Source organism: Amycolatopsis stemonae (genome assembly GCF_054781455.1).
Genome location: NZ_BAAGUJ010000015.1, coordinates 1 through 57671, shown reverse-complemented (window position 1 = coordinate 57671; position 57671 = coordinate 1). Strand labels below are relative to the sequence as shown.

General features: G+C 70.7%; 47 protein-coding genes and 1 pseudogene (1 of these 48 running past the window's edge). 20 read left to right on the top strand and 28 right to left on the bottom strand.

The window, feature by feature from the left end; genetic code table 11:
* Positions 1–366: the 5' portion of an AraC family transcriptional regulator gene (locus tag ACYVLJ_RS38120; protein ID WP_460442318.1), read on the bottom strand. It extends 690 nt beyond the left edge of the window; 366 of the gene's 1056 nt are visible here — the first part of the coding sequence; it begins with the start codon at positions 364–366; the stop codon falls past the left edge of the window.
* 80 nt (positions 367–446) lie between these two features.
* On the opposite strand from ACYVLJ_RS38120, the gene ACYVLJ_RS38115 reads away from it, so the two are divergent.
* From ACYVLJ_RS38115 to ACYVLJ_RS38105, 3 genes are all read left to right on the top strand, one after another.
* Positions 447–1544 carry a winged helix DNA-binding domain-containing protein gene (locus tag ACYVLJ_RS38115; protein WP_460442317.1) on the top strand — a complete coding sequence of 366 codons (1098 nt, stop codon included), beginning with the start codon at positions 447–449 and terminating at the stop codon, positions 1542–1544.
* Positions 1545–1618: 74 nt separating this feature from the next.
* Positions 1619–3079, top strand: a complete 1461-nt coding sequence (locus ACYVLJ_RS38110; RefSeq protein WP_460442316.1) for a flavin-containing monooxygenase — start codon at positions 1619–1621, stop codon at positions 3077–3079.
* On the top strand, positions 3079–4737 hold the full coding sequence (locus ACYVLJ_RS38105; RefSeq protein WP_460442315.1) for a GMC family oxidoreductase: 1659 nt from the start codon (positions 3079–3081) through the stop codon (positions 4735–4737). The genes ACYVLJ_RS38110 and ACYVLJ_RS38105 overlap by 1 nt, the downstream gene beginning before the upstream one ends.
* Positions 4738–4945: 208 nt before the next feature.
* On the opposite strand, the gene ACYVLJ_RS38100 is transcribed toward ACYVLJ_RS38105, so the two are convergent.
* Both ACYVLJ_RS38100 and ACYVLJ_RS38095 read right to left on the bottom strand, forming a co-directional pair.
* Complete coding sequence (locus tag ACYVLJ_RS38100; protein WP_451979156.1) at positions 4946–5362, bottom strand: DUF6578 domain-containing protein; 417 nt, start codon at positions 5360–5362, stop codon at positions 4946–4948.
* Positions 5363–5425: 63 nt separating this feature from the next.
* On the bottom strand, positions 5426–6901 hold the full coding sequence (locus tag ACYVLJ_RS38095; RefSeq protein ID WP_451979153.1) for a chitinase: 1476 nt from the start codon (positions 6899–6901) through the stop codon (positions 5426–5428).
* Positions 6902–7046: 145 nt separating this feature from the next.
* On the opposite strand from ACYVLJ_RS38095, the gene ACYVLJ_RS38090 reads away from it, so the two are divergent.
* Positions 7047–9413, top strand: coding sequence for a Tex family protein (locus ACYVLJ_RS38090; protein ID WP_460442314.1), 2367 nt, complete (start codon positions 7047–7049; stop codon positions 9411–9413).
* Between the two features lie 58 nt (positions 9414–9471).
* Here the strand turns inward: ACYVLJ_RS38090 and ACYVLJ_RS38085 are convergent, their stop codons facing one another.
* From ACYVLJ_RS38085 to ACYVLJ_RS38070, 4 genes are read right to left on the bottom strand one after another with little or no spacing between them, the layout of a single operon-like run.
* Entirely contained in the window at positions 9472–9885 is a 414-nt protein-coding gene (locus ACYVLJ_RS38085) for a hypothetical protein (RefSeq protein ID WP_460442313.1), read from the bottom strand.
* Between the two features lie 9 nt (positions 9886–9894).
* Positions 9895–10503: a VOC family protein gene (locus tag ACYVLJ_RS38080; RefSeq protein ID WP_460442312.1), complete on the bottom strand. Its 609-nt coding sequence runs from the start codon at positions 10501–10503 to the stop codon at positions 9895–9897.
* Between the two features lie 29 nt (positions 10504–10532).
* Entirely contained in the window at positions 10533–11303 is a 771-nt protein-coding gene (locus ACYVLJ_RS38075; RefSeq protein ID WP_460442311.1) for a 2-keto-4-pentenoate hydratase, read from the bottom strand.
* A 41-nt stretch (positions 11304–11344) separates the two neighbouring features.
* Entirely contained in the window at positions 11345–13051 is a 1707-nt protein-coding gene (locus tag ACYVLJ_RS38070) for an acyl-CoA dehydrogenase (RefSeq protein WP_460442310.1), read from the bottom strand.
* Between the two features lie 236 nt (positions 13052–13287).
* Between ACYVLJ_RS38070 and ACYVLJ_RS38065 the strand changes: the two genes are divergently transcribed.
* Positions 13288–14892 carry a DEAD/DEAH box helicase gene (locus ACYVLJ_RS38065; RefSeq protein ID WP_460442309.1) on the top strand — a complete coding sequence of 535 codons (1605 nt, stop codon included), beginning with the start codon at positions 13288–13290 and terminating at the stop codon, positions 14890–14892.
* 255 nt (positions 14893–15147) lie between these two features.
* Positions 15148–15513 (top strand): hypothetical protein, encoded by a 366-nt coding sequence (locus tag ACYVLJ_RS38060; RefSeq protein WP_451979134.1) that lies wholly within the window; start codon positions 15148–15150, stop codon positions 15511–15513.
* On the opposite strand, the gene ACYVLJ_RS38055 is transcribed toward ACYVLJ_RS38060, so the two are convergent.
* The 5 genes from ACYVLJ_RS38055 to ACYVLJ_RS38035 form a co-directional block, all read right to left on the bottom strand.
* Positions 15468–16325 carry an SMP-30/gluconolactonase/LRE family protein gene (locus ACYVLJ_RS38055; protein ID WP_460442308.1) on the bottom strand — a complete coding sequence of 286 codons (858 nt, stop codon included), beginning with the start codon at positions 16323–16325 and terminating at the stop codon, positions 15468–15470. The genes ACYVLJ_RS38060 and ACYVLJ_RS38055 overlap by 46 nt on opposite strands.
* Positions 16322–16687, bottom strand: a complete 366-nt coding sequence (locus ACYVLJ_RS38050; protein ID WP_460442307.1) for a DUF1761 domain-containing protein — start codon at positions 16685–16687, stop codon at positions 16322–16324. The genes ACYVLJ_RS38055 and ACYVLJ_RS38050 overlap by 4 nt, the downstream gene beginning before the upstream one ends.
* A 71-nt stretch (positions 16688–16758) precedes the next feature.
* Complete coding sequence (locus ACYVLJ_RS38045; RefSeq protein WP_460442306.1) at positions 16759–17640, bottom strand: ABC transporter permease; 882 nt, start codon at positions 17638–17640, stop codon at positions 16759–16761.
* Positions 17627–18418, bottom strand: coding sequence for an ABC transporter ATP-binding protein (locus ACYVLJ_RS38040; protein ID WP_451979121.1), 792 nt, complete (start codon positions 18416–18418; stop codon positions 17627–17629). The genes ACYVLJ_RS38045 and ACYVLJ_RS38040 overlap by 14 nt, the downstream gene beginning before the upstream one ends.
* A gap of 19 nt (positions 18419–18437) precedes the next feature.
* Complete coding sequence (locus tag ACYVLJ_RS38035; RefSeq protein ID WP_460442305.1) at positions 18438–19496, bottom strand: ABC transporter substrate-binding protein; 1059 nt, start codon at positions 19494–19496, stop codon at positions 18438–18440.
* Between the two features lie 281 nt (positions 19497–19777).
* Between ACYVLJ_RS38035 and ACYVLJ_RS38030 the strand changes: the two genes are divergently transcribed.
* Entirely contained in the window at positions 19778–20164 is a 387-nt protein-coding gene (locus tag ACYVLJ_RS38030) for a hypothetical protein (RefSeq protein ID WP_451979115.1), read from the top strand.
* Between the two features lie 7 nt (positions 20165–20171).
* Here ACYVLJ_RS38030 and ACYVLJ_RS38025 read toward each other — a convergent pair whose 3' ends face one another.
* The 3 genes from ACYVLJ_RS38025 to ACYVLJ_RS38015 are packed head-to-tail and all read right to left on the bottom strand — an operon-like array spanning position 20172 to position 23244.
* On the bottom strand, positions 20172–21164 hold the full coding sequence (locus ACYVLJ_RS38025; RefSeq protein ID WP_460442304.1) for an S-adenosylmethionine:tRNA ribosyltransferase-isomerase: 993 nt from the start codon (positions 21162–21164) through the stop codon (positions 20172–20174).
* Entirely contained in the window at positions 21161–21832 is a 672-nt protein-coding gene (locus ACYVLJ_RS38020; protein WP_451979109.1) for an SDR family NAD(P)-dependent oxidoreductase, read from the bottom strand. Before ACYVLJ_RS38020 ends, ACYVLJ_RS38025 begins: the two co-directional genes overlap by 4 nt.
* Before the next feature lie 44 nt (positions 21833–21876).
* Positions 21877–23244, bottom strand: coding sequence for a purine-cytosine permease family protein (locus ACYVLJ_RS38015; protein ID WP_451979106.1), 1368 nt, complete (start codon positions 23242–23244; stop codon positions 21877–21879).
* A gap of 148 nt (positions 23245–23392) precedes the next feature.
* Here ACYVLJ_RS38015 and ACYVLJ_RS38010 point away from each other — a divergent pair, with 148 nt between their 5' ends.
* Positions 23393–24949: a sensor histidine kinase gene (locus ACYVLJ_RS38010; protein WP_460442405.1), complete on the top strand. Its 1557-nt coding sequence runs from the start codon at positions 23393–23395 to the stop codon at positions 24947–24949.
* 56 nt (positions 24950–25005) lie between these two features.
* Here ACYVLJ_RS38010 and ACYVLJ_RS38005 read toward each other — a convergent pair whose 3' ends face one another.
* Both ACYVLJ_RS38005 and ACYVLJ_RS38000 read right to left on the bottom strand, forming a co-directional pair.
* Positions 25006–26937 (bottom strand): S53 family peptidase, encoded by a 1932-nt coding sequence (locus ACYVLJ_RS38005; RefSeq protein ID WP_460442303.1) that lies wholly within the window; start codon positions 26935–26937, stop codon positions 25006–25008.
* 308 nt (positions 26938–27245) lie between these two features.
* Positions 27246–28388, bottom strand: a complete 1143-nt coding sequence (locus tag ACYVLJ_RS38000) for an ROK family transcriptional regulator (protein ID WP_460442302.1) — start codon at positions 28386–28388, stop codon at positions 27246–27248.
* A 58-nt stretch (positions 28389–28446) separates the two neighbouring features.
* On the opposite strand from ACYVLJ_RS38000, the gene ACYVLJ_RS37995 reads away from it, so the two are divergent.
* From ACYVLJ_RS37995 to ACYVLJ_RS37975, 5 genes are all read left to right on the top strand, one after another.
* Complete coding sequence (locus ACYVLJ_RS37995; protein ID WP_460442301.1) at positions 28447–29676, top strand: glucosidase family protein; 1230 nt, start codon at positions 28447–28449, stop codon at positions 29674–29676.
* A 269-nt stretch (positions 29677–29945) separates the two neighbouring features.
* Positions 29946–31121, top strand: a complete 1176-nt coding sequence (locus tag ACYVLJ_RS37990) for an STAS domain-containing protein (protein ID WP_460442300.1) — start codon at positions 29946–29948, stop codon at positions 31119–31121.
* Positions 31122–31185: 64 nt separating this feature from the next.
* Positions 31186–32802: a hypothetical protein gene (locus ACYVLJ_RS37985; protein ID WP_460442299.1), complete on the top strand. Its 1617-nt coding sequence runs from the start codon at positions 31186–31188 to the stop codon at positions 32800–32802.
* Positions 32799–33893: a hypothetical protein gene (locus ACYVLJ_RS37980; protein WP_460442298.1), complete on the top strand. Its 1095-nt coding sequence runs from the start codon at positions 32799–32801 to the stop codon at positions 33891–33893. Before ACYVLJ_RS37985 ends, ACYVLJ_RS37980 begins: the two co-directional genes overlap by 4 nt.
* A gap of 84 nt (positions 33894–33977) precedes the next feature.
* A complete protein-coding gene (locus tag ACYVLJ_RS37975; protein ID WP_460442297.1) occupies positions 33978–35156 on the top strand; it encodes a hypothetical protein in 1179 nt (392 codons plus the stop codon).
* 12 nt (positions 35157–35168) lie between these two features.
* Here ACYVLJ_RS37975 and ACYVLJ_RS37970 read toward each other — a convergent pair whose 3' ends face one another.
* Complete coding sequence (locus ACYVLJ_RS37970; RefSeq protein ID WP_460442296.1) at positions 35169–36941, bottom strand: alpha-L-fucosidase; 1773 nt, start codon at positions 36939–36941, stop codon at positions 35169–35171.
* A gap of 395 nt (positions 36942–37336) precedes the next feature.
* Here ACYVLJ_RS37970 and ACYVLJ_RS37965 point away from each other — a divergent pair, with 395 nt between their 5' ends.
* Entirely contained in the window at positions 37337–38524 is a 1188-nt protein-coding gene (locus tag ACYVLJ_RS37965; protein WP_451979091.1) for a glycoside hydrolase family 88/105 protein, read from the top strand.
* A 248-nt stretch (positions 38525–38772) separates the two neighbouring features.
* Here ACYVLJ_RS37965 and ACYVLJ_RS37960 read toward each other — a convergent pair whose 3' ends face one another.
* The 4 genes from ACYVLJ_RS37960 to ACYVLJ_RS37945 form a co-directional block, all read right to left on the bottom strand.
* Positions 38773–40254, bottom strand: coding sequence for a glycoside hydrolase family 28 protein (locus tag ACYVLJ_RS37960; RefSeq protein ID WP_460442295.1), 1482 nt, complete (start codon positions 40252–40254; stop codon positions 38773–38775).
* Positions 40255–40575: 321 nt separating this feature from the next.
* On the bottom strand, positions 40576–41202 hold the full coding sequence (locus ACYVLJ_RS37955) for a TetR/AcrR family transcriptional regulator (protein WP_460442294.1): 627 nt from the start codon (positions 41200–41202) through the stop codon (positions 40576–40578).
* A gap of 23 nt (positions 41203–41225) precedes the next feature.
* Positions 41226–42797 carry an alkaline phosphatase D family protein gene (locus tag ACYVLJ_RS37950; RefSeq protein WP_460442293.1) on the bottom strand — a complete coding sequence of 524 codons (1572 nt, stop codon included), beginning with the start codon at positions 42795–42797 and terminating at the stop codon, positions 41226–41228.
* A gap of 32 nt (positions 42798–42829) precedes the next feature.
* Entirely contained in the window at positions 42830–43486 is a 657-nt protein-coding gene (locus tag ACYVLJ_RS37945; protein ID WP_460442292.1) for a hypothetical protein, read from the bottom strand.
* Positions 43487–43586: 100 nt separating this feature from the next.
* On the opposite strand from ACYVLJ_RS37945, the gene ACYVLJ_RS37940 reads away from it, so the two are divergent.
* The 4 genes from ACYVLJ_RS37940 to ACYVLJ_RS37925 all read left to right on the top strand — a co-directional run bounded on the left by ACYVLJ_RS37940 (position 43587) and on the right by ACYVLJ_RS37925 (position 50729).
* Positions 43587–46520, top strand: a complete 2934-nt coding sequence (locus tag ACYVLJ_RS37940) for an AfsR/SARP family transcriptional regulator (RefSeq protein ID WP_460442291.1) — start codon at positions 43587–43589, stop codon at positions 46518–46520.
* 87 nt (positions 46521–46607) lie between these two features.
* Positions 46608–47828, top strand: a complete 1221-nt coding sequence (locus ACYVLJ_RS37935) for a hypothetical protein (RefSeq protein ID WP_460442290.1) — start codon at positions 46608–46610, stop codon at positions 47826–47828.
* Between the two features lie 173 nt (positions 47829–48001).
* Positions 48002–49390, top strand: a complete 1389-nt coding sequence (locus ACYVLJ_RS37930) for an FAD-binding oxidoreductase (RefSeq protein ID WP_460442289.1) — start codon at positions 48002–48004, stop codon at positions 49388–49390.
* Between the two features lie 103 nt (positions 49391–49493).
* Positions 49494–50729 (top strand): glycoside hydrolase family protein, encoded by a 1236-nt coding sequence (locus tag ACYVLJ_RS37925; RefSeq protein WP_460442288.1) that lies wholly within the window; start codon positions 49494–49496, stop codon positions 50727–50729.
* 29 nt (positions 50730–50758) lie between these two features.
* Here the strand turns inward: ACYVLJ_RS37925 and ACYVLJ_RS37920 are convergent, their stop codons facing one another.
* The 3 genes from ACYVLJ_RS37920 to ACYVLJ_RS37910 all read right to left on the bottom strand — a co-directional run bounded on the left by ACYVLJ_RS37920 (position 50759) and on the right by ACYVLJ_RS37910 (position 52255).
* Complete coding sequence (locus ACYVLJ_RS37920; RefSeq protein WP_451979071.1) at positions 50759–51211, bottom strand: DUF4396 domain-containing protein; 453 nt, start codon at positions 51209–51211, stop codon at positions 50759–50761.
* A 91-nt stretch (positions 51212–51302) separates the two neighbouring features.
* A complete protein-coding gene (locus tag ACYVLJ_RS37915) occupies positions 51303–51824 on the bottom strand; it encodes a DUF305 domain-containing protein (RefSeq protein WP_460442287.1) in 522 nt (173 codons plus the stop codon).
* Positions 51825–51874: 50 nt separating this feature from the next.
* Positions 51875–52255 carry a DUF6153 family protein gene (locus ACYVLJ_RS37910; protein ID WP_460442286.1) on the bottom strand — a complete coding sequence of 127 codons (381 nt, stop codon included), beginning with the start codon at positions 52253–52255 and terminating at the stop codon, positions 51875–51877.
* A gap of 180 nt (positions 52256–52435) precedes the next feature.
* On the opposite strand from ACYVLJ_RS37910, the gene ACYVLJ_RS37905 reads away from it, so the two are divergent.
* On the top strand, positions 52436–53452 hold the full coding sequence (locus tag ACYVLJ_RS37905; RefSeq protein ID WP_460442285.1) for an autoinducer 2 ABC transporter substrate-binding protein: 1017 nt from the start codon (positions 52436–52438) through the stop codon (positions 53450–53452).
* Here the strand turns inward: ACYVLJ_RS37905 and ACYVLJ_RS37900 are convergent.
* The 3 genes from ACYVLJ_RS37900 to ACYVLJ_RS37890 form a co-directional block, all read right to left on the bottom strand.
* Positions 53449–55017: an esterase-like activity of phytase family protein gene (locus tag ACYVLJ_RS37900; protein WP_460442284.1), complete on the bottom strand. Its 1569-nt coding sequence runs from the start codon at positions 55015–55017 to the stop codon at positions 53449–53451. The genes ACYVLJ_RS37905 and ACYVLJ_RS37900 overlap by 4 nt on opposite strands.
* Before the next feature lie 92 nt (positions 55018–55109).
* The gene (locus tag ACYVLJ_RS37895; protein WP_460442283.1) at positions 55110–56357 is read right to left on the bottom strand and encodes a DUF6923 family protein; all 1248 of its coding nucleotides are present in this window, start codon (positions 56355–56357) and stop codon (positions 55110–55112) included.
* Entirely contained in the window at positions 56354–57118 is a 765-nt protein-coding gene (locus ACYVLJ_RS37890; protein WP_451979053.1) for a bestrophin-like domain, read from the bottom strand. Before ACYVLJ_RS37890 ends, ACYVLJ_RS37895 begins: the two co-directional genes overlap by 4 nt.
* Before the next feature lie 399 nt (positions 57119–57517).
* Between ACYVLJ_RS37890 and ACYVLJ_RS37885 the strand changes: the two are divergent.
* Positions 57518–57671, top strand: a pseudogene (locus ACYVLJ_RS37885) (Crp/Fnr family transcriptional regulator); the annotation flags it as partial.

Sequence of the window (57671 nt, the reverse complement as noted above, 5' to 3'; positions counted from 1 at the left end):
GATGCAGAACGCGAAGCTGAGGTCGAAGTAGCGCAGTGCGAACAGCATCGCGTCGCGCAGGGTCGGGCTGCTGATGCAGGCGAAGCCGAAGATGCCGAAGGTGCTGACGCGGTAGCGGCGCCCGAGTTCGAGAGCCGTGGCGTCCGAACCGTCCAGCTCCGCGAGCGCGCGGACGACGGCCAGCTCCTGGCGCGCGTCGACCTGCACCGACGGGTCGGCGAGCAGCTCCGGCGAGAGCGTCGTGGCGGCGAGCAGCTTCCCGTCGGGCAGCCCGCGGTCGGCGGCGAAGCGGGTCATCAGCTCGATGCTGGCGGTACCGCGCGGGAAGTCCCAGTCCCCGACGGCGGGCGCGGCGAGCTCGGCCATGGCCGGAAGTATGGATGACGGCCGATCCGGCGTCGAATCGAGGACCGGAACTGTCCGGGGTGATCGTTAGGGTGACGAGCGTGGAGACGTTGAGCCGGCGGGCCCTCACCCGCGCGACGCTGGAGCGCCAGCTGCTGCTGCGCCGCGTGAAGATGTCCGCGTACGACGCCGTGGCACACCTGGCGGGGCTGCAGGCGCAGGCGCCGTTCCCGCCGTACTACGCGCTGTGGTCGCGGCTGCACGGGTTCCAGCCCGCCGAGCTGGCTTCGCTGCTGGAAAGCCGACAGGTGGTGCGGATCGCGCTCATGCGCGGCACGGTCCACCTCGTGACGGCGGCGGACGCCCTGGCGTGGCGGCCGGTCGTCCAGGTGCTCTACGACCGCGACCTCAAGACGAACACGCTGCACGCGCGCGAACTCGCCTCGCTGGACCACGCCGAGGTCGCCTCGGCGGCGCGGGAGCTGCTCGCCGACGCGCCGCTGTCGGGCACCGCGCTGGGTGCCGAACTGGCGAAGAAGTGGCCGGGCAGCGCCAAGGCGTCGCTCACGCACCTCGCGCGGGGATGCCTTCCGCTGGTCCAGGTCCCACCCCGGGGCGTCTGGGGCAAAGCGGGCCAGACGACCTACGCGTGCCTGGACGCATGGGTGGACTCGCCGCTCGCGCCGCCTTCGCCGTCTTCGTTGATCGAGCGGTACCTGCGCGCGTTCGGACCGGCTTCGGTGGCCGACGTGCAGGCGTGGGCGGGCATCACCCGGCTGGGCGAGGTGGCAGCTTCGATGGACCTGCGGCGCTACCGCGACCCGGACGGGCGCGAGCTGCTGGACCTGCCGGAGCTGACGATCCCGGACGAGGACGTCCCGGCGCCACCGCGGCTGCTCGGGCCGTTCGACCAGATGATCCTGTCGTACGCGGACCGGACGCGGATCGTCTCCGACGAGTACCGCAAGCGGGTGATCACGCAGAACGGGCTGGTCAAGGGCACCTTGCTGGTGGGCGGGCAGGTTCGCGGGCTCTGGGAGATCACGACGTCCCGCAAGGCCGCCGTGGTCGACCTTTCGCCGTTCGAGAAACTGCCGAAGCGCGACCTGGCGACGTTGGAGAGCGCGGCCTCGCGGCTGGCCGACTGGGCGGAGCCGGCTGCGGAAACGCGGGAAGTGCGCGTCCACCCGCCGGCGTGACGTGGCCGGAATTCTCGATCGAGTGACCGTTCGTGGCCTGTTGTCACAGGCCCCTGCTGCGTAGCTTTTCCGGCATGAGTAGTTCGGCGAAGGAGCCGTCGGTGCTGATCGTGGGCACCGGGTTCGGCGGCATCGGGACGGCGGTCGAGCTGAAGCGCGCCGGGTTCACCGGCTTCACGATCCTCGAGAGCGCGGACGCGCCCGGCGGGGTCTGGCGGGACAACACCTACCCCGGCGCCGCCTGCGACATCCCGTCGCCGCTCTATTCGTTCTCCTTCGAACCGAACCCGCGGTGGCCGAAGCGCTTCTCGCACCAGCCGGACATCCTCGCCTACCTGCGGGGCGTCATCGCGAAGTACGGCCTCGAACCCCACATCCGCTACGGCACCGAGGTCACCGGGGCATCGTTCGACGAGGAGCGCGGCGTCTGGCGCGTCGAAACCACGGGCGAAACGTACGAGGCAAACGTTTTCGTCCCCGCCGTCGGCCAGCTGTCCCGGCCGGTTCTGCCCGACATCCCCGGCCGCGAAAGCTTCGCGGGCGACGCCTTCCACTCCGCGCGCTGGGACCACGACGTCGACCTCGCCGGCAAGCGCGTCGCGGTCATCGGGACCGGGGCCAGCGCCGTCCAGTTCGTGCCCGAGCTGCGGAAGCACGCGAAGCACGTCACGGTCTTCCAGCGCACGCCGCCTTACGTGATGGCGAAGTCGGACCCGACCTACCGGCGGTGGCAGCACTGGCTGTTCGAGCACCTGCCGCCGACGCAGCTGCTCGGCCGGCTGCGGATCTTCCTGCTCGCCGAGTACGCGACGTACGCGATGACGCGTCACCCCGTGCTGGCGAAGATGTTCGAGCTGCGGACCGCGCAGCTGCGCCGCCGCCACATCAAGGACCCGGAGCTGCGCGCGAAGCTGAAGCCGGCCTACCCCCTGGGATGCAAGCGGATCCTCTTCACCAACGACTACCTGCCCGCGCTGGCCCAGCCGGACGTCGACGTCGAGACGCGGCGGATCTCGTCGATCACGCCGCGCGGCGTGCGGGTCGAAGACGGGACCGAGCTCGAAGCGGACGTCCTGGTCTACGGCACCGGGTTCGCCGCAACGGAGTTCCTCGGCCGGATGGAGGTGACCGGCCGCGGCGGCCGTTCGCTGCGGGACGCCTGGTCCGGCGGCGCGCGGGCCTACCTCGGCATGGCCGTGCCCGGGTTCCCGAACATGTTCTGCGTCTACGGGCCCAACACCAACCTCGGCGCCGGGTCCATCATCTACATGATCGAGCGGCAGGCGCGGTACATCCGCCAAGCCGTGGAACGGCTGGCGCGGCCCGGAGTGTCCTTCGTGGAGGTCCGGCCCGAGGTCGAACAGCGCTACGACGACGAAGTGCAGCGGCGGCTCGGCCACAGCGTGTGGAGTGCCTGCACGAGCTGGTACCGCCAGGCCGACGGCCGCGTCACGACCAACTGGCCGGGCCTGGTCACCGAGTACGACCGCCGGACCCGGCGGCTCGACGTGGGCGACTACCGGGTGGTGGCGTGATGGACTACGACGTCCTGGTGATCGGCTCGGGGTTCGGCGGCAGCGTCACGGCGTTGCGGCTGACCGAGAAGGGCTACCGCGTCGGCGTGCTGGAGACCGGCCGCCGGTTCGCCGACGACGAGTTCGCGAAGACGTCGTGGCGGCTGCGGAAGTACCTGTGGGCGCCCGCGCTGGGGTGTTTCGGCATCCAGCGGCTGACGCTGCTGAAGAACACGTTCGTGATGAGCGGCTCCGGCGTCGGCGGTGGTTCGCTGGTGTACGCGAACACGCTGTACGAGCCGCCGGACAAGTTCTACGAAGACCCGCAGTGGGCGCACATCACGGACTGGAAGTCCGAGCTGGCGCCGTACTACGACCAGGCGAAGCGGATGCTGGGCGTGGTCGAGAACCCCGCGACGACGGCCGCGGACCGGGTGCTCCGGGACGTGGCCGAGGACATGGGTATCGGCCACACGTACCGCCGCACGCCGGTCGGCGTCTACTTCGGACAGTCCGGAGTGGACCCGTTCTTCGGCGGCGCCGGTCCCCTGCGTTCGTCGTGCACCTTGTGCGGCGAGTGCATGACCGGGTGCCGGGTCGGCGCGAAGAACACGACCGTGAAGAACTACCTGTACCTGGCCGAGCAGGCGGGCGCGGTGGTGCACCCGCTGACGACGGCGGTGTCCGTCCGGCCGATCGACGGCGGCTACGCGGTGGACACGCGACGGACCGGCGGCTTTTCGCGGCGGACGTTCACCGCGACGCAGGTGGTGTTCTCGGCGGCTTCGCTGGGGACGCAACGGCTGCTGCACCGCATGCGGGACACCGGAACCCTTCCGCACGTCTCCCCGCGGCTCGGGCTCCTGGCCCGCACGAACTCCGAGGCGGTGCTGGCGGCGCGGTCGCTGCGCGAGGACACGGACTATTCGCGAGGCGTCGCGATCACGTCGTCGATCCACCCGGACGCGGTGACGCACGTGGAGCCGGTGCGGTACGGGCGCGGCAGCAACGTGATGGGCCTGATGGCGACGGTGCTCGTGGACGGCGTGCCGGGCCGCAAGCGCTGGGTGCTGGGGTTGCGCGAGCTGTGGCGTTCTCGCCGCGACCTGCTGCGCATCCACAACCCGCGGCACTGGTCGGAGCGGATGATCGGGCTGCTGGTGATGCAGACGCTCGACAACTCCGTGACGACGTACACGAAAAGAGGCCTGTTCGGCCGCCGCATGACGACCCGCCAAGGCGCGGGCGCGCCGTCCCCGGAGTGGATCCCGGCGGGCCACGAGGTGACCCGCCGGGTCGCTTCGAAGATCGGCGGACTCCCGCAGGGTGCGTGGACGGACATGCTGAACACCCCGATCACGGGCCACTTCATCGGCGGCTGCACGATCGGCGACTCCCCCGCGTCGGGCGTGGTCGACCCGTACCAGCGGCTGTACGGCCACCCGGGCCTGCACGTGGTGGACGGCTCGGCCATCACGGCGAACCTGGGCGTGAACCCGTCACTGACGATCACGGCCCAGGCGGAGCGGGCGATGGCGTTCTGGCCGAACCGCGGGGAAGCGGACCCCCGCCCGGCGTTGGGCACGGAGTACCGGCGAGTGGCGCCGGTGGCCCCGAAGAACCCAGCGGTGCCGCCGGAGGCCCCCGGAGCGTTGCGGCTGCCGATCATGCCGGTGTAGCAGTTCCCCGTCCCCGGGCGACTCAGGGCAGGTGAACCGGCCCGAGCCGGTTCCCGAGGAGACCGGAGGCCCGACGTGACCGTGACCCGCCACCCGAACGCGTCCGGGCCACCACCGCGCCGGTCCGAGGAGAAGTGGAAGACCATCGGCCAGGTCCTCGCGGTCGTCTCCGGTCTGCTGACGGTGGCCACCAGCCTCTTGGCCCTGCTCACGGCGAATACGACTCGTGCCGAGACGAGACCGAGAAGTGACCGAGTTCGACTTCGACGAGGTACCCGCGGAAGGACAACCCGTCGCTCTCGGGCTCGCGGCCGTCGGCTCGCTGAACCGGGCGCAGGACCGTGGAATCCTCGACGTGGACGAGCCACTGCGGGTTCTCCGGCGACGGCCGGAGCCGGTGGTGCACCGCGTCGATGCTGCGCACCACCGCCTCGACGGGATCGCCGCTCTCGGAACCGTGGTGCTCCTCGGCGTACGGCACGCGCGCGGCGGCCTCCTCGCCGAGCACCTCGCCGAGGGAGTCCGGATCGGACGCCACCAGGTGCCAGCGCACGCGTGAACCCACCGAGAACGGTTCGCCGCAGCACTGCAGTTGCCAGTCGTCCACCCAGACGGTCGTCTCCACCAGCGCAGTATGAAGAAGGCCCTCCCGGCCGCGCTTCCGGGAGGGCCTTTCCTCAGCGCACGGTCACGGCAGGCCCGCGAGGCCGGCCGACACCGTGTTGGCGAACCCGTACCCCGACGTCGCGTCCCAGTTGATCGACCACGTCATCGCGCCGCGGATCGACGGGTACGTCGCCGACGGCTTGAACGAGCCGCAGGACGTCCCGCGGGCCAGGCAGTTCAGCGCCGACACCGTGTTCGCCGGGGCCTGGTAGCCGCCGCCGGCTGCCGAGGACGACGCCGGGAGGCCCAGGCCCACCTGGTCCGCCCGCAGGCCGCCCTGGAGCTGGATGCAGGCCAGCGCCGTCAGGAAGTCGACCGTGCCCTGCGAGTAGACGTTGCCGTTGCAGCCGTTCATCGAACCCGAGTTGTAGTACTGCATGTTGACGATCGTCAGGATGTCCTTGATGCCCAGCGCGAGCTGGAAGTAGCCGCCCTGCGTGGACTGCATGTCGATCGTCTGCGGGGCCATCGTGATGACCTTGCCGCCGCCGTTGTAGATGCTGCGCAGCGCCTGGCCCATGTACGTCGCGTTGATGCCGTTCTCGAGGTCGATGTCGACGCCGTCGAAGCCGTAGTTCGAGATCAGCGTCTTGACGCTGTTGGCGAAGTTGTTCGCCGACGTCGAATCGCTGACGCTGATCGTGCCGTTCTGGCCGCCCACCGAGATGATGACCTTCTGGCCGCGCGCCTGGACCGTCTTGATGTCCGCCTTGAACTGCGCGTCCGTGTAGCCGCCGAGCTGGGACGACAGGCCCGAGTCGAGCGTGAAGCTCACCGCGCCCGGCGTGCCCGTGGCGTCCGCGAAGGACACCGCGATGATGTTGTACGTCGTCGGGACGTCCGCCAGCTTCAGCGCCTTCGCGCCGTTGTAGAAGTTCTGCCAGTAGCCCGTCAGGACGTGCTTCGGCAGGTCACTCTGCGTCGGCGGCGGCGTGGTCGTCGTCGGCGGAGTGGTGGTGGTCGGCGGGGTCGTCGGCGTGGTGGGGGTGGTCGGCGTCGTCGGCGGCGGGGTGCCCGGGCCGTCGAGGCTGACGTCGTCGGCGTAGTACGTCGGCTGGCCGTACCAGCCGTGCAGGTACACCGTCAGGGACGTGCTCGAGCCGGTCGTGAAGCTCAGCGACAGCTGCTGGTAGCCGCTGGTGCCCGGCGTCCACGTGCTGGTCGTCGCCGAGCCGGAAACACCCAGGTAGACGTAGCTGCCCTGGACCCAAGCCGACAGCTTGTACGCCGTGTTCGCGGAGACGGTCAGCGTCTGCGAGCACTGCGCGTTGTCCGACGACGTCGGCGTCGCGCTCAGCGCGCGGCTGCCGCTGTGGACCGGCGTGCTCACGGCGGTCGGCACCGCGGTGCACGTCCAGCCCGTGGTGCCGGCCTCGAAGCCGGGGTTGGCCAGGATGTTCGCCGCCGAAGCGTTGCCGGCGAGGACGAACGTCACGCCGAGACTCAGCGCGACCACGGAAAGTAACGACAGGAGTGCTAGACGAACCTTGGGGACCACGGGCGACCTCCACGACGGTGGTGAGGCAGGTCACCACAAAATGGACTAGACCAATCTGATTGTCAAGGAGCCCCATCCGAAAGTCGGGGCGGCCGAAACGGCAGAATGAGACGATCGGAACCAGGCGAAGCGGGAGCGTGTAGCAGTGAGCGTGTCGGTCGAGCAGAAGATCGCCGAAGAACTGGGCGTGCGCGAAGGACAGGTCAAGGCCGCCGTCGAGCTGCTCGACGGCGGTTCGACCGTGCCCTTCATCGCGCGGTACCGCAAGGAAGTCACCGGCATGCTCGACGACGCGCAGCTGCGCACGCTCGAGGAGCGGCTGCGCTACCTGCGGGAGCTCGACGAGCGCCGGCTCGCCGTGCTGGAGTCGATCCGGAGCCAGGGCAAGCTCGACGAAGCCCTCGAGGCCTCGATCCTGGCCGCGGACACGAAGTCGCGCCTGGAGGACATCTACCTCCCGTACAAGCCGAAGCGCCGCACGAAGGCCATGATCGCGCGCGAAGCGGGTCTCGAGCCCCTGGCCGACGGCCTCCTCGACGACCCGACGACCGACCCGCAGGCCGCGGCCGCGGTGTTCGTCGACGCCGACAAGGGCGTCGCGGACGCACAGGCGGCGCTCGACGGCGCCCGCGCGATCCTCGTCGAGCGCTTCGCCGAGGACGCCGACCTGATCGGCGAGCTGCGCGAGAAGATGTGGGGCCAGGGCCACCTGGTCGCCAAGGTCCGCTCGGGCAAGGAGGAAGAAGGCGCGAAGTTCTCCGACTACTTCGACTTCTCCGAGCCCTACACCAAGCTCCCCTCGCACCGGATCCTCGCGATGCTGCGCGGCGAGAAGGAGGAGGTCCTCGACCTGACGATGGCGCCCGAGGAGCCCTCCGACGAGCCGCAGGTGGGGCCGACCGAGTACGAGCAGCGCATCGCCGCGAAGTTCGGCATCACGCAGCAGGGCCGCCCGGGCGACAAGTGGCTCGGCGACACCGTGCGCTGGGCGTGGCGCACCAAGATCCTCCTGCACCTGGGCATCGACCTGCGGATGCGGCTGCGCCAGGCCGCGGAGGACGACGCCGTGCGCGTCTTCGCGGCCAACCTGCGCGACCTGCTGCTCGCCGCCCCCGCCGGCACCCGCGCCACGCTGGGCCTCGACCCCGGCTTCCGGACCGGCGTCAAGGTGGCCGTCGTGGACGCGACCGGCAAGGTCGTCGACACCCACGTCATCTACCCGCACCAGCCTGCGAACAAGTGGGACCAGTCCATCGCCGAGCTCGCGGCGCTGTGCGCGCGGCACCAGGTCGAGCTGATCTCGATCGGCAACGGCACGGCGTCCCGCGAGACGGACAAGCTCGCCCAGGAGCTGATCAAGAAGCACCCCGAGCTGAAGCTGACGAAGGCCGTGGTCTCCGAGGCGGGCGCTTCGGTGTACTCGGCGTCGGCGTTCGCTTCGCAGGAACTGCCGACCATGGACGTCTCGCTGCGCGGCGCGGTCTCGATCGCGCGACGGCTGCAGGACCCCCTGGCCGAGCTGGTGAAGATCGACCCGAAGTCGATCGGCGTCGGCCAGTACCAGCACGACCTCTCCGAGGTGTCGCTGTCGCGCTCGCTCGACGCGGTGGTCGAGGACTGCGTGAACGCGGTCGGCGTCGACGTCAACACGGCGTCCGCGCCGCTGCTGACCCGCGTCTCGGGCATCACGACCGGGCTGGCCGAGAACATCGTTTCCCACCGCGACACGAACGGGCCGTTCCGCTCCCGCGTGGCGCTGAAGGAGGTCGCGCGGCTCGGGCCGAAGGCGTTCGAGCAGTGCGCGGGCTTCCTGCGCATCCCGGACGGCGACGACCCGCTCGACTCGTCCTCGGTGCACCCGGAGGCGTACCCGGTGGTCCGGCGCATCCTGTCGACGACCGGCACCGACCTGCGCTCGCTGATCGGCAACACCCGGACGCTGTCCTCGTTGAAGCCGGCGGAGTTCGTCGACGACACGTTCGGCCTCCCGACGGTGACGGACATCCTGGCCGAGCTGGAGAAGCCGGGCCGCGACCCGCGCCCCGCGTTCAAGACGGCGACGTTCGCCGAGGGCGTCGACAAGATCGGCGACCTGAAGCCCGGGATGCGGCTCGAAGGCGTCGTCACGAACGTGGCGGCGTTCGGCGCGTTCATCGACGTCGGCGTGCACCAGGACGGCCTCGCGCACGTCTCGGCGCTGTCGAAGAACTTCGTGAAGGACCCGCGGGAGGTCGTGAAGCCCGGGGACATCGTTAAGGTCAAGGTGCTCGACGTCGACGTGCCGCGGAAGCGGATTTCCCTGACGCTGCGGCTGGACGACGAGCCGGGCGCGCCGTCCGGCAACCGCGGCGGCGGCCGGGACCGCGGCCAGGGCGGGGGCGGCGGCGGTCAGCGTCGCGGCGGCTCCGGCGGCGGCCAGCGCGGTGGTGGCGGCGGCCGGGACCGCGGCGGCAACTCCGCAGCGAGCGGCTCCATGGCCGACGCCCTGCGGCGAGCCGGGTTCGGCAAGTAGGACAACGGCGGAAGGCGGGTCATCCTCGGGTGGCCCGCCTTTCGTGTGGCGGCCCGGGTCAGCGGAGCGTCGCCAGACCGACCGCGAACAGCACCGCCGGCACCACGGCGGCCGACGAGCTGATCAGCCAGGTCCCGCCGCGCCAGCCGACCGGAGAGGCGTCGAGCACCAGGCGGCGCACGAGGGCCGCCCCGACGACCGCGGCCAGCAGGAACCCGAAGCCCACGCTGAAGATCGCCGCCGAGCCGACGAAGAACAGGCCGGACGTCGACGCCGCGCCCAGCGGGGCCGCGACCTCCCAGCGCACCAGCCCGGCGGCCAGCGCGAGCAGGGCCAGCAGCAGCACGAACGCGACGAGGAACCCGATCCGGGCGGTCGTCTGGTGCTGGCTGCGGCCGAACCACCAGAGCCCGGCGTCGAGCAGCAGCACGACCGCGGCGAGCGCGAAGAACCCGGCACGGAACGTCAGCACCCGGTCACTCTAGCCAGGGAGCTGGCTCATGAGCGCCGTCGGATGGCCGTCGGGATCGGTGAAGAACGCCATCCACTCCTCCACCCCGGACTCGTGCCGGAAGATCCGGTGCGGCGCGCCGAGGAACTCGACCCCGCGCTCGCGCAGGGTGTCGTACGCCGCGTCGATGTCCGGGACCTTGAAGTACAGCACCGATTCCGGGCCGTTCGGCTCCCCGGCCGTCAGGAACAACCGGACGCCGTCGCAGTCGAAGAACGCCAAGTCCCCGAACGTGTAGAGGTGGTCCAGGCCGAGCACGTCCCCGTAGAACGCCTTCGCCCGGCCGAGGTCCGCGACGGTCCGCGAAACCTGCCCGATCGGTCCCAGCATCGGTTCCTCCCCGGAAGCCCGGCCCAGTGCGCTGTCCGCCGGGGCGCCACGCCACGCGCGCAGCTCCGCGCGCCCGGTCAGGCCGAGCTTGCGGACGGCGTTGCCGACGTGGAACTTCACGGCGTCCTGGCTGGTGCCGCGCCCGGTCGCGATCTCGCGGTTGGTCAGGCCGTGCCGGACCGCGTCGACCACCCGCCACTCGGCGGGGGTCAGCCGGTCCGGGTGCCGTGGCCTGCCGCGCTCGCCCACGCGCCGACGATAGCCCCGGAACCGCCGAATTACCCTCCCCCCGCGAACCACACCTCCACGCAGCCCAGCGGCCCGAAGTCGGCGACCACGTGCCCGCCGGCGCGGATCGGGCACGGCGGGGTGGCCGTCCCGGTCGTCACGACGTCGCCCGGGCGCAGCGACCGGCCGTGCCGCGGCAGGTCCATCGCCAGCCAGTGCAGCGCCAGGCGCGGGTCGCCGAGCACCAGGCTGCCGCTGCCGCGCGAGAACTCCGCGCCGTCGGCGTGCAGGACGACCGGCTGCCGCGGCAGGTCGAGGTCGCGCCAGCCCGGCACCGCCCGGCCTTCGACGAACCGGCCCGCGCACGCCACGTCCGCGAGCAGTTGCGGGCCGCCCGCGTGCTGGTGGTCCGTGTAGCGGCTGTCCGGCAGTTCGACGGCGAGGAACATCGTGTCGACCGCGTCGAGCAACGCCGTCAGCGACGGCGACGGGCCGGGATCGGCCTTGAGCCGGAAGGCGAACTCGGGCTCGGCGACGCCCATGGTCAGGGTGTCGGCGGGCACCGGCTCGCCCTCGGCGTGCCGGAACCGCTCGAACATCACGCCCGGCAGCGGACCCGGAACGTCGAGGTACTGCCGGGCGTAAACGGTGGTCGCGGCGATCTTCCAGCCGGACACCGGCCCGGCCAGCTCGGCGAGCGCTGCCTGCGCAGCCATGCCCTCGGCGAGGTCGCACGGGCGGGCGTCGGCGGGCAGGCCGTCGAGCCGTTCTCCGGTCTGCCAGGCGTCCCAGATCAGCTCCGCTGCCCGCTCAGGGTTCACCCAAGTGATCTTGCCAACCGGAAGACCGGGTGTCGATCGGCTTACGGGTTCATCGCGTAGGTCCCGGAAAGCGCGCGAACGCGCGCCCAGACGTTCTCGAAGCGCTCCGCGTCGACGACCGGCTTGCGCACCGCGGCCAAGGCGATCGCCTGCTGGGCGTCGGTCGAGCTCGCCTTGCCGTTGAGGTCCACCGCCGCGGCGCTGAAGTCCTGCACCAGCACGGCGAAGATCTGGTCGACGACCTCGGCGTCCAGACCGGTGATCCGCGCCTGCTCCAGGATCAGCTGGCCGTACACGATCAGCGTGAACAGCTCGGTCAGCGCGAGCCCGAAGTCGAGGTCCTTCTGCTGGTCCTCGCCGGGCGCGGCCTCGGTGAGCAGCTTGACGAGGTAGCCGGCCTGCTCGGTGAACAGCGCGACGTTCGGGATGTGCGCGGCCTCGGCGTAGGCGGTCTTCCAGTCGTGGAACCGGACCTTCGACAGGCCGCGCGCCGGGCCCTGGCGGAAGAGGAACTCGTCGTCCGCGGCGTCGGTGCGCGTGCCGACCGGCGCGTACTCCTGCGGAGCGAACAGGTAGGCGGGCATGAACTTCGCGATGAGCGCGAGGTTCACCGCCACCGTGCCTTCGAGCTTCGGCAGGCCGTCGATGTCGTTCTTGGACATCGCGAGGTAGGTGTCCGCTTCGAAGCCCTTGGCCGCCACGACGTCGGCGAGCAGGCCGATCACCTTCTGCGCCTCGGTCGTCACCTTCATCTTGGTGATCGGGTTGAAGAGCAGGTAGCGGCGGTCGTCCGGGTTCGCACTGCGGAAGTAGTCGACAGCGCGGTCGGAGAACAGCTTCATCGCCGTCAGCCGCGCGTACGCCTCGACGAACTCGCGGCGCACGTGCGGGAAGTCCGTGACGGGGTTGCCGTAGAGGACGCGGTTGTGCGCGTGGGTGACGGCCTCGTACAGCGAGTGCGTCGCCATGCCGATGCCGCCGAAGCAGAGGTTGAACTTGCCGATGTTGACGGTGTTCAGCGCGGCGCTGAACGCTTCGGCGCCGACGTGCAGGATGTCCTCGGCGCGCACCGGGTAGTCCTCGAGCCGGAACTCGGCGACGTACATCTGCGACGGCACCACGTTCTTCACCACGTGGTAGTTCGGGTGCTCGGAGTCGGCGTAGAAGAAGACGTACTGGTCGGGGCCTTCGACGCCGTCGATGCGACCGAAGACCGACACCGTGCGCGCACAGTTGCCGTTGCCGATGTAGTACTTCGAGCCGGTGGCGCGGTAGCCGTCGCCGTCTTGGGTGAGGACCAGGTCCGAGGAGTAGATGTCGGCGCCGTGATCCTTTTCGGACAGTCCGAACGCGCCGACGCCGCCCGCGTCGAGGGCGTCCGCCGCGCGCTTGCGGGCGTCCGCGTTGGCGCTCTGCCACACCGGGCCGAGGCCGAGGATCGTGACCTGCCACGGGTACCAGTAGTTCAGCCCGTAGAAACCGAGGATTTCCGAGAGGGCGGCGACGCGGGCGGTGTCCCAGCGCTTGTCGGGGTTGCCGTCGGCGTTCGCGGCGGGCGTCAGGAAGGTCGAGAAGAGGCCTTCCTTGCCCGCGAACTCGAGGAAGTCCGCGTAGAAGGTGCGGTTGTGGTAGTCCTCGGTCAGCTTCGCCTTGCCACGCTGCTCGAACCAGTCGATGGTGGCCCGGAGCAACCGGCGCGTTTCCGCGTCGAAGTGGGCCGGGTCGTACTCGTGCGGGTTCAGCAGCATGGTCGTCCTCCTCGATTACCGACCGGTAACTTAGCAAGTCTCCCAGAGTGCGGGCAATCTCACTGGGGGTATGTCACCTTCGTTCGGTACACTGATCATGCGGGCCGCTCAGTTCTGCCTCGGCACGCTGCTGTTGTCGACTACCACGCGCCGCGGCCGTTGACCGGTCTGCGCCGGGCAGGACAACCCTTCTCAGGTTATGGAGACCAGGGCGTTTAGCGCGCCCGCACTGACTTATGAGCACTTTCGCTGAACTCGGCCTGCCCGCCACCCTGGTGGACGCGCTGGCCGCCCAGGGCGTCACCGAGCCCTTCCCGATCCAGGCGGCGACCCTGCCGCACACCCTCGCCGGGCGTGACGTGCTCGGCCGCGGCCGGACCGGCTCCGGCAAGACCTACGGCTTCGTCCTGCCCGTGCTGGCCCGCCTCGCCGCGGGCCCGACGCGCCGCAAGCCGGGCCGTCCGCGCGCGCTGATCCTGGCGCCGACCCGCGAGCTCGCGACGCAGATCGAGGCGTCGATCCTGCCGCTGGCGAAGCCGCTGGGCCTCAAGGCGACCACGATCTTCGGCGGCGTCAGCGCGAACCCGCAGATCACGCGGCTGCGTGACGGCGTCGACATCGTCGTCGCCTGCCCCGGCCGGCTCGCCGACCACATGCGCTCCGGGCACGTGAAGCTCGACGCCGTCGAGATCACCGTGCTGGACGAGGCCGACCACATGGCCGACCTGGGCTTCCTGCCCGAGGTCCGGCGGATCATGGACGCGACGCCGTCGCGCGGGCAGCGGCTGCTGTTCTCCGCGACCCTGGACAACGGCGTCGACGTGCTGGTCAAGCGGTTCATGGACGACCCGGTGCTGCACAGCGTCGACTCGGCGCAGTCGCCGGTGACGACGATGGAGCACCACGTCCTGCACCTCGAGGAGACCCACCGGCTGCCGGTGCTGGTCGACCTGACCGCGGCGCCGGGCCGCACCCTGGTGTTCACGCGGACGAAGAGCCGCGCGAAGGCGCTGACGCGGAAGCTGCTGGCGGCGGGCGTGCCGGCGGTGGAGCTGCACGGCAACCTGGGCCAGAACGCCCGCACGCGCAACCTCGAGGCGTTCTCGTCGGGGACGGCTCGCACGCTCGTGGCCACGGACATCGCGGCGCGCGGCATCCACGTCGACGACGTCCGCCTGGTCATCCACGCCGACCCGCCGGTCGAGCACAAGGCGTATCTGCACCGCTCCGGCCGCACGGCTCGCGCCGGGGCCTCGGGCACGGTCGTGACGCTGATGACGGACGCGCAGGTCCGCGACGTCCGCGACCTGACCCGCAAGGCGGGCATCAAGCCGACGACGACCCAGCTCGGCCCGGGTCACCCGCTGCTGGCGGAGCTGGCCCCGGGCGAGCGGTCGTTCACGGCCTCCCCGAAGCGGCCGCCGGTGGACAACCGGCCGAAGAAGGTCACGGCATCCGGCGCGGCGCCGGGCGCGGGCCGCGGACGCCGAGGCGCCCCGGCGACGCCGAAGGAGAACCGCGGCGGCCAGCGCTCCCGGGCGAACGGCCAGGCGCGGCGCGAGGACCAGCAGAACTCCGGCCGCGGCACGGCAGCGTCGCGCCGCGCCGGCACGGCTGCTTCCGGGGGCGGCCGCCGGTCCGGCGAGCCCGCATCCGGCGGCGCCCGGCGATCCGGCGGGGCCGCGGGTGCCGCCCGCCGGTCCGACGGGGCCACCGCCTCGGGTGCCCGCCGGTTCGGCGGAGCCGCGGCTTCGGGCGGCGGCACGGCGGGCAACCGCCGGAGCGGCGGCGCGGCCGCGTTCTCGGCCGGCACCCGCGCTGGAGCTCGTCGAGGCCGCTAGACACCACGCAGCCGGCCACGCCCTCCCCCGGGCGCGGCCGGCTGTGGCATTCAGCGACCGCGTTCCCGCCCGACACCCGCGCCGGGGCCGCAACACCACTCACCCAGCCACGCCCCCGGGCACGGCCACCCGCCGCATTCAGCGACCGCGTTCTCGCCCGCACCCGCGCCGGGGCCGCGAAACACCACCCGCCGGTCACGGATCAAAAGGCTCGCGTCGAGGGCGGGGCCGCGGTTCGCGTGCCATGCTTCCGGCATGGAGGACACGGATCTGGTGCAGACCGGCATCGGCCTGCTGGCGTCGGTCTACCGGCTTCGCCAGAACCTGGAAACCGGGGGCGAAGCCGGCGCGAGCGGCTATCCCGAACTGCTCGAGGGCGCGCTCGAATTCACCATGACGGCCGACTCCGCCGTCCCGCCCGAGTACCTCGCCGAACTGCAGGACGTCGTCAAGCAGGCCGTCGACGAGCTGGCTCGCCGGCAGGAAGCGCTCATGCGCGGGCTGCTGATGGGGTTCGTCAAGGTCGTCGAGACCTTCGAGGACGAGTGTCCCGGGCCTGACGTTCTGCAGATCCTTCAGCAGCTCTCGCTCGAGGTGGCGACGGATCCGCCGGAGGACTGAGCACGGCCCACGGACACCGGGTGGGTCAGGATCCGGCCCGTCCGGGCTCCCGCGCCGACGCCGTCGAGGCCCTGCCACTCCTGCGTGACCAGGTACAACGTGTCGTCGCTCAGCGCGCACGCGAAACACCCGTGGTCGAACGCCAGCCGTTCGACGACCTCGCCGCCCTCGCGGACCCGGGTGCACGACCGGCCCGGGACGTCCGACACCCAGACCGCGCCCGAAGCGTCCAGCGCGATGCCGTCCGGGACGCCCTTTTCGAGGTCGGCCCACACCCGACGATCGATCAGGCCACCGTCCGGGCCGACCGTGAACGCCGTCAGCCGGTTGGCGTACGACTCCGCCACGATCAGCGTCGCGCCGTCCGGGGTCAGGGCCATGCCGTTGCCGAACGCGATGTCGGCCGCGACCTCGCGGACCACGCCCGACGGGCTCACGTGGAGCAGCGCCCCGGGCCGGTAGGGCTCCCCCGCCATCAGGTCGAAGCCGCCGCCGTTGACGTAGCAGCCGCCGTCGCGTGCCACCACGATCTCGTTGAACCCGCGCCCGCCCAGCTCGGCGTGGGTGACCAGGCCCTCCGGGGTCAGCCGCAGCAGCAGGCCGTCCGACGACGAGATGATCAGCGGCCGGCCGCCGGCGAAGTCGAAGCACATCGGCATCGTCGGGAAGTCCGCGCGGAACACCACCTCGCGCGCCCCGGCCGGGGTGACCGCCACGATCTCGTGCGCCAGCCAGTCGGCGAACCACAGGCGGCCGTCGTGCCAGCGCGGGGACTCGCCGAACGCGATCCCGTCCAGCAGCACCCCGGTCATCGCCACACCGCCAGCACCAGCGCCACGACCACGATCTTGACCAGCCAGTCGCCCGCGTGCAACGCGGCCAGCCGGACCGGCACGCGCTCGTGCAGCACCGAGCCCGCCAGGATCACCACCGGGAACCCCGCCCACACCAGCGCCGCCAGGCCGAAGACCGGCCACGACGTCGCCGTCGCCAGCACCGCGAAGACCACGACCAGCACCACCGTCCGGCCGAACTCCGCGCCCATCCGCCACGGGGACGGCCGCGCCGCCGCGCCCGCGGCGCTCAGCTCGGCCCACACCCGGCCGAACACCGTGTACCAGACCGCGCTCACCACGAACGCGGCCACCGACGCCACCAGCACCGGGACAACCATCGCCTGCTCCCTTCGTCGACTTGCGAAGGGGACGTCGACGCCGGAATCCCGGCTTCGACATCAGCGGCGGGTCAAAGTGAAGAAGTCAGTCCGCGGGCCCGCAGCACCGCGCGCTCCAGCGGGCGGAACACCAGCAGCTCGATCCCGATGCCGACCAGCAGGATCAGGAAGATCGCCGCGATGACCGTCTCGATGCTGTTGAGCGACGAGCCCTGGTTCAGGTACGCGCCGAGACCCACGCCGAGCTGCGGGGACAGCGCGATGAGCTCGGCCGCCATCAGCGAGCGCCACGAGAACGCCCAGCCCTGCTTGAGCCCGGCGAGGAAGCCCGGCAGCGCCGCGGGCAGCAGGATGTGCCGGGCCGACGAGAGCCGGTTCGCGCCCATCACCTGGCCCACGCGCGGCAGGATCGGCGGGATCTGGTCGATGCCCGACACCAGGCCGTTCGCGATCGAGGGCACCGAGCCCAGCAGGACGACGAAGTAGATCGCGCCGTCGTTGATCCCGAACCACAGGATCGCGGCCGGCACCCAGGCCACCGACGGCAGGCTCTGCAGCCCGGTCAGCAACGGCCCGATCGCCGCCCGCACCACGCGGACCTTCGCCACGACCAGCCCCAGCGGCGTGCCGATGACCACGCCGGCCAGGAAGCCGAGCGCGGCGCGGTGGACCGACGTCCAGACGAAGCCGAAGACCTCGCCGTCGACGACGCGGCTCCAGAACTCGTCCCACACCGCGATCGGCGCGGGCAGCTGCGCCTCCGACCAGAACGCCGCCGCCCAGAGGACCTGCCAGACCACGACCAGCAGGACCAGGGCGAGCACGGGTGGCAGGAAACCCCAGGCGAAGCGCTTCCAGAAGCTCGGACGGCGATCGCCGACCGGGGCGTCGAGCGAATCCAGTCCGGCGCCGACCGCGTCCAGGTCGGTTTCGGACCGGTCAAGCTGCGGCATGGGTGCTGATCACCTCTCGCAGGTGCCCGGTGATCTCTTCGGTGAGCTCCTCGGCGTCGGCCAGCGGGACGTCCGTCCACTCGCGGACGACCTTCCCGGGCCGGGACGACAGGAGCACGACGCGCTGCCCGAGCCGGACGGCCTCGCGGACGTCGTGGGTCACGAACAGCACCGACGTGCCGGTGCTGCGGTAGACGCGCAGCAGTTCGCCCTGCAGGACGTCGCGGGTGATGGCGTCGAGCGCGGCGAACGGCTCGTCCATCAGCAGCAGCGCCTGCTGCGGGTCACCGCCGACGCGCAGGGTCGCGGCCAGCGCGCGGGCCAGCGCGACCCGCTGCCGCATCCCGCCGGACAGCTCGTGCGGCCGCTTGCCGCCCGCGCCCTCCAGCCGGACGAGCTCCAGCAGCTCGGCGGCCTTTTCACGGCGCTCGGCGCGCCCGAAGCCGGCCAGCCGCAGCGGCAGCTCGACGTTGCGGGCCGCGGTCAGCCACGGCATCAGCGCGGCTTCCTGGAACATGACCGCGGGCCGCGACGTGTTGAGCGTGATCTCCCCCGCCGACGGCGCGTCCAGCCCCGCGACCAGGTTCAGCAGCGTGCTCTTGCCGCAGCCGGACGCGCCGAGCAGGCAGACGAACTCGCCGGGCGCGACCGTGAGGTCCACGCCGTCGAGCGCGATGACCGCGCGGCCGGCCGGGCCGAACGCCTTGCGGACGCCGTCGAGCCGGACCGCCGTCGCACCGGTGTAGCTGGTGCGGCCGCTGGGGAGGGTGGTGGTCATCGCGGGCTGCCTCTCCGGATCACTTGGCCAGTTCGGGGGCGTTGACGGCGGGCTGGTTCTTCGCCTTGAGCACGTCGTTCAGCGGGCCGAAGTCGGCGAAGCCCTTCAGCGCGACCGCGGACTTCACCACGCCGGCGGTCACCGAGTCCTGCGCGAGCTGCGGGAACTCGGCCGGGATCGGGTCGCTGGTCAGCTCGATCCCCGAGAACGCCCGGTCGATCACCGCGGGGCTCAGGCTACTGCCGGCGAACTCCTTGAGCGCGCCGTTGACCACGGTCTTCGCGTCCGCCGGGTTGGCCTTCGCCCAGTCGATCGCGGCCAGCTGGCCCTTCAGCACCGCGCGGACGGTGTCCGGGTGCTGCTGCAGGAACTCGCTGCGCACGATGATGACCGTCGTCGGGAAGCGGCCGCCGGGCCACAGGTCCTTCTCGTCGACCAGGACCTTCGCGCCGGCGTCGAGGACCAGCCGCGACGCCCACGGCTCGGGCAGCCAGCCGCCGTCGACCTCGCCCTTCTTGAAGGCGTCGAGCGTCTTGGAGTTGTCCAGGTTGGTGATCTTGACCTGGCCGGTCAGCTGCTTGCCGGCCAGGAACTTCTTGAGCGCGACGTCCTGGGTGTTGGCCAGCTGCGGGGTGGCGATCGTCTTGCCCTTGAGCCCGTCGACGCTGGTGATGTCCGGCTTGACGACCAGCTGCGCGCCGCCCGAGACCGCGCCCGAGATCAGCTGGATGCTGCCCTTGGACTTGGTGAAGGCGTTGATGGCCGGGCCGGAGCCGATGTAGGCGATGTCGAGCGAGCCGCCCAGCAGCGCGTTGACCTCGTCGGGACCCGCGTTGAACGTCTGGGTGGTGAGCTTGGTCGAGCCCAGCTCCTGCTTGAAGAAGTCCTTCTTGACCCCGATCAGCGCGGGCGCGTGGGTGACGTTCGGGAAGAACCCGAGCCGCACCTCCCCGGCGGCCCCCTGGTTGGCGGCCGGCGTGGTGGTGTCGGCCGCGCGGGAGCAGCCCGCGAGCAGCCCCACGGCGGTCAGAGCGGCCAGCGCCGAGGCCAGGAAGCGGGTTCTGTGGTGGGTGCGCACGTCGGCGTCGCCTTTCCGGGGTCGGTGTCGTGGCGAGGTTCGCACGGTCACCCACTGGGGCGCATAGCCATCCGCATCCCGGGAAATCTTGTGAGATTCCTTGACATCGGCCGGCGGCGCGCCTACTGGGCGAATGTCCTCGCTCTCGGTGCCGCCAGAGCATGCGGGGCGTCGCCGGTGAACGCGAGATGTTCCCGGCATCTGGACTTTCCGCCCGGCGTGGACAACCTCCCGGGTCACCCGAACGTGGTACGGGTGACGACGGAAACGGGAGGGAAGACATGACGAGCCGACGGGGCCAGGGAGCCACCGGTGTCCGCGTGGCGCTGGTCGTGCTGTTCATCGGGATGGGCCAGGCGACGTTCGAGTGGTTCAGGTCACTCGGCATGGACGCCGTGACGAGCCTGGTGGTCTGGGGGATCCCGGTCGTCACGGCGGCCGCGGTGACGCTGGTGCTGTGGCTGGCGTCGGACCGCGCGTTCACGCTGCGGAACTGGCTGCCGGTGGCGGTCAGCATCCCGGTCTACCTGGGCGGGGCGTTCGGGCTCGCCACCGCGACGGCGAGCCTGGTGGCGTCGATCGTGACGGGGATCGGGTTCGGCATCGCGGTGGTGGCGATCGCGGGCCTGCTGCGCTCGCGCCGGCAGAACGCCGAAGCCCGCCACTAGCGCGAGGTCAGCGGCGCAGGAGCAGGGAGACGTCGCCGAACTCGTGCCAGAGGTAGCGGCGCTCCACCGCCGCGTCGTACGCGCGCTGGACCAGGTCGCGGCCCGCCACCGCCGCCAGGAGCAGCAGGTGGGACGCGTCCGGGGCGTGCAGGCCCGTGATGATGCCGTCCACCACCCGGGCCGGGCGGTCCGGGCCGAGGACCAGGTCCGTCCAGCCTTCGGAGCCGCCGGGCAGGTCCGCCGACTCCAGGGCGCGCGCCGCCGTCGTGCCCACCGCGATCACCCGGCCGCCGCGGCCGCGGACCCACTGGACCAGCGCGGCCGTCGTCGCCGGGACGCGGAACCGCTCGGCCTGGGGTGGCTCGCCCGCCTCCGGCGACGACACGCCCGTGTGCAGCAGCAGCGGCGCGAACAGGACGCCGTCCGTCACCAGGCGGGTCACCAGCGCGTCGGAGAACGGCCGGGCCGCCGACGGCATCTCCGCGCTGCCCGGCTCGCGGGCGAACACCGTCTGGTAGTCCGACAACGGCCACGCGCGCGGGACGTACCCGTAGCGGATCGGGCGGCCGACCGCCGCCAGGAACCCCGGCACCGTCCCTTCGACCGTCACCGTCGCCCGCCACAGCCGCGGCCCACCGGCCAGCAGCGTCAGCGACGCTCCCCCGGGCAGCTCCAGCCGCTCCCCCGCCTGCCCGTCGAGCAGTGGACCGCTGGGCGCGCGCAGCTCGACCACCCAGGCGCCGTCGTCCAGTTCCGTCGCGAAGTGGACGACGACCGGACGCCCGCCGCGGATGGCGTCGACCGCCGCGGGCAGCGTGCCGGACGTGTTGACCACCAGCAGGTCACCCGGCCTCAGGTGCTCCCCCAGCGAAGAGAACACGGTGTGGTGGACACCCGCGGGCGACGCGACCAGCAGGCGGACCTCGTCACGCGCCAGGCCACGAGCTTCCGGCGGGGCCGACGCTGACAGCTCGTCCGGCAGGTCGAAGCGGATGTTCATGCGGTCACCAGCAGGTCGGCGGCGCGGTAGCGGCCGCTGGGCGGGCGTTCGTCGAGCAGCCGCAGGAACGCCGGGACGGCCGTCTCCGGCAGCGGGCGGTCCGAGATGTCCTCGCCCGGGAACGCGCGCTGGTGCATCGCCGTGCGCAGGTCGCCCGGGTCGACCGCGTACACGGCCAGCTCCGGGTTCTCCGCGCCGAGCACGGCCGTGACCTGGTCGAGCGCGGCTTTCGCGGAGCCGTAGCCGCCCCAGCCTTCGTACGCTTCGACGGCGGCGTCCGAGCTGATGTCGACGATCGTGCCGCGCGCCGCCGTCAGCGCCGGCAGCAGCAGCTGCGTCAGGGCGAGCGGCGCGAAGACGTTGACGCGGTAGACGTTTTCCAGCTCCGCCAAGGGATAGCTCCCCAGCGGCGGCAGCGGGCTCACGCCGAGCGAGCTGGCGTTGTTGACGAGCAGGTCGAGCGACGGGCAGGCGTCGGCCAGCGACGCGCGGTGGGCCGGGTCGGCGACGTCGCCGGGGACGGCCGTGAAGCCGGTCTCCCGGGCCGCCGACGCCAGCGCGGCCGCGTCACGGCCGTCGCCGACGACCGTCCACTTGCGACTCACCAGGGCCGCGGCGAGGGCCCGGCCCAGGCCGGCGGAAGCACCGGTGACGAGTGCGGTTGGCATGGTTCCTCCTTCGAGGGGTACCACACCATCGTGAAACCTCTACATTACTTGAGGTCAACCGCGGGACGGCCGCGAAGCGCGTAATACGCTGCCAGCGAAACGATCAGGCCGACGTAGTAGGCGAGGTCCGCGCCGTGCAGGGCCGCCGCGACCGGTCCCGTGTAGAGGGACGTGTTCATGAACGGCACCGCGGCCGCGAAGCCCACGACAAAGGCCACGAGCGCGGCCCACGGACGCACCGGGACCGAAGCCAGGACGTCCACGCTCCGCCCGCCGCGGGTCCGCGCGAGCCAGTCCGGGACGACGACACCGAGGAACGGCGGGATCCAGTAGCTGACGAACAACAGGACGTTCTCGAACTTGGCCGCCAGGTCACCGCTGTGCATCCAGAGGATCAGCGCGAACGCGAGCACCGTGACGACCACCGCCGACACGGGCCGCCGCAGCCGGACGCCGACCGTCTGCAGGGCCAGCGAGCCGCTGTAGTCGTTCATCGCGTTCGACGACACCGCCGCGAGCGCGATGACCGCCAGCGCGAGCGCGCCCAGGAACCCGCCGCCGAGCAGGTGCGCGACGCCCGCGGCCGTCTGGTCGCCCAGCGACGACCCCAGCGCGAGCCCGAGGCCTTCACCGATCGCGTACGACGCCGTGAGACCGAGCAGCGTCGCCCAGAAGACCGCGCGCGACGACGTCTCGACGGGCAGGTAGCGGCTGAAGTCCGACGCGTACGGCGCCCAGGAGATGGCCAGGGACAACGTGATCGTCGTGAACAGGACGACGCCGCCGGCGAGGTCGGCGCCCGACGCGGTGTTCGCGGTGGCGATCGGGTGTCCGGAAAGGACCTTCACGGCCAGCGCCGCGAACGCGAGCACCAGCAGCACGGTCATCACCGTCTGGACGCGGTGGATCAGGGCGTAGCCGAAGACGCCGAGGGTGCACTGCAGCACCAGCACGATCAGCACCGCGGCCCAGAACGGCAGCCCGGTCAGTTCGGCGAGGGCCTCGCCGCCGAACAGCCCGACCAGGGCGTCCCAGGCGATCGAGCCGAGCCACTGGACGAGCCCCGGCAGCACCACGCCGCCGCCGAAGGGCAGCCGGGCGAGCGGCAGCTGGCCGGTGCCGGTGCGCGGCCCCCACGTCGACAGGTACGCCGGGGGCAGCGATCCCAGGACGGTGCCGGCGAGCATCGCGGCCAGGCCCGTCCAGAAGCCGAGGCCCAGCGACGCCGCGAGGGTGCCGGTGAACACCGCGGTCATGGTCAGGTTCGGCGCGAACCACACGCTGAACAGCCGCCACGGCCGCCCGAAGCGGTTGCCCGGCGGGATCGGCGTGATGCCGTGGGTCTCGATCGCCAGGTCGCTGCCGCCGGTGGGCATGCGCCCGCCGAAGACCTCGGCACTCAGTCCGCTCATGTGCTGCCTCCTGTCGCGTTCACCCTAAAGCGCGCCCGCGTGGTGTAACGCGACGGCCCGAACGGGCGAATCACGGTTAGCCGGTACCGGACCGCTTCACACACCCGCCAGGCTTGTCCCGGCGAGGCACCCCCGGGAGGGTCGCGTGGTGCAGCATCCGCGGACGCTGGCGATGACCGGCCTGCTGACCGCCGGTTTCGCGCTCGGCGTCACCGCGTTGACGCTCAAGGTGGCCGACGGCGGCCACTCCGCCCTCGACACCACCCTCAGCACCGCGACCGGATTCCTGTTCCTCCTCGCGGGCGCGGTCGCGCACGTCCGGCGCCCGGCGAACCCGATCGGCGTGCTGATCGCACTCGCCGGGGTCGCGGTGTTCCTCGAAGACCTGCAGTTCACGCGGAACCCGGTGCTGTACACGATCGCCGTGCCGCTGCGCGCCGCGTCCAGCCCGGTGATCGCGCACCTCGTGCTCGCCTTCCCGCACGGCAGGCTGCGGTCGCGGTGGGAGCGGCTGCTCGTGAGCGCGGCCTACCTGGTGGTGCTCGGGCTGGGCGTGCTCGGGCTGCTGTTCAACGACGACCCCCGCGACCTGCTGGCGATCTCCGCCGACCACGACGGCCGCGGCCTCGCCGACCGCGTGCTCGAGCTCGCGGCGACGGCGATCAGCGCCGGGGTGGTCGTCGTGCTGCTCTACCGGTGGCTCGCGGGCCGGCTGCCGCAGCGGCGGCTGCTCTCGCCGGTCATCGTCATCGCGCTGTCCGGCGCGCTCGCGTCGGGCGCGGGCACCGCCCTCGGTGACGGGCAGCCGCTGTCGGAGCCGCTCCTGCAGGCGTACCGGGTCCTGTTCTGCCTGTGGCCGCTGGCGTTCCTGACCGGGGTGCTGCGGGCGCGCGTCGGCAACGCCGAGATGATCCGGCTGCTGCTGGAGCGCGACGGCACCGGGCTGGCCGCGCTGGTGCAGGACGACGAGGTGTGGAAGGACAGCCGGTCGATCGACGCGCTCAACGCGGCGGCCGGGCTGGTGCTGGACAACCAGCGGCTGACGGCCGAGCTGGAGCAGCGGCTGGCCGAGGTGCGGGCGTCGCGGGCCCGGCTCGTCGCGGCGGGCGACGAGGAGCGCCGCCGCCTGGAGCGCGACCTCCACGACGGCGCGCAGCAGCGGCTGGTCAGCGTGGTGCTGCTGGTGCGGATGGCCGGCCGCCGGTACGGCGGTTCGCTGCCGCCGGAGGTCCGCGCGCTCCTGTCCGGCACGGTCGACGAACTGCAGACGGCGATCACGGAGCTGCGCGAGCTGGCCCGCGGCATCCGCCCGGCGATCCTCACCGAGGCGGGCCTGGTCGCGGCCGTCCGGTCGCTGGCCGACCGCGTCCCGATGGCGGTGGCCCTGTCGGTCGGCGAGGTGCCCCGGCTGGACTCGGCGGTCGAGGCGACGGCCTACTTCGTGACGTCGGAAGCGCTGACGAACGCCTTGAAACACGCCCGAACCGAGTCGGTCGACGTGCGGATCGAGGTCGAAGGGACCGAGCTGCGGGTCTCGGTGACCGACCGCGGCGTCGGCGGCGCGGACGTCGACGGCGGCACCGGCCTGGCGGGCCTGCGCGACCGGGTGCAGGCGCTGGGCGGCGAGCTGGACGTGGCGAGCGGCGTCGGCGGGACGACCGTCTCGGCGGTCATCCCGCTCGGCGAGGCGCCCGGAACGCCGTGAAGGGCACCCCCGTGACCTCGCGGCCACGAGAGTGCCCTTCACGGACCCTCACTGAATCAGACGAGCAGCAGGAACAGCAGCCCGTTGGGCGTGCCGAGACCCGTCACGTCGTCGTAGCCGGGCGTGGTGTGGATGGTCAGGCCCTGGTAGTCGAGCGTGCGCACCGAGGTGAGCAGGCCCTTCGAGGCGTCGACCGAGTTCGCGTAGTCCACGCGCTCCACCGCGGCGTCCACGTGCTTCACGTCGCTGATCGCCGGGGTCCGGGAGGTCAGCTTGTAGATCACGGGGTTGATGAAGCCGTGGTGGAAGTGGTCGGAGCTGTCGGCCACCGCCATGATGCCGGCGAACACCGGCGACGCGAGGCTCGTGCCGCCGATCCGGTACTGGTCGTAGTAGGCGCCGTCCGGGAAGGTCTGCGTCTGGCCGACCAGGAAGCCGGTGTTCGGGTCACCGATCGCCGAGATGTCGGGGACGACCCGGCCCTTGTTGTTGCCGGTCTGGTTCTTCTTCGCCAGCGCGTCCGGCACGACACCCTTCTGGTAGAAGGGCTGCGGGAACAGCCGGCTCGTGCCACCACCGGAACCGCTGGTGTAGTTCGCCGGGCCGTAGACGCCGTTGGTCAGCGAGGACTTGCTGGTCTCCCAGCCGGTCTCGAAGATCCGCTTGCCGTCCTTGCCGATCGCGATGGACGTGCCGCCGACCGCGGTGATCCACGGCGCCGAGGCGGAGAAGTCCGGCGACGGCGTGCCGAGGCGCGCGACCTCGTCACCGTTGTCGCCCGAGGAGAAGTAGACGCCGATGCCCTCGAGCACCGCCTGCAGCGAGATCTGGTTGAACACCTTGACCTCGTCGGCCGGGATGTCCTCGCCGGTGTCGCCGTAGGAGTTCGACACGATGTCGGCCTTGTGGCCGGCGATCACGTAGTTCAGCGCCACGTCGAGGGCGTTGTCCTCGCAGGACTCGCCGCCGACGTACAGGATGTCGGCGCCCGGCGCGAGACCGTGGGCGGCCTCGACGTCGAGGGTCTCCTCGCCGTACCAGCCCGCCGCGTCGCACTGGTCCGGCGGCTCGAGAACCGGGTTCGCCGGGAACACGTGCTGCTTGAACTGGCTCTGCTTCAGCGGGTGCTGCGGGTCGTTCTTCTTGGCGTACGTGCTCGCGTCGGAGTAGATCGTCGGCGAGGCGAACGCGTCCACGATGGCGATCGTGGTGCCCTTGCCGTCCGAGCGGGCCTGGTCGACGCCGTAGGCCGAGCGCAGCTGCGCCGGGGTGTACCCGCAGGGCGCGTAGGGCAGGTGCTGGCCGTTGTAGGCGGGATCGGTGGTGTCGATCTTCTCGCCGTAGTAGGCGCTGCACGGCCGCGCGTTGCGGAACCCGGGGCCGGGCGGGACGTCGGCCGGCGTCGCGGAACCGGTGGCGTGGTCCGGCTTGAACAGGTTGGTCGCCTGGTCCACGCCGACGACGCCGAGCACGTCGTTCGCCAGGTTCGCGGGCACCGACAGGTTCTTGTCGGCGGCGCGGAGGGTCTGGCCCTTGACGTTGTACTTGGCCAGCTTGACGTCGAACGCCTTCTGGGTCTGGTCGGCGGTGCCGGTCGCCTCGACGTACGCGCGGTTCGAAGGCACATCGCCGATGCTGAACCCGCTGCCGGTCAGCCACGCCTTGACGGCGTTCACCGTCGCGTCGGTGGCGGCGAACTGGTCGCGCACCTGGTCGGGGCTGAGGTACTGGCGGTAGGTCCTGCTGTCCGGATCGGACACGGCCTGGGCCAGGGCCTCGGCACCCGCGTTGTCGCGCTGGTTCAGGTAGACCCGGAAGCTCAGCTTGGACGCCGGCGCCGTGTCGGCGACCTTCGCCTGCGCGTTCGCCCACAACGGGTGCGACTGCGGAATGTCGGAACGCCCCTGCGCCGACGCCGTCGCCGGCAGGCTCGCGGTGAGACCACCCACCACCGCGAGCGAAAGGAGCAGGGTGGAGCTTCTTCGCACAGAAATCTCCCTCTCGAAAGCGGCCCCCGGGAAATGGGCCTGGAACACCGGACGAGACTAGATCGGCCTTCCACTCCCGGGGAAGTGCTTGCGGAACCGTTATCTGGTCGCGAATTCACGCACCCCGGAACGTGGTACGGAAATCCGATTTGTCGCAGTGATTGCTCCCCGATGCGCATTAAGTCCGGTTCGTTCCCGTATTGCGGATCACGAGCGCGGGTCACCCACCACCTACGAAAGTCGGATGCTCCGTCCACTCGGGACAGTCGCCGGGTGGCGGTATTTCGGCCGCCGTCAGGCTTCCGCCGTCAGGCTTCCGCCGCCAGGCGGCGGTCCACCGCGGCCGGGGCGAACACCGCCTCGACGACCATCGCGACCGCCCCGCCGAGCGCTTCGCCGCGGCCGCCGATTTCGACGCGCAGGTTCCGCGTCGCCCGCGGCAGCGCCCGCCGGTAGAGCACCTCGCGGACCCCGGCGACGAAATGCGGTTCGGCCAGGTCGCCGGCGACGACCAGCACGCCCGGGTTGACCACGCAGACCAGCGTCGCGAGGACTTCGCCGACCTGGCGCCCGGCGGCCTCGGCCAGGCGCACCGCCTCGGGTTCGCCGGCCACGAGCCGCTCGCGGACGCCCGATCCCGACGTCGTCGGCAGGCCCAGTTCCGTCAAGCGCGCGGCGAGCGCGCCGCCGCCGGCGACCGCCGCCAGGCAGCCGAACGAGCCGCACGCGCAGCGCGCGTCCTCGTGCCCGGACAGCCGGATGTGCCCGATGTCGCCCGCCCCGCCGTCGACGCCGCGGTACACCTCGCCGCCGATCACCAGCCCGGCCCCGATCCCGGTGGACGCCTTCACGACGACCAGCGCGGCTTCGTCCGGGTAGCGGGCGCGGTGCTCGCCCAGCGCCATCAGGTTCGCGTCTTTGTCGACCAGCACCGGGGTGCCGAACCGCGCCCCGAGGTGCGCGTCGATCGGGAAGCCGTCCCAGCCGGGCATGATCGGCGGCTGCGTGACCCGGCCGCGGCCGGGCTCGACGGGACCCGGCACGGAAACGCCGACGCCGCACACCGGCCGGCCGGCCGCGGCCAGCATCTCGTCGAACCACCCCGCGATCCGGCCGAGCACGGGCTCCGGGCCGTCGGCGACGCGCAGCGGCCCCGCGCGGTGCGCCAGCCGCCGTCCGGCCAGGTCGGTGAGCGCGGCCTCGGCGTGCATGGTGTCGATGCTCGCGGCGAGGACGACGGCGTGCCGGTCGTCGAAATGCAGCCGCCGCGCGGGACGGCCGCCGGTCGAGTCCTCCAGGGCGCCTTCGGCCAGCAGGCCGAGCGCCTGGAGCCGGTCCAGGCGCGCGGTCAGCGTCGTGCGGGACAGCCCGCTGCGCGTGAGCAGGGCCTTGCGCGTGGTCGCCTGCCCGGTCCTGACCAGCTGCAACAGCTCGCCGGCGCTGGTCGTCATCGCCCTCCCTCGGACTTTTGTCCATTGACAATACACAAGTCGGAGATAGATTGGACATATGGACGTAACATGGGGGCGGGCCGCGGCGGTCCTGGACGGCAACTGGCTCGGCTCGTCGACCGTGCCGTCACGCGGGCTCTACCCGCACCAGTGGAGCTGGGACTCCGCGTTCATCGCGATCGGCCTGCGCCACCTCTCCCCCGCCCGCGCGCGGCGTGAGCTGCTGACGCTGTTCTCCGCGCAGTGGCGCGACGGCCGCGTCCCGCACATCCTCTTCGACCCGGACACCCCACCCGAGGCGTACTTCCCGGGGCCGTCGTTCTGGCGGGCCGGGCGGACGTCGGGCCTGATCCAGCCGCCGGTGCACGCGCGGGCGGTGCTCGCGGTGCACGAGGCCGAGCCCGACCCCACGTTCCTCGCCACGCTCTACCCGAAGCTGCGGGCCTGGCACGAATACCTGCGGGTTTCGCGGGACGCCGGCGGGCGCGGGCTCGCCGCGATCGTGCACCCGTGGGAGTCGGGGATGGACAACAGCCCGGCCTGGGACAGCCCGCTCTCGCGCGTCACGCCGTCGGGCGGGTTCGTCCGCCGCGACCTGCAGCACGGCACGGCCGCCGACCGCCCGAGCGACGACGACTACGGCCGGTACGTCCGGCTCGCCGCCGACTACCGGGACAGCGGCTACCGCGACTTCGGCGACTTCGTCGTCGAGGACCCGGGCTTCAACGCGATCCTGGCCGACGCCGAACTGGCCCTGGCCGAGATCGCCGAGGTCCTGGGCCTCCCCGCGGCCGCCGCCGGGCACCGCGAGTCCGCGGCGCGCGTCGCGAAGGCGATGCAAGAAGCCTTGTGGGACCACGACTTCTTCTTCGCCCGCGACGTCCGCACCGGCGCCCTGATCCGCACGTACACCTGCGCGGGCCTGCTGCCGCTGCTGCTACCGGACCTGGCCGTCGCTCCGGCGCTGCTGGCGACGGCCACCGGCCCGCGGTTCCGGCTCGGCCGGGTGCGCGGCGTCCCGAGCCACGACCTGACCGCGCCGGAATTCGACCCGGCCCGCTACTGGCGCGGCCCGTCGTGGGCCAACGTCGGCTGGCTGCTCCACCGCGGCCTCCGCCACCACGGCGAACACCCCCTCGCCGCCCGGCTGCGCGACGACCTGGTGCGCACCGCGGCCGACACGGACTTCGCGGAGTACTGCAACCCGCTCACCGGCGCCGGCCACGGCACCCGGACGTTCGGCTGGACCGCGGCCCTGACCCTCGACCTGCTGGCAGCGACAGACTGACGGACGGTCGGCTTGCTCATCCTCATGTGATTCACTAACAATCCAATCTCCCAACGACGCTGCGTGGCCGTCTCGGCCTGCGACGTCCGATTCGGGGACACAACGTCAGGCGCCCGTGCACCCGCCGTAATAAATGACAAATAGCGGACAAAAACTACTCAGTTATTCCCCGCGGATTTGCGTCACTCATTCGGGTGGTTGTTGTACTCTTCAAAGCCGAGGAGTATTTGACACTTCGGAATCAGTCGTCGCAGCCGAGGGGGACGTCGATGTCGGTCGAGGCCAGCTCCAGCGAATGGCTTCGCGTCCAGCTGCCCGAGGAAATCACCATAGCCTCGGCGTCGGCACTGCTCGCCAAGCTGACTCCAGACGAACAGGACGCACCTCTCGATCTCGATCTCGCCGACACCGCGAGGATCGACATCGCTGGCCTGATGACGCTACTGTCCGTACTCAACGAGCGCAGCGCGCACCAGCGGGAAACTTTGATCTCGTTACCGCGCGATCCCGCTGTAACGGACTTCCTCCTGGAATGCGCTTTTCCCTCGGCCGCCGCAATGGTATCCAGATCACAGTTCGGCACGCTGCACTGGGCAGACGGCGCACTCCCGGTACGCGATCAAGTGAGGTTCCTGCGCCCCGCCGCCAGCAGCCCGTCCAGCACCGTGTACGAACGCCTTCGCGATGAACGTTTCTTCGGCTTCTTGACCTACTTCTTCCAGGCCGATCCGCAAATTTCGTCGATCGTCGCGACGGAGTGGTCGCGGTGGCGAGGGCCTGTCGTCCTCAGCTTTCTGGACACCGCGCTCAAGTACCACCATGGGGCCGAAGTCGCCCGCGTCGTGATCCACGAACTGCTGACGAACGCCGTGCTGCACCCGGGAGGGGACCTTCTGACCATCGGCTCCTGGGTGGCCAACGGTGGCCCCGGTCACCCTGACGAACTCATCATCTCGGTGTGGGACAACGGCAAGAGCATGGTCCGGAAACTCCGCGCCGACTTGTCGGCGAATCAGGCGATCAGAGTCGCCGAGGCAGCCGTCGACGACACGTTCATCATCGAGGCGACGGGCTGGCAACCACGTTCGGCGAAGTACTCGGCCCAGTGGACACCCGAAGCGGATGCCACCGACGAAGAGCTGCTACTGGCGTCGGTCTTTCCGGGGATCTCCCACCGCCCTGCCAAGGCATCGCCGAATCCGATGCCTCGTACGTCCGAAGTTCCGCAAGAGTACGGGCTTCATGCTCTGTACCGATGCGTCGCCAACCTGTTCGGCGGCTCCCTCGAGATCCGCACGGGAAATCAGCAGCTGAACCTCGCCAGCGCCCGGCACCAGCGGCGCCATGGTCCTCGCCGCTACAGAGCACACGTCTCGTACATCGCCGGTCAGCCGTTCCATGGGAACTTGCTCTCCGTGCGCCTGCCGCTGCGCCATGTCCGGTAGTTCGCGACGACCCTGGCAACTGGAAACCGAGGTTCTGCGGGTCGGCACCCTGGCGTCCGAGCCTGTGGACGAAGAACGCCGGAAGTTTCACGAATGGCTGGCGAGGCGGTTGGTAACCCCCGTGTCGGTCCGTCACGCCGCGACGTTCACGCGCTACATCCCGACCGACGACATCCGCAACTCGGTGCTGCCATCCACCGAGATCCTGAGCTTCACGACGTCCGACACCGATCGCGAAGTCAAGATCATCGACTGCTCCGGCAATCGCTACGGAGACATGGGAGAGAACTTCCTCCACTGGGTCGCTTTGTGTGCCGCAAAATTCGCGGCCAGGCCGGAACAGATCAGCGTGGTGGTCCTTCCCAGCTTCCCCCACAACGAGTTCAGCCCGTTCTGGACGCCGTTGTCGGCGATGCCGGCCGATGCCGGCACGGTCGTCGTCGTGGACAAGAACGGCGGGCTGGAACCGCATGGCCATCCCCAGTTGTTGTCGTCCTTCGACCGCGAGCTCTTCCAGACCAAGTACCGGGCGCTCAACGGCGCACCTCGGCAGGACTTCGAGGACAAGATCATCCGCCGGATCGGGCACTTCGAGATCAGTGAGCAGTACTGCAGCCACTTCTTCTTCGACGGATCACGCGCTGTCACGGAACTGGCCGATGTGCTCCACGACGCCATCGTCGGAGTGACTCGGAACCGGATCGGCCGGACAGCCCTGGTCGTTCCGGAGAAGACCGATACGTGGATGGAGCGGGCGGTGACTGCCACCGCCAACCGGCTCAACGTCCCGTGGAGCAAGTGGCCGGACGACCCCGCACTGATACCCGAGCCGACACCGCGGACGACCTATATGTTCCTCCTCGACTTCATCAACACGGGAGCCACCTATACGCGAGTCGTGCAGCAGGCGATCGAGGCGGGCTACAAGCTTCACCAATACTCGGTGGCTGCCTTCATGTCATCGGACTTCCACACAACAGGCAACGGTCTCCCGGCGGTCCAGCCCATCAAGTCGGTCGTCGCCGAAAGAGTCGGCCGCGAACGGTGCGACCAGTGCGCGCTGCGGCTACCCCACACCGACAAGCTGCGGGATGACTTCGCCGGGCTCCGGTCGTACGACGCGTGGTACATCCTCACCAGCGTCGACTGGAAGCCCGAGGTGTACGGACCTCCCGAACCGCAGCGATTGCTCCACTTCCCGCCGTTCGCCGTGATCTTCGAACGATTCGGCGACTGCGTCGCCTACAAGCTGGAGCAGGTGATGCAGGACGTGGCACCTCCCGGCGTGGTGATCGTTTGCCCGGAGGAACCCGCTGTTCAGATGCTGATACGCCGAATGCAGCACTGGGCGGACGACCGGATGGTCGCCGTCCCGCTTCCGCGCGAAGCACTGACCGAAGCCGAGGGCAGTTCCCTCGGCGTGATCCGGCAACTCGCTCGAGGCACGGGCTGGGGGAGGCAACTGGAACACCTGTCGCAACAGCAGGCGAGCGTGGTAGTCCTGGACGAGATCAACGCGTCGAACACCACGGCACAGCAAATGCTGCACCTCCTGAAGGCGTTCCAGATCCAGCCACACGCCTACACGCCCATCTTCAACTTCGCGCCTGCCGAACAGCTGGACGGAGTTCCGATCCACTCGCTCTATGAGCTTCCGAGTCCGCGCCGGGTGTGGTCGTGACCACGCCTCGATCGCCGCGCCGACGCCGCGAGCGCGCTGAAGAGTCAATGGCGTCGATAGCCCACTTCCTGCTCCGCGAGACCGAGGGGATTCGGCGCATCCTCATGATGCGCGACTACGCGAGCCGGGCGGCGACCCTACCGCACCGCGAACGAGCCGGTTTTGACATCACTGTCATCGATTCGTTCTTACCGCCGGGGCCGGACAGCAGTCCACCGCGGCGTCATCCCGCGCCAGCCGAGGACATCCGCGACGTCGACGTCCTCATCCTCACCGTTCAGCCGATCGAGCTCCAGGCGACGCTGGCCGCGCTGGGTATCGAAACGGGACCGGATGCGGTCCGCCGCGACCGCCCCTACTACCACACCCGAGTCCCGTTCACCGCAGCCGGACTGGCCGTCCCGCCCGCCGAACTGGACGTGGCGGTGACGGTGATCGGCCAGGCCTACGGACTCCACGCCCAGCATGCCGTCGACGAGATCGCCACTTTCTACCGGGCGAACGTTTGGATTCTCGCCGGCATGGCCGCGGGCCTCGCCGATCACACGAGAAAGGCCGATGTCTACCTACCGCAGACCGTCTGGTGGTACGAGCCCGGCCGACTCACCCCGGACCGCTTCGAGCCACGGCCGGAAGTTGCCAGCCGGGGGCCGATGAACCTGCAGCTCACGCGCTTTGATCCCACAGGCGCCAAGCTCCACGATCGCCTCAGAGCTGCGATCGCCCAGTTGCCCGATCGTCATCGCCCCGACGACTTGCCCCCGGACTTCGCCCCGCGAGTGTCCGTACTCTCCGACGCCGTCGCTTCCGGAGACAAGCTTCTCCGTGACGGCCAGCACCTGGCCAGCCTGCACGAGAGCAACCAGCGCATCGTGCTGGGCGACCAGGAGTCCTACGGATTCGCCTTCGCTTGCCGGGACATGGACTGGATCATCGCGCGAGGAATCGCCGACTTCGGAGACTGGGAAAAGGACTCGACCTACCAGTACCTCGCGACCTTGCTGGCGGTGCACACCGTCCTGGAGTTCCTGGAAAGCATCTACATCCCTCCGGGGTTCGCCATCCCCGGTCAAGGGGCCGGTCAGCCTTGAGCGGAGACCGTAGGAAGGTGGCGAGACACCACGCACGATCTGTGGTGTGCTGGTGGGATGGACGCGGATCAGTTCAAAGCCGACGTGACCTACGACGACGTGTACGTCCTGTTCCTCGACGCATCGGGGTACTCCAGCATCGTGGAGCGCAACCCACGCGACAGGGCTGCGCACGCCTTCGACCTGTTGCGAGGAAGACTGATGGCGCGGATCGAAAAGGCCGCCCAGGACTTCGGCTGCGCCCGCGCCGAGCTGTGGAGCTGGCGCGGCGATGGCGGCTTCTTCCTCCTGCACGACGACAACGAAAGCGTGACGCGCGACGTCACGCTCAGCGCCGGACGCGCGATTCTCACCGAGGACGTCCCGCAGTTGCGCGAGGAGCTGACGAAAGCGGAGTTCGCCGGTGAACTCCGCCTTCGCCTGGCCGTGCACAAAGGCCCGATCCGGCTGCCCGCCGATCGGCTTGCCTCGATCCATTCACCGCACATCAACTTCGCGGCACACCTGGAGGAGGCCGTCCCACCCGACACACTGGCCGTGTCCGACGCCGTACACCGGGTGGCGGGCCCGTTCAGTGGTGAACTCGAATGGGTCGGCATCTTCGAAGATCAACGGATCTACCTCATGGTGACCGAAGGCGAAAAGGAGAGAGGCCGACGGACCTGGCTCCGCTCAACCGGGCTGCCTGGCAACGTTAGAGTGCACGCCTATCCCCGCCGTCCCAGCCAGCAGGACAAGGCCCATCTGGTCGGTACCGCCTCCCGTGAAGTCCTGGATCTCGGCACTACGCTCAACTCCTGCTCCAACCGCCTGACCACCACCGACCGGCCTGCGGTTTACCGGGACGCCGTGCTCGACTTCCTTGGTCGAGGTGGGACATATCGCTGCGTTCTGCTCGACCCGGCCAGCGAGGCAACGGTGATCTTCTCCCGGCTTCGGGGCGAACAACTCGCCCCGAAGATCAAAGAGTCACTCGCGAGATTCAACCAGTTCAAGGCACGATATGCCGAAGCAACCGAACGATTCCAGGTCTATAAAGCAAGCGAGTTCCCAGGAATGGCAGCGTTATGCGCGGATCCCGGACCGAACAGCTTGATCCTCTATTCCCCTTACCTCCTCGGCATCGGACCGAAGGCGTCCGTGCTCGATCGCGCCGACATGCCGCACTACTTCGCCACCGCCGACTCCGGACAACTTCACCGAACGCTGGAAACGGTCATCGCTGAAGCCACCCGGCTCGAGAACTTGGACAGGGTTCTGTAGATCACCGTCGGCTCAACCCGCCGAAGTCGCGTAGTCCGAGCCCAGCCAGGTCTCGTCGATCCGCAGCCGCTTGTAGCGCGTGCTGTCGCTCGAGGCCGCGTACGTGCTCGTCACCTGCAGGCGGACGTACCGCGCCGTCACCGCGGTCAGGTCGACGAACTGGACGCCGCGGTGGCTCGGGAGGGTCCCGGACTTCACCGCGCTGCCCCAGTTCTTGCCGTCGCTGGAGACGAAGACCTGGTACGCCTTGATGCGCGCCGACTGCTCCGAGTCCGACCGGGCGTAGCTGACCGAGTCCTCCCGCTGGTTGATGCCGACGTACTGGACCTTCTTCGCCGACCCGAGGTCGTAGTCCAGGTTGACCGGCAGGGTCTTGTTGTTGTCGAAGTAGGTCAGGTAGTCGCCGTCGCTCGCCGCCTGTCCACTGTGGCCGCTCGCCGAGGCGCTCGCCTTGAGCGTCACGGTCTTCGGGTCGTACATGCCGGTGCGGCCGGCCGTCTCGACCTTGAACACCGTGTCGTAGGTGTCCCAGCCGGACAGTCCCGTCAGGGTCAGGCTGCCGCCGCCCTGGCTGAACGAGATCGGCGCGCCGGTGCGCAGGTCCGTCACCCCGGAGACGCGGTAGCCGTTGTCGCGGATCTTCAGCGTGCTGCCCGACGGCTTGGTCAGGACGTGCACGTACTGCGTGCCGCCCTTGATCGTGATGACGCCGTGCGCGCCGTCGTTCCAGAAGCCGGGCTGCATGCCGCCGTACATGTACCCGGCGCCTTCGGTGCCGCCGAGCGACTCCCAGATCGCGCTCAGGTAGGTGTTCGCGAAGTTGTTGAACGCCTCCTGGTTCGACGGGAACCTGCCGTTCACCATCGCCGTCTCGGCCATCAGCGACTTGATCGACGAACCCGAGTTCGTCACCAGACGTCCGATGTTCAGCTGCTTGTTCACCGCCGAGTTCGACCCGCCGTACCACCACGAACCGGTGTCGGGCAGCTTGAAGCACGCCTCGGTGAGCCGCGGCATCGCCGTGTAGGTGGCCTGCGGGTAGTCGTAGGCCGGCGTCATGCCGGTCTTCTGCTCGTTGCTGATCGTGTCCATGATCGGCGTGTCTTCGTTGTTGTTGCTCAGCAGGTAGTCCGGGCGCTGCTGGTAGATCTGCTGGTAGAGGTTGTGCGACAGCCAGTAGTCGCTGTCGTTGTCGATCCAGAAGCCGCCGAGGTCCGGGTAGTTCTTCATGACCTCGAAGAAGTTGTCGTAGCTGAACTGGCCGAAGCCGTCCTGGGTGTCGAGGTTCACGGTCTTGCCCTTGTACTTCGAGTAGCCGGCGGAGTCGAGCCACTCGTGGCCGCCTTCGTCGTGCCACTGGGCGTCGTTGGTCATGTAAAGGATGACCTTGAGGCCCTGGGACTTCGCCGCGGCGATCAGCTCGCCGAGGAAGTCCCGCTTGGTGGAACAGCTGCCGGGGATCTTCGACGGCCAGGCCCGCGAGTAGCCGAGCCGGCTGTGGAACGACGCCAGCACGAGGTAGGAGGCGTGCAGCTTCTTGGCTTCATTGACCCAGTACGTGGGCGTCCACCCGCCGTCGGTGATCGCCTTCTCCCAGGCGCTGCAACTGGTGTAGCCGGGCGAGGTGCGCATACCCCAGTGCAGGAACAGGCCCGCCTGGCTGTCGCGCAGCCACTGCTGGGACGGCTTCTGCAGGTCGGCCGACGCCGGCGCGGCGACGAGCCCGGCGACCATCAGCATCGAGGCGCACGCGACGAAGACGCGGCGCAGGAACCTGACTGACATGAGCGACCTCCAGTGGTCTGGTCCAGTCGGTGGTGTACTCCCGGCCGACGGGCCCGGTCAAGGCTGAGGTCCGACCTTTGGGGCACGTTTCGCTGACCGGCACATCCCGTGAGGGCCGTTCGGGTTAAATATCTGATATATGACACGACAGATCCGATCTCTCTTGACTGGGCGTCCCGGAGGCGAGTAGATGTTCTCCCCAGAGAGCGCTTTCGCCCTCACCCACCGCTCCGGCGAAACGGGCAGCACGCCGCGCCCCCAGAGCTGGTCGGGATGCCGACGGACGGCGGATCGGCATCCCGGCCACCCGTCCGGTGCGGGGCACCGTCCTTTCCGCGACGGTGCCCCGCCCGGACTGCCCGCTCCACCGGGGCCCGTGCACGAAAGGACAACGAATGTCCGAGCACCCCCTTCGCCCGACCCGGCGCGCGGTCCTGGCCGGCACCCTGGGCGCGCTGGGCGCCCTCGCCGCGGCGGGACCCGTCGCCCGGGCGGCGGACCGGCTGCCCCCGATCGGCGGCGCGGCGCCGCCGGCGGACTGGTCCCGCGCCGTCATCGACTCGACGATGAAGCGCTACACACCCGCGAACATCGGCGGCTGGGGCTACACCCTCGGCCTGTACCTCTACGGCCAGTACCTCTTCTACAAGCGCACCGGCGAGAAGAAGTACCTGGACTACATCGTCGCGTGGTACGACCGCTTCATCACCGACAGCGGGATCTCGAACAGCTTCACCAACCTCGACTCGATGCGCTCGTGCCAGATGCTGCCGCTGCTGTTCGCCGAGACCGGCCGCAAGAAGTACAAGACGGCGGCCGACCAGCTGCGCAAGCGGTTCCCGGCCTACCCCCGCACGTCCGACGGCGGCATGTTCCACGCCACCAGCAAGGTCGGCCAGCTGTGGGGCGACGGCGCCTACATGGCCCAGCCGTTCCTCGCGCTCTACGGCGCGGCGTTCGGCGACGGCGACTACTGCTTCGAAGAGTCGGCCAAGAACCTCGTCGTCTACTTCAGTCACCTGCGCGAACCGGCGAAGGGCCTGCTGTACCACGCCTACGACGAGGACGGCTCCGAGTCGTGGGCGTCCGGGGCGGGGCACCACTCGAAGTTCCACTGGGCCCGCGCGATCGGCTGGTTCGGCATGGCCGCCATCGACATCCTCGAGGTGCTCCCGGCGAACCACCCGCGTCGGCCGGCGCTGATCGACATGGTCGGCTTCCTGGCCGCGGGCTACCAGCGCTACCAGGACGCGGCGACCGGCCGGTGGTACCAGATCGTCGACCGCGGCAGCGACGCGAAGAACTGGCTGGAGACGTCGGCGTCGTCGATGTACACGTTCACGCTGGCCCGCGGCGTCCAGCGCGGCTACCTGCCGGCGTCGTACCAGGCGGTCGCGGACCGCGGCTACGCCGGCGTCCTCAAGAAGGTCTCGGTGGGCTCGGACGGCCTGACGAACATCACGGACATCTGCGAAGGCACCAACGTCGGCGACCTGTCCTACTACTACGGCCGCGCCCGCAAGACGAACGACTTCCACGGCCTGGGCGCGTTCCTCATCATGAACGAGCAGTACTCGCACTGACCACGAAGGCGCGCCGCAGAAGGGGCCCCGGCTCACCAAGCCGGGGCCCCTTCGTCCGTGCGTAAAGAGGCATCACACGTGATCAGACGGGCATCATGCGTGATTGGAGAGGCATCATGCGTGATTGGACGGGCATCGGGGTGATGCCCCGCTGATCACGCATGATGCCCCTGCGATCACGCGTGATGCCTCTTGGCGCACGGGTGAGGCCCCTTCCCGTGCGGGGGAAGGGGCCTCGGCCGGGCTGGTCAGCAGGTGCTGGTGGAGCCGGAGGCGTTCAGGCGGAGGGCGGAGCCCGACGTCGTCGCCGAGTTCTTGACGCAGTAGCCCGTCACCGTCTGGAAGCCGACGTCGAACGGGCTGTTCGAACCCTTCTCCGCCGTGAAGTGGTCGAACGTGATGTCCGAGCTGTTGTTGACGATGCTCGCCGGGCGGCCGTCGTCCTTGCCGAACTCCACCGAGCTGTCCACGAACTTGATGCCCGACGCGTAGTGCAGGTACCAGCCGTACGACGGGCGCGTGCCGATCGACTTCGGGTTGTAGTCGTTGGCGTCGTTGCTCGGGACGCCCGTGCCCATCGTGCCGCTGCCACCCGGGACGGTCAGGTGCACGCCGGTGAAGGTGACGTCCGAGACGCGGTGGCTGCCGTCCGCGCCCCAGATCGTCGGGCTGAAGTTGGTACCCGTGTGGGTGCCCGTCACGTTGTCGAACGTGATGCCGCTGATCGAGCCGACGCCGGGCTTGTTCCCGCACCGCTTGCGCGTGCCGATCTTCATCATGATCGGCGAGTAGGTACCGGACATCGTGATGCTGCGGTAATGGACGTCGGAGATCTTCGCGCCGTCCATCGAAACGATCCCGATCCCGGATTTGTGCGCGCTGGTGATCGTGATGTTCGAGAACTGGTAACCGGTGAAGTCACCGCACGTCTCGGAGCCGAACATCAGCGCGTTGCAGCACTGCGCCGACAGTTTCGCATTGTTCACCGTGACGTTGCCGTTCGGCAGTTTCGCGCCCAGTGCGTAGTCGCTCTTGAACACCAGCGCGTCGTCGTTCGCCGCGATGTTCGCATTGGTGATCGTCACGTTCGTCGTGCTGATGATGTTCCAGCCGTCGCGGTCGCTCGCCGTGTCGATCGTCAGCTTGTCCGAAACGACGTTCGTGCAGCCGTTGATCAGCGCCCCGAAGTGCCCGCCGCGGCGCAGCTTGATCCCGGACAGCGTGAGACCGTCACAGCGGGTGAGCGAGAGGATCTTGTCGGCCTGGCCGGACTTCGGGTTGCCGGTGATGAGGTTGCCGCCGCCGTCGATGGTGCCGGCGCCGGTGAACCCGATGTTCGTGAGCTTGTCGCCGGAGAACATCGCGTTGTGGAAGTGGCTGTGACCGTAGTCCTGGTAGGCGTCCCACTGGTTCGGCTCGGGCTTGTCGTAACTGTCCGCGCTCGACCCGGTGATCGTCGCGCCGGCGTCCAGCTGGATCGTCACGTTGCTCTTCAGGTGGACCGTGTTGGCCGACTTGTACGTGCCGGAAGTGAACCGGACGGTGCCGCCGCCGGCCGCGTTGGCCGCCGTGATCGCCTTGTCGATGGCTCCGGAATCGTTGGCCGACCCGTTTCCCTTGGCGCCGTAGTCCTTGACGTCGTAAACGCCGCCGGGCGCGGCCGTGGTGACCCCTGCTCCGGCCACCACCAGCCCTGCCACCGCGAAGGAGACCAGCAAAAACCTTTTCACCGTGAGACCGCCTTGTCATGTTTCGGGAAAAGCTCGGCATGACGGCGGAGCACTCAGCCTACGAGCGCCGCGAGCGGGGTGTCAAGATCGCCGCGAAAAGGCGGGAAAACGATTCTTCACGGCGTCCGGGGGGACCCGCGCCACCCCCAGTCGGGACGCGGGTCCCCCGTTGCTCGCTGTGACCGGAAACCGCGGGGACCGCCGCGGCGGGGACACCGGGGCGGTGTCCTGTCAGGATTTTCGCAGTCTACCGTCGCCGGGCCCGCGAAAAACGTGCATTCGTCATGGTCCGGACCATGAATCCCGCATCGCCCGGACCGCTCAGGCGAACCCTGCTCCGGATGTCAGCAGGTGGAACGCCCGTTCGGCGGCCGCGACGGCGTCCGGGTGCCGCCGGGCCGCGGGGACGCCGGCCGCGACCGCGGCCATGTTCGCCGCGGCCAGCGTCCGGCGGACGGCCGCGATCTGCGCGGCGGCCAGCCCGGCGTCGGGCGACGGGACCCCGGCCTCGGCGAGCGCGGCGGCCAGCGCCGACTCCCCCGCGGAGGCGGCCTCCGCCAGCCGCGCGACCAGCGCCGGCGTGCCGGTGACCAGCCGGAACACCACGAGCACCGCGGGCTCGTCGCACAGGCCCGTCGCCGGCGAACGTTCCTCGAGCCCCCGCAGGAACGCCTCCCGCAGCGCGGCCAGCGGGCCCTGCCCGGGCCGGCGCGCGCGGACGACGTCCGCCGCGCCGGTCTCGTGGTCGGCGAACCGGTGCAGCACCAGGTCCTCCTTGGAGGGGAAGTAGGCGAAGAGCGTCCGCTTGGACACTCCCGCCGCCTTCGCCACCTCGGCGACCCCGACGGCGTCGAACCCGCGCTCGAGGAAGAGCCCGATCGCCGCCGCCGAGATCGCCGCGCGCGTGCGGAGCTTCTTGCGCTCCCGCAGGCCCAGTTCGTCGGTCATGTCACTGAGCGTAGCGAACAGTCTCAGACTTTGTGCAGGCCAGGCGTGCCTGCTTGCACTACGTAACTGATATCGTTCTTGATCACCACTTTCGCCGGGTCGTAGACACTGGTGTCGGACGTCGTCATGAAATCCGCTCGCATCTGCGACGGCGTGGTTGTGACGCGGACGTAGCCGCGCTCGCCCTTGCAGTACTTGATGTGCGGGTTGTTGGCGAGCCAGGCCGCGCTGGGCGGGGTGGCGTCGTCGCTGTTGCTCGTCACCGACGTCGTGACCAGCTCCGAGCCGATCAGCGGGTCGCTGTGGTCGAAGTAGTCGAGCCGCAGGTCGGCGGCCCAGTGCCGGTGGACGTCGCCGGTGAGGACGACCGGGTTGGCGACCTTCCGGTCGACCCAGCCCTTCGCGATCCGGTCGCGCGAGGCCTCGTAGCCCTGCCACGAGTCCGGGCTCTCGCAGGTGGCCCTGTCGCCGTCGCCGTCCCGCGTGGCGAAGAAGACCTGCTGGCCGAGGAAGTCCCAGGTGGCCGGGTGCGACTCGAACTGCTTGAGCAGCCACGCCTCTTCGGTGCCGCCGAGGATGCTGCGCGAGGTGTTGCGCATGTCCGTGCAGGCCGGGCCCGCCGAGCCGGAGGGGTCGGGCACCTGCGCGTTGCGGTACTGGCGCGTGTCGAGCATGTGGAACCGGGCCAGGTTGCCCCAGACGAACTGGCGGTACAGCTGGATCGACGCGCCGTTCGGCTTCGCGGTGGAGCGGATCGGCGTGTGCTCGTAGAACGCCTGGAACCCGGCGGCCTTGCGCGCGGCCGGGGCCGGCGACGTCGTGCCGTTCCAGTTGTTCTGGACCTCGTGGTCGTCGAAGACCACCAGCCAGGGCGCGATCGCGTGCGCGGCCTGCAGGTCGGCGTCCGTCTTGTGCTGGCCGTGGCGGGCGCGGTAAAGGGCGAGGGTGGTCGCGTCGTCGGCGACGGCGAGGCTGCGCGGGTTGCGGTCCTGCGCGGCGCGGCCGGACTTCTTCTCGTAGATGTAGTCGCCGAGGAACAGCACCAGGTCCGGGTCGTCGGCCACGACGCCCTTGTACGCGTGGTAGTAGCCCTCCTCCCAGTGCTGGCAGGACGTGAAGCAGTACTTGAGCTGGTTGACCGCGGCGCCCGCGGCGGGCGCGGTGCGCGTCCGGCCGACCGGCGAGAGGTACCCGGAACTCTTGAAGCGGTAGAAGTATTCGTGCGCCGGCTCGAGGCCCGTCGGTTCGATGTGGACGCTGTGCGCGGACGCGCGGACCGCGTTCGCCGTGCCGCGCTGCACGATCGAGGTGAACGCCTCGTCGTTCGCGATCTCCCAGTCGACCGCGTAGGTGGCGTCCGGCATGCCGCCGTACCCGTCGGCGTTGAGCGGCGCCGGCGCGAGTCTCGTCCACAGCACCACGCTGTCGGGCAGCGGATCGCCGGACGCGACGCCGAGCTGGAAGGGGTCGTGGATCGCCGGGGCGGCCACCGTCGTGCGGGCGTTCGCCCAGGACGGCAGCGCCGCCGAAGCCGCGGTGGCGGTGACCGCGGCGAGCCCGCCGAGGAGCACCTTGCGCCGGTTGACCTGAACCATGTCGGAATGCCTTTCGGGGAGGGGAGACGCGGTCAGGCCGCGAAGTCGGTGAGGCCTTCGCTGCAGGACTTCAGGTCCGGCTTGGCGGTGGTGTAGTTCGCGACGCAGACCTTGTAGAAGACCCAGCCCCCGGCCGGGACGGTCACGGCCTTGTCGACCTTCGTGCCCTCACCGCCGGAGTTCCAGACGTAGAACGGGCCCGCGCCGCCCTTGAGCCAGTACGCGACGACGGCCGAATAGCCGTCGGCCTTCGTGTCGTAGACCAGGAAGTGCGAGTCGGACGAGCGGTACTGCCCTTCGCCCGCGCACGCGTCGGCGCACTGGCCGCTGCCCGAGCCGACCCCGCAGTCGGGCGCGATCCGCTGGTCGGAGCCGGTGTAGACGTAGGTGTCCGAGATGTACCCGCCCAGTGCGGGCACGTAGTCCCACAACGTGCCCGTGCCGTAGGTCCCGGTCACCGAGGAGCCGGTGACCTGGCAGTCGATGGCCACGGACGCGCCGTTCGCGACGGTCTTGACGGCCGTGGCGCTCGCGGTGGGCGCGCGGCGGACGTTGAGCGGGTCGCCCGCGGTCTTGACGGTGCCGGTCGACGCGGCCGATGCCTCGAGCGCGCCGCCGACCGCCAGCACGCCCACCGTCGCGAGGACGACCCCTAGCCCGGCCGTGCGCCGGAGGTTCGAACGATTCATGGCGGGAGCGTGACCCGGGGCCGTACACGTCCCGTACAAACGGCACGGACACTCCGAATGGATCTATCCCCGCGGTCGAACGGGCCATAGCATCCGGCTCATGGGGGAACTCATCGGGCAGGTTGAGGCCACCTCGCTTAAGATCCGCGTCCTCGGTCCGCTGGAGGTCACCGCCGCCGGGCAGGTGCTCCCGCTCGGCGGGCCGAAGCCCCGGCTGCTGCTGGCCGCCCTGGCCCTGCAGCCGAACGTCGTCGTGTCCGCGGACGTGCTGGTCGAGGTGCTGTGGCCGGATTCGGCACCGCGGTCGGCCGCGGCCAACATCCGGACGTACGTCCATTCGCTGCGAAGACGGTTCGCCGAGATCGACCCCGGCCTCGGCGAGCGGATCAGCAGCCGGGCCTCCGGCTACCTGCTGACCGCGGCGCCCGGCGAACTGGACCACGTCGCGTTCACGGCCTTGGCCGCGGAAGCGCAGGAAGCGCTCGATCGCGGCGACGCCGAGAGCGCTCTCAAACTCCTCGATCGCGCCGACGCGTTGTGGCGCGGCGAAGTCCTCGAAGGACTCCCCCACGACCACAGCTGGGGCGCGACCGTCGCCCGGCTGGCCGAGCTCCGGCTTTCCGTGCAGGAACAGCGCCTGCGGGCGCGGATCGACCTCGGCCGCTGCGGCGAAGCCGTCGCCGAGCTGCGCGGCCTGGTCACCGAACACCCGCTGCGCGAAGAGCTCTGGGCGCAGCTGATCGTCGCGCTCCGGGCCGCGGGCCGGACCACCGACGCCATCGAGGCGTACGAATCCGCGGAACGCGTTCTGCGTGAAGAGCTCGGCGCCGAACCCGGCGCCCGGCTGCGAGAACTGCGCGCGACGCTGGTGCCGGAGAGCGTGCTCGCCGCGCGCCCCGCCGACGTCGTCCCGGTCTGCCAGCTGCCGCTCGACCTGCCGGACTTCACCGGCCGCGACGACGTGATCCGCGAGGTCGTCGCCCTGATGCGCGAGCGCGCGGAGTCCGGCGCGCCCGCCGTGATCGTGCTGTCCGGCGCGCCCGGCGTCGGCAAGTCGGCGGTCGCCGTCCGGGTCGCGCACGCCGTCCGCGACGCCTTCCCCGACGGCCAGCTGCACGTCGACCTCGCCGGCACGTCGTCGTCGCCGCGGGCACCGATGGGCGTGCTCGCCGAACTGCTGCGCGCGCTGGGCATCCCGGACGTGGGCCTGCGGCGCGAACCGGCCGAACGCTCGGCGCTGCTGCGGTCCCGGCTGGCCGGGCGGCGGATGTGCGTCGTGCTCGACGACGCCGGGAGCGCCGCCCAGGTGCGGCCGCTGCTGCCCGGCGCGGGCGCGTGCGCGGTGCTGGTCACCAGCCGGATCCGGCTGCCCGGGCTCGCCGGGGCGACGGCCGTCGACGTCGACCTGCTGCCCGAAGCCGAGGCCGCGCGGCTGCTGCAGGGCATCGTCGGCGCCGAGCGGGTGGCCGCCGAGCCGGAGAGCGCCGCGGCGATCCTGCGCCAGTGCGGGCACCTGCCGCTGGCGATCCGGGTGGCCGGCGCGAAGCTGACGCACCGGCCGGGCTGGACGCTGCGCCTGCTGGCCGACCGGCTGCGCGACGAACACCGGCGGCTCGACGAGCTGCGGGTCGGCGACCTCGCCGTGCGCGCGAGCGTGACGCTGTCCTACGACCTGCTGCCGATGTCGGCCGCGACGGCGTTCCGCGGGCTCGGGCTGCTCGGGCCGGTGCAGTTCCCGGCGTGGGCGGTGGCGGCGGTGCTGGGCCGCCGCGACGCCGAAGACGTCCTCGACGTCCTGGTCGACGGGCACCTGGTCGAGCTCGTCGGCTCCGACTCGGCCGGGCAGCCGCGGTACCGGCTTCACGACCTTCTGCGCGTGTACGCGGTGGAGCTGGCGGAGCAGAGTGACGCGGCGAAGACGCGTGCCGCGCTTCACCGCGTTCTCTCCGGCTATCTCGCGCTGGCGCTGGAAGCCGCGCGCCGGATGCCGTTGCACTTCTTCGGCATGTACTCCGACGAGGAGCTGCCCCGCCCGGCCGTGCCCGCCGACGTCGTGCCCGCCGACCCGGCCGCGTGGTTCGCCGCCGAGCGGCACACGAGCGTCGCGGCGGTCTCGCTGGCCGCCGAGCACGGCTTCGACGACCTGGCCTGGCAGCTGGCGTCGGCGTTGACGCCGTACTTCGACCTGCGCGGGCACCAGGACGACTGGCACAGCACCCACACGATCGCCCTGGCGGCGGCCCGCCGGACGGGCTCGCTGCGCGCCGAGGCGATCGTGCAGCGCAACCTCGGCCAGTACCTGCTCTACCAGGACGAGTACGCCGGGTCGCGGGTGGCGTTCGAGGAGTCGAAGGCACTGTTCGAGCAGGTCGGCGACGCCCAGGGCGTGGCGATCGCGCTGACCGGGCTGGCCACGATCCTGCGCATCGACGGCGAGGACGGCCCCGCGCTCGACCACTGCCACGAGGCGCTGAAGCTGTTCGCGGAGGAAGGCGACCCGCACGGCGAGGCCGTGGCCCGGCTGGGCGCGGGCGCGGTCTGGATGTCGCGAGGCTGCTACGCGGCGGCGAAGCGCTGGTTCACCGACGCCCTGGAGCTGTCGGCGGCGATCGGCGACCGCCACCGCGAAGCGCACGCGTTCAAACGGCTGGGCCTGCTGTTCCAGCACCAGGGCAACCTGGCGGCGGCCCGCGAGCACGTCGACCGCGCGATCGCGATCTTCACCGAGCTGGGCGACGACCACTGCGTCGGGTACGCGAACCAGAACCTCGGCGAGCTGTGCCTGCACAGCGGCGATTTCGCGCACGCGCAGCTGTTGCTGGTGAACTCGCTGTCGGTGCACCGCCGCAACGGCGACCGGCGGTCGGAGGCCGAGGTTTCGCAGTTGCTCGGGGAACTGCACCGGGCGCTTTCGCAGCCGGAGCGGTCCCGGGACTACTCCGAGCGCGCGCTGGCGATCTGGCGGGAGCTTTCGACGCGGCCGCCGGAGCCGGTGGAGCCCGTCCGGGAGGCGCCGCACATCGTCTCGGCCTGACGCACAACCTGCTTGTACGGATCATGTACGCCACCCCGGCAGTCTTTCGCCACGTTCGAGTGAACAGGTGCGAGAGGAGAACCGGGGATGATCCGGATCACGATGGCCGGCCGCGTGACCGCGGCGGTTCTGGCCGCGGGGGCGGTGACGGCGCTGGCCGGAGCCCCCGCCCAGGCCGCGACCGCGAACGGCGCGAGCTGGACCGAGAAACTGTCCACTGTGGACTACGACGACGTCAACGTCACCGGCGCGGGCGGAACCCTGACCCTGGCCGACGCCGCGTGGCACAGAACCGCGCAGGTCTTCGCCGGCAGCGAAGGCAGCTTCATCACCGCCGAGCACGCGCTCGGCTCCGCGGCGAACCGCGTCAGCGCGCAGCTTTCCGCCGACACCCCGAAGGGCACCACCGTCGAGGTCGACGTCCGGGGTCGCACCGGGGTGAACGACTGGACCGAGTGGACGCCCGCCGGGACCGCGTTCAAGACCTCCGTCAGCGCCGTGCAGGCGCGGATCAGCCTGCGCAGCGACACCGACGGCGTCCGCCCGGCCGTCACGGGCCTGGCGCTGAGCGCCGACAGCGTGCCGCAGGTGAACGCGCTCGCCGCCACGGCCGCGCTGACCTACAAGATCTACGCCACCCGCGAAGGCCTGCCCGGCGGGACGACCGCCAACGGCCACGTCATCACCAGCCGCGACCACTTCGTGGCGCTGCCGTCCGGGCGCGGCCTGGCGCCGAAGGGCACCGGGAACTACAGCGTCCGCGTCTGCAAGACCGACAACAGCCGCTGCGAGTACGCGCCGGTGTGGGACGTCGGCCCGTGGAACACCAAGGACGACTACTGGAACCCGTCCTCCGTGCGAGCCGAGTACAAGGACCTGGCGCAGGGCACGCCCGAGGCGTACGCCGCCTACCACAACGGCTACAACGGCGGTAAGGACGACCTCGGCTACAAGGTCGGCAACCCGGCGGGCATCGACCTCGCCGACGGCGTCTTCTGGGACGGCCTCGGCATGTCCGACAACGGCAACGTGAACGTCACCTACCTGTGGACCGGCTCCGGCCCGACCGGCGTCGTCAGCACCGCGGGCGACCCGATGAACGTCCGGGCCAGCGCCAGCACTTCGGCCGCCGTGAAGGGTCTCGCGGCGAACTACGCCAAGGTGAACATCGAGTGCTACGTCGAGGGCGACACGGTCACCGGCAAGTTCGGCACCGGCAACATCTGGGACCGGATCGGCCCGGGCAACTACGTGTCCGACACCTACCTGCAGACGGGCTCCGACCTCCCGGTCGCGCCCCACTGCTGAACCGCGGCTCCAGGGAGCCCCGAGCGTCGCGTGGTTGACTGCCCTCACCCCCGCGATAGAAGCGAAGGCCCGGCGTTCGCGCCGGGCCTTCGCCCGTTCGCGCGGCCGGTCCTGCCCCGAAGGCCGCGCGGCCGTCTCCGCCGATCAGCGCGGCACCCCGTGAAACTGGGCCGATGACGACGTTCAGCGACACCTTCCGCCGGCGCATCCGGGGCACCGTGCTGGCCGAAGGCGACGACGGCTACGACGACGCGCGCCGGGTCTGGAACGGGGAGATCGACCGGCGGCCGGCGTCGATCGTGCGCGTCGCCGGCCCCGACGACGTCGCGGCCGCCCTGGCCCACGCCCGCGAAACCGGCCTGGACGTCACCGTCCGCGGCGGCGGGCACAACTTCGGCGGTGCGGCCGTGGCCGACGGCGCCCTGCTCGTCGACCTCGGCGGGCTCCGCACGATCGAGGTCGACACCGGCGCTCGCACCGCGCGCGTCGGCGGCGGCGCGACCTGGGCCGAGCTCGACGCGGCGACCCAGGACCACGGCCTGGCCACGCCGGGCGGCATGATCAGCGACACCGGCGTCGGCGGGCTCACCCTCGGCGGCGGCTTCGGCTGGCTGACCGCGCGGCACGGGCTTTCGGTCGACAACCTGCTCTCGGCCGAGGTCGTCACGGCGGACGGGCGCGTCCTGCGCGCGTCGGAAACCGAGCACCCGGACCTGTTCTGGGCGCTGCGCGGCGGGGGCGGCAACTTCGGCGTCGTCACGGAGTTCGAGTTCCGGCTGCACCCGGTCGGGCCGCTGGTCGAGCTCGGGATGTTCTTCTGGAGCCTCGCCGAAGCACCCGCGGCCCTGCGCTTCGCCCGCGACGTCCTGGAGTCGCTGCCGGCGGGCACGGGCGCGATGCTCGCCGGGCTGAACGCGCCGCCGGCGCCGTTCGTCCCGCCCGAGCACCACGGCGCTCCCGGGGTCGCGCTGATCGTCGCCGGGTTCGACGGGCCGGACCGGCACGCCGAGGTCGTCTCGCGGATCCGGGCCGGGCTGCCCGCGCGCTTCGAACTCGTCACGCCGATCCCGTACACCGAGCTTCAGCGGATGCTCGACGACGGTGCGCCGCGCGGGCTCCTCGCGTACGAAAAGTCCTTGTACGTGGGCGAACTCTCCGACGACGTGCTCGACGTCATCGCCACCCACCTGCCCGGCAAGGCTTCTCCCCTGTCACTGATGCCGGTGTTCCCGCTGACGGGCGCGTTCACCGCGGTACCCGACGACGCGACCGCGTTCGGCGGGGCCCGCGAAGAGGGTTACGTCATCGGCATCGCGACGGTCGCGCCGACGCCGGAGCTGCACGCCGCGGACCGGGCGTGGACGCGGGCGTTCTGGTCGGCGCTCGTGCCCCACTCCGGCAACGTCGGCGGGTACGTCAACTTCATGGCGGAGTACGAAGAAGACCGCGTCCGCGCCTCCTACGGCGCCGGGAAGTTCGCGCGGTTGCGGCGGGTCAAGGCCGCCTACGACCCGCGGAACGTGTTCCACCACAATGCGAACATCCCGCCCAGCGGAACATGAATTCACAACCGTGAACAATAGCCCGCCCGCTGTACAACCTCGTGTCCATTGTGTAAAACTTCGGACACCTGGAGCATTTCCCCACACGGAATGGCGGGCACCTGTGAGCGTTACCCGGAGAACCCTGCTGACCACCGCGGCCGGTGCCGCGGTGGCGGTCGGCGCCAGCACCTCCCCGGCCGCCTCGGCGGCCTCCCTCGATGCCTCCGACCAGGCATCCGTCACCCGGACGCTCCGCCAAGCGGCCGATTACGCAGTGGCGAAGCTGCGCGCGGTCGCCCCCGGCGTCACCGCGTTTCCGGTCGGCACGAAGTTCGAAAAATGGACCTATTCGCAGAATGGCGACTGGGTCGGCGGATTCTGGCCCGGCCAGTTGTGGCTGGCCTGGCTGCACAGCGGGGAAGAACAATTCAAGACCCTCGCGCTGGCGTCCGCGGACAAACTCGCGCCGCGCCAGAACGACACGGGCACGCACGACCTGGGATTCCTCTTCTCCCCGTCTTGGGTGACCGCGTGGCGGCTCACCGGGGACGACAAGTGGCGCGCGGGTGCCGTGCAGGCCGCGGCGTCGCTCATCAAGCGCTACAACCCGGCCGGGAAGTTCATCCGCGCCTGGGGCGCGCTGACCGACCCGAAGGACGCGGGCCGCGTCATCATGGACACGATGATGAACCTGGACCTGCTGGCCTTCGCGAGCAAGCAGACCGGTGACCCGAAGTACCTCGAAATCGCCGTGGCACACGCGAAAACCGCGCAGGCCAACTTCGTCCGCCCGGACGGTTCGACCCCGCACGTCTTCGACTTCGACCCGGTCACCGGCGCGCCGATCGGGCCCGGCACGGTGCAGGGCTACAGCCCGACGTCGTGCTGGTCGCGCGGACAGGCGTGGGGCGTCTACGGCTTCACGACGATCTACCGGCGCAGCGGCGACCAGTCGTTCCTGACCACGGCCAAGCGCCTGGCGGACTTCGCGTTGTCGCACCTCACGTCCGACCACGTGCCGGTGTGGGACTACCTGGCCCCGCAGGCCCCGAACGACGTCAAGGACGCCTCGGCCGGCGTGATCATGGCGTGCGGCCTGCTGGACCTCGCGGAACTCACCCACCGCGCGCAGTACCGGGACAGCGCGCTGCGGATCCTTTCGGCGGTCTCGCAGACCTGCCTGACGACGAAGTCCACGCGGGCCGAGGCGAGCGTCGCGCGCTGCACCCGCAACCGGCCGGCCGAGGACGGCGTCGAGGTGTCGCTCCCCTACGCCGACTACTACCTGCTGGAAGGCATCCTGCGGGTGCTCGACCGCCGGAAGGTCGACCGCGCGGTCGACCTGTCCAGCGTCTGAGCCCTTCCGGGGAGGCCGCCACCTCCCCGTCAGTGGTGGTGCGCGTGCGCCTTCGCGTGGCCGAGGCCGCGCCCGATCATCCACTTGTTCACCGGCACGGTGACCACGAAGGCGATCGCCAGCGAAAGCACCAGCGCCAGCCAGAAGAGGAAGCTGACGAGCCCGGCGTCCATCGCCCCGGGGATCGCGACGACGACGGTGTTGTCGATCAGCTCCATCACGGCGATCGAGACGGTGTCCGCGGCCAGCGCGACCTTGAACGCGGCGGCGAGCGGCAGCCCCGACTTCAGCACGCCCCGCATGGTCAGGCCGTAGCCGAAGACGAACGCGAGCACGATCGACAGGACGACGGTGGCCGCGTTGTGCAGGCCGAACGCCGTGCCGAGGACCATGCCGAGGATCTCACCGATCGCACAGCCGGTCAGGCAGTGCAGGGTCGCCTGGATCGCTGTCGCCCACGAAGCTCCGTGCTGTTCGCTCATGCATCGGACTATACCCCCCAGGGGTACCGAAGCGCGTGTCTCGTGCGCCACAGCGTGGTCCCCGGCCGCTTCGCCGGGGACCACGCCGGGATCACGCGGCGAGGAGGGCGGTCATCTTGGCCACCTCGGCCTGCTGGGTGTCGACGATCCGCTGGGCCATCGCCTTGGCGTCGGCACTGCCGCCCTGGGCCAGCTCGGTGCGGGCCATGTCGATCGCGCCGCGGTGGTGCTCGGTCATCAGCGTCAGCCACTTCCGGTCGTAGGCGGCGTCGCGCAGGGTGCCGAGGTCACCGGTGTCGACCATGCCCGGCATCGAACCCATGCCCGGCATCGAGCCGTGCTCCGGCGCGCCCCACTGCTTCAGCCACGCCGTCAGCTGGTCGATCTCCGGCTGCTGGGCCTTGGCGATCCCGTCGGCCAGGGCGATGACCTGCGGGTTCTTCGTGTGCTGCGGCACGGGTACCGCCATCTCGACCGCCTGCCGGTGGTGCGGGACCATCGCCTGCGCGAAGGTGACGTCGGCGTCGTTGTGGTCGGACTGCGTGGCGCACCCGGACAACGCGAGCGCGGTGACGGCGGGCAGCACGAAGCCCGCCAGGAACTTCCTGGACATTTCTCTTCCTCACTGGAGTTCTGCGGATGGGCACGGCGAAGCCGCGCCGATCAGATCCGCAGCACGCAGTGGGCGGCGAGCAGGAGACGGCCGGCCGGCGCCGTCGGGGGCGGCCGCGCGACGCGGCGCCCGCCCGCCGGCCGCCGGACGAGCGCGACCGGCCGTGGCCGGCGCCGCAGGAGCACCGTGACCAGCAGGAGAACCACGACCGCGGTCAGCACGGCCAGGCACTCGTGCAGCGGCGAGTGCCCGGGCGGCGACAGCCGGTCCGGCTCCTGAGGCCCCGGCATCGACAGGCTCTCGTGCGCGGCGGCGGAAACCGGCATCGGGGCCATGGATCCGTGCTCGGCGGGCACGTGGTGCATCGCCACCACCCCGAGCGCGAGCGCGCACAGCAGCAACCAGCGCGCGGGCACGGAATGGCGAGTCATCGTCGCCCAGCGTAGCCGACACCGCCGGGCAGGCGAATCCTCGCCAGAAACCCACGAGATAGAACTCGCTTCCGTAACCCTTTGCGCACATCCCGTTGACCACAGTTACGCGGGGCCCTACCTTCCCCCTTGGTCTCCACCGTGCGCAGACCGTTCGACAGTCCTGAGGAATGGGTGGGGATGCGAGGGCCGACGAAGACGTTCGGGCTGGTCGCGACGCTGCTGCTGACCGCGGCGCTCGCGCTCGGCGGCTGCGCGGGCGAGCTGGCCGGCTCTTCCGCGCCGACGCCGACCCGGATCGCGTTCGTGCCCAAGGTCGCCGGCATCCCGTACTTCGAGGCGATGGACACCGGCGGCCTCGAGGCGGCGAAGCAGCTGGGCGTCGAGTGGTCGTCGACCGGCCCGAAGACCGTCGACCCGGACGCGCAGGTGACGATCCTGCGTGAGCTGATCGCGAAGAAGGTCGACGTCATCGTCGTCGCCCCCAACGACCCGGCCGCGCTCGCGCCGGTGATCGCCGAGGCCCGCGGCAAGGGCATCCACGTGCTCACGTCGGACACCGACGCGCCGGGCACGCAGCGCGAGGTGTTCGTCAACCAGGCCAGCGCCGACGGCATCGGCACCGCGCTCACCGACGCCCTGATGAAGCGGACCGGCGGCACCGGCAAGTACGCGATCGTCTCGTGCGGCCCGGCCGCCGCGAACCTCAACACGTGGATCTCGGTCCAGAAGGCGTACGCGGCGACGCACTACCCGCAGGCCCAGCTCGTCGAAACCGTGTACGCGGGCGAAGACCAGGAGAACGCGACGAACCTGGCCAAGGAGCTGATGGCCCGCCACCCGGACCTCACCGGCCTGGTCGGCGAGTGCACGACGTCCGCCCCCGGTGTCGCGCAGGCCGTGCGCGAGGAGCAGAAGATCGGCCAGGTCTTCACCGTCGGCGTCGGGACGCCGCAGGCGATCAAGCCGTTCCTGCTCGACGGCTCGTGCTCCCAGTCGGTCCTGTGGAACGTCGAGTCGCTGGGCTACCTGACCGCGTGGACGGCCAAGCAGGTCGCGGACGGCAAGCCGCTGGGCCCGGTCAACAAGGTGAGCCTGGAGTTGCCGGCGGTGAAGTACGACGCCGCGTCGAAGACCGTCCTGCTGGGCGATCCGCTGCTCATCACCGCCGACAACGTCGACCAGTTCAAGTACTAGCGCACGTCGATCGTCACCGTCGCGGTGCTCGTCGCCGCCGGGAGCCGCGTCGTGTCGACCGCGAGGTACTCGCCGTCGTCCTGGCGCCCGTCCGGCAGCGTCTTCGCGTGCAGCGCGTACGGCGGTGCCGCGTTGGTGATGCCGTCGATGCCGAAGTCGTTGTCGTTGCTGAGCACGACGGTCCGGCCGCCGTCGGTCGTCGCGACGCCCTCGACCTTGTCGTGGCCGAAGAAGCCGCCGCTCGGGTCGAGGCCCGTGACGAGCGCGCCGACGTCCAGGAACAGCTTCTTCGACACGGGCGTGATGCCGGCGGCGGCGAGGGCCTTCGTCGCGTCGGCCGTGGTGTCCTTGCCGACGTAGGCGTCGATGCTCTTGCCGCCGACGAGCACGCCGCCCTTGACGGCGTCGTACCCCGCGGCCCGCGGGCCGACGTCGGTGGCCCCGGTCAGGTCGATCTCGAAGAGCTTCTTGTAGGCGCCCGGTTCCTTCTTGCCGTCGCGCTCGTCGACGAGGAAGCGTGTCGCCGAGAGCGCGGTGATCTCGCTGACCGCGGTGCTCGTCGTGTCCGGGTCGTCGAGCAGGTAGAGGTACTCGTGGGTGGCGCGGGTGCGCAGGTCGACGGTGACGATCCGCAGCGTCGTGACGTTGCCCGGCTTCTTCGTGAGGTCGGGCTGCTGCAGCGCCGACTGCATGATGCCGACGAGCGTCCGGCCGTCCGGGGTGAGCGCGAGGCCTTCCATGCCCTTGTTGGGCACGCGGTACTTGAGCTCGCCGGGCAGCGAGCCGTCGTACGGCGAAAGGCGTTCGAGCGCGCGGCCGTCGCGGCCGAAGTGCGTGATGAACGGGCCGTACTCGTCGGACACCCAGAAGGTGCCGTCCTTCTGCGCGACCAGGCCTTCGGAGTCGTAGCCGTTCACCGACTTCGGGAGCACGGTGCCGTTCAGGTCGACGATCTTCTCGCCGGTGTCGGCGAGCGGGCTGACCTGGCCGTTGTACGGGGTGCCGTCGGCCGCGCGCAGCGGGATCTTCCGCTCCAGCACGGCTTTCCCGTCGCGGAGCCGGAACTTCCCGATCGCGGGCGTGAACGCGGGCAGCGGCTCGATCTTGCCGCCGTCGGGCGCGTCGACGTTGGGGCCGCGGTCGGTGAGGCCGTAGACCTCGTCGCGCTCACCGGGGACCGGGGTCAGCGCCGAGCCGTACGCGCCGCCCGTGATCGGCACGCCGCCGAGGGTGGCCAGCGGCGGGAGGTTCGTCGGGAACAGCTTCACCGCGTCGGAAACGGTGTAGGTGAAGGAGTCCCGGCCGGTGAACCCGGGTGCGGGCGTGTAGTGGAACGTCCCGTCCGCGCCGATCGACACGGTCCCGTGCGCCGCGGCGGTGTGCCGGACGACGGCGGTGGCCGAGCGGTCGTTGCCGAGCACGCCACCGGTCAGCGTCCGCCCGGCCCGCACGCGGTAGTGGTCGTCGCCGGCCCGCGGCCCGTGGCCGTGCGCGGCGGCCGGGCCCGCGGCCGCGAGCGGCACTGCCAGCACCCCGGCGACCAGGGCGATTCTTACCCGCTTCATCCCGTTTCTCCTCCTCCGACGCGTGGACCGCACCGGAGGAGGAGTCTGGGTGGCCGAAGTGGACGTCGGCCGTCTTCGAGAAGACCGGGGCGTTAACGGTGCCGGCGGACGTGGCCGGCCGCCGCGCCGCCGCCCAGGACCAGGATCAGCGCCGTCACCCCCCACCGGCGTTTTTCCTCGGTCCGTGCAGCGGTGTCCCGCACGACCGGCTCGGCTTGCTTGGTCGGCCGCGCGTGCGGTGCCGACGTCTTCGGCGGCGGTGCCGCCCGCACGCCCGGCGTCGGGGCCGGGGTGGGCGCGGGGGCCGGGGTCGGGGTCGGCGTGGGCGTGGGCGTCACCGCGGCCGGCTGCTCCACCGGTGGTGGCTGGGACGGCGGGGGCGGCTCAGGCGGCGGGGTGGTCGTCGGGGTCGGGGTCGGCGTGGGGGTCGGCGACGCCGAAGTGGTGGACGGCGGCGGCGGTGCCTCGGCGAGGCACCCGGCGGCGTCCCCGCTCACCAGCGCGGGCCCGGTCGCGACCTCGACCGCGGGACCCGAGCCGTCGCGCGGCAGCCGGTACGTGACGCTCCGGTGGCCGTCCCGGTTGGCCGTGGCGTAGACGGCTCCCGGCCCGAGCACCACCGACCCGTACGCGCCGCCGGGCGGGAACGACAGCCCGGGCACCACGGCGACCTTCCCGGTCGCCGGATCGAGCGTGACGACCGCGCCGTGGCCCCGGGTGGTCGTCGACACGCCGTACAGCAGCCCGTCCGACGGGTCGTACGCGAAGTCGTCCACGCCCGCCGCGAGCGTCACCGGCCGGAGGGCCGTCCGGTGCACCACCCGCAGGTAGCCGTCCGACGCCGGGTCCACGTCCACTGTGTACAGATCGCTGTTCTGCCGCACGTACCAGCGGTTCCCGGCGATCGCGCCGGCCGTGGCACCGGTGACCAGGCTCCACACCGGACGCGGCGCGCCCGCCCGGCCGATCACGCCGAGGTCGGTCACCGCGCCCGAGGCGTCGATCCGCACCGCGTGCGCGCCGTGGTCGTAGCGGCCGCCGCGGGTGCCGTCGGCGACGCCGTACACGACGTCCTGCGCCGCGGAGTAGCCCATCGCGTTGATCCAGTACCCGGCCTGCGTCAGGCGTTTCGTGGCGCCGCCGGGCAACGACAGGAGCCGGAGCGTCGTCGGCGCGCCGTCGCGTTCGTTCTCCGCCTGCAGGATCGTGCAGGCGTCCGGGTCCTGGGCCGCCGGGCGCGTCGACGACGCGGGCGCGAGCCAGCCCGTCGCCGCCAGCAGCGCCGAGACGGCCGCGGCCACGCCGAGCATCGCCGCCCAGCGGGCCCGCGAGCCGGTCAAGCCAGCCTTTCGAGCGCGCTGGTGAACGCCTCCGACGGGATCTTCGCCCCGCCGCTGAACGGGTTCTGCAGCTGGTAGATCGCGAACAGCAGCAACGTGATCGTGCCGGCCAGGGTGGAGACGATGATGATGTGCGCGGCGAGCCGCGTGCCGCCGAACAGGTTCGGCAGCAGGATCGCCGTGATCACGCTGCCGAGGATGAGCGCGAACCAGACGACCGCGCCGACCCCGCCGCCGCCCGCGTTGTTCAGCCGCTGGGTGCGCGCCTGGTAGACCGACCAGAGCTGGTTGCTGGCCTCGGTCTTGCGGTCGACCAGCCAGTCACCGTCGACGTCGACGGCCGCGACGGCCTGGCGCATCTGGTCGAGCTCGGTCCAGCCGGTGGCGGGGATCTCCCCGCCGTCGGTCAGGCGCGGCCACTCCTGCTGCTCGACGGTCTGCGCGTAGGCGACGGCCAGCTGGTGCACCCGGTCCTTCGTGTCACCCGGCAGCGCGTCGGCCGCCCAGGTGGCCGCGACCAGGCTGTCGGCCTCGGTCTGCGCGTCCTGGGTCGCCGAGCCGACGGAGTCGAACAGCGAGATGAGCACGAACGCGACGAGCACCGCGTGCAGCCCGCCGACGATGGTGAACACCTGGCCCGCCGCGTCGTTGTTGTCGGGGCGGCCCTCGTCCCAGCCGAACCGCCGGACCAGGTAGGCGATCACGCCCGCGACGACGGCCGCGCCGGCCACCCACAGCCCGCCGGCCACGAAGATGTTCATCCACGTCCTTTCCGCACCCGGCGCAGGACCGCCGGAACGCTCAAGTTAGCCACCCATTTCCGGGCGGACAACCGGGAATTGTTCGATTCATCCGGGTGGCCTCACCCGGGCCGCGATTATCGCCGATTCGGCGCAGTTCACCGCAGGCGGGGGCCGCCTGTTCCCGTCCCCACTGCGGCCGGATTTCCCCTTACGAGAAGCGGATCTTCTCGACCGGGTGACGGCCGGGAACCCCGGGTGACTGCCAGCGGTCGAGCGTCCAGGAGAACGCGCCCGAAATGGGCTGTTACTTATCTCCCTGACACGATCGTGTCATTGTGGGCCCGGACGCCGTTGCTATGTTGATTCTTCGTTGCCTTGGGCAATCCCGGCTTCCGAATTGATTGGGTGGTTCTCGCTGTGACTGTCACCGACCCGGTGGAGACCGAGACCGAGCAGGCGCCGTTGAGCCTGGGCCGGGCCGCGGCCCGGACGCTGGCCACGACAACGAAGTCGGTCCCGCAGATGCAAGGGATCTCCTCACGGTGGCTGCTGAAGCTGCTGCCCTGGGTGG

Coding starts and splice junctions, on each gene's coding strand:
- ACYVLJ_RS38060 (WP_451979134.1), top strand. CDS start 15,148: ATGGAGGACACGGATCTGGTGCAGACCGGCATCGGCCTGCTGGCGTCG.
- ACYVLJ_RS38000 (WP_460442302.1), bottom strand. CDS start 28,388: ATGACGACCAGCGCCGGCGAGCTGTTGCAGCTGGTCAGGACCGGGCAG.
- ACYVLJ_RS38070 (WP_460442310.1), bottom strand. CDS start 13,051: ATGCTGCTGAACCCGCACGAGTACGACCCGGCCCACTTCGACGCGGAA.
- ACYVLJ_RS38105 (WP_460442315.1), top strand. CDS start 3,079: ATGGACTACGACGTCCTGGTGATCGGCTCGGGGTTCGGCGGCAGCGTC.
- ACYVLJ_RS38020 (WP_451979109.1), bottom strand. CDS start 21,832: ATGCCAACCGCACTCGTCACCGGTGCTTCCGCCGGCCTGGGCCGGGCC.
- ACYVLJ_RS37950 (WP_460442293.1), bottom strand. CDS start 42,797: ATGGTTCAGGTCAACCGGCGCAAGGTGCTCCTCGGCGGGCTCGCCGCG.
- ACYVLJ_RS37900 (WP_460442284.1), bottom strand. CDS start 55,017: ATGAAGCGGGTAAGAATCGCCCTGGTCGCCGGGGTGCTGGCAGTGCCG.
- ACYVLJ_RS38025 (WP_460442304.1), bottom strand. CDS start 21,164: ATGAACATCCGCTTCGACCTGCCGGACGAGCTGTCAGCGTCGGCCCCG.
- ACYVLJ_RS37995 (WP_460442301.1), top strand. CDS start 28,447: ATGGACGTAACATGGGGGCGGGCCGCGGCGGTCCTGGACGGCAACTGG.
- ACYVLJ_RS37970 (WP_460442296.1), bottom strand. CDS start 36,941: ATGTCAGTCAGGTTCCTGCGCCGCGTCTTCGTCGCGTGCGCCTCGATG.
- ACYVLJ_RS38065 (WP_460442309.1), top strand. CDS start 13,288: ATGAGCACTTTCGCTGAACTCGGCCTGCCCGCCACCCTGGTGGACGCG.
- ACYVLJ_RS38040 (WP_451979121.1), bottom strand. CDS start 18,418: ATGACCACCACCCTCCCCAGCGGCCGCACCAGCTACACCGGTGCGACG.
- ACYVLJ_RS38045 (WP_460442306.1), bottom strand. CDS start 17,640: ATGCCGCAGCTTGACCGGTCCGAAACCGACCTGGACGCGGTCGGCGCC.
- ACYVLJ_RS37965 (WP_451979091.1), top strand. CDS start 37,337: ATGTCCGAGCACCCCCTTCGCCCGACCCGGCGCGCGGTCCTGGCCGGC.
- ACYVLJ_RS37955 (WP_460442294.1), bottom strand. CDS start 41,202: ATGACCGACGAACTGGGCCTGCGGGAGCGCAAGAAGCTCCGCACGCGC.
- ACYVLJ_RS38050 (WP_460442307.1), bottom strand. CDS start 16,687: ATGGTTGTCCCGGTGCTGGTGGCGTCGGTGGCCGCGTTCGTGGTGAGC.
- ACYVLJ_RS38110 (WP_460442316.1), top strand. CDS start 1,619: ATGAGTAGTTCGGCGAAGGAGCCGTCGGTGCTGATCGTGGGCACCGGG.
- ACYVLJ_RS37920 (WP_451979071.1), bottom strand. CDS start 51,211: ATGAGCGAACAGCACGGAGCTTCGTGGGCGACAGCGATCCAGGCGACC.
- ACYVLJ_RS37940 (WP_460442291.1), top strand. CDS start 43,587: ATGGGGGAACTCATCGGGCAGGTTGAGGCCACCTCGCTTAAGATCCGC.
- ACYVLJ_RS37930 (WP_460442289.1), top strand. CDS start 48,002: ATGACGACGTTCAGCGACACCTTCCGCCGGCGCATCCGGGGCACCGTG.
- ACYVLJ_RS37935 (WP_460442290.1), top strand. CDS start 46,608: ATGATCCGGATCACGATGGCCGGCCGCGTGACCGCGGCGGTTCTGGCC.
- ACYVLJ_RS38030 (WP_451979115.1), top strand. CDS start 19,778: ATGACGAGCCGACGGGGCCAGGGAGCCACCGGTGTCCGCGTGGCGCTG.
- ACYVLJ_RS37910 (WP_460442286.1), bottom strand. CDS start 52,255: ATGACTCGCCATTCCGTGCCCGCGCGCTGGTTGCTGCTGTGCGCGCTC.
- ACYVLJ_RS37945 (WP_460442292.1), bottom strand. CDS start 43,486: ATGAATCGTTCGAACCTCCGGCGCACGGCCGGGCTAGGGGTCGTCCTC.
- ACYVLJ_RS37915 (WP_460442287.1), bottom strand. CDS start 51,824: ATGTCCAGGAAGTTCCTGGCGGGCTTCGTGCTGCCCGCCGTCACCGCG.
- ACYVLJ_RS37890 (WP_451979053.1), bottom strand. CDS start 57,118: ATGAACATCTTCGTGGCCGGCGGGCTGTGGGTGGCCGGCGCGGCCGTC.
- ACYVLJ_RS38015 (WP_451979106.1), bottom strand. CDS start 23,244: ATGAGCGGACTGAGTGCCGAGGTCTTCGGCGGGCGCATGCCCACCGGC.
- ACYVLJ_RS37905 (WP_460442285.1), top strand. CDS start 52,436: ATGCGAGGGCCGACGAAGACGTTCGGGCTGGTCGCGACGCTGCTGCTG.
- ACYVLJ_RS37990 (WP_460442300.1), top strand. CDS start 29,946: ATGTCGGTCGAGGCCAGCTCCAGCGAATGGCTTCGCGTCCAGCTGCCC.
- ACYVLJ_RS38055 (WP_460442308.1), bottom strand. CDS start 16,325: ATGACCGGGGTGCTGCTGGACGGGATCGCGTTCGGCGAGTCCCCGCGC.